The sequence below is a fragment of the Amycolatopsis sp. NPDC114504 genome, from assembly GCF_055633595.1.
In genome coordinates this window covers 1,667,294-1,720,632 of record NZ_JBVKDU010000002.1, presented here as the reverse complement: position 1 = coordinate 1,720,632, position 53,339 = coordinate 1,667,294, and the positions used below count along the sequence as shown (strand labels likewise).

Annotated in this window: 60 protein-coding genes and 1 tRNA gene (1 of these 61 cut by a window edge); 34 read left to right on the top strand and 27 right to left on the bottom strand. The window is 68.2% G+C overall.

The window, feature by feature from the left end; genetic code table 11:
* Positions 1 to 49: 49 nt before the first annotated feature.
* A complete protein-coding gene (locus ACZ7PG_RS20225) occupies positions 50 to 361 on the top strand; it encodes a hypothetical protein (protein WP_470240548.1) in 312 nt (103 codons plus the stop codon).
* Complete coding sequence (locus ACZ7PG_RS20220; protein ID WP_470240547.1) at positions 358 to 930, top strand: hypothetical protein; 573 nt, start codon at positions 358 to 360, stop codon at positions 928 to 930. Before ACZ7PG_RS20225 ends, ACZ7PG_RS20220 begins: the two co-directional genes overlap by 4 nt.
* Here the strand turns inward: ACZ7PG_RS20220 and ACZ7PG_RS20215 are convergent.
* Positions 923 to 1,690, bottom strand: coding sequence for an SDR family oxidoreductase (locus ACZ7PG_RS20215; RefSeq protein WP_470240546.1), 768 nt, complete (start codon positions 1,688 to 1,690; stop codon positions 923 to 925). The genes ACZ7PG_RS20220 and ACZ7PG_RS20215 overlap by 8 nt on opposite strands.
* Before the next feature lie 919 nt (positions 1,691 to 2,609).
* On the opposite strand from ACZ7PG_RS20215, the gene ACZ7PG_RS20210 reads away from it, so the two are divergent.
* On the top strand, positions 2,610 to 3,398 hold the full coding sequence (locus ACZ7PG_RS20210) for an MBL fold metallo-hydrolase (RefSeq protein WP_470240545.1): 789 nt from the start codon (positions 2,610 to 2,612) through the stop codon (positions 3,396 to 3,398).
* A gap of 72 nt (positions 3,399 to 3,470) precedes the next feature.
* Here the strand turns inward: ACZ7PG_RS20210 and ACZ7PG_RS20205 are convergent, their stop codons facing one another.
* The 5 genes from ACZ7PG_RS20205 to ACZ7PG_RS20185 all read right to left on the bottom strand — a co-directional run bounded on the left by ACZ7PG_RS20205 (position 3,471) and on the right by ACZ7PG_RS20185 (position 10,378).
* Positions 3,471 to 4,112, bottom strand: coding sequence for an HAD family hydrolase (locus ACZ7PG_RS20205; protein WP_470240544.1), 642 nt, complete (start codon positions 4,110 to 4,112; stop codon positions 3,471 to 3,473).
* Positions 4,113 to 4,142: 30 nt separating this feature from the next.
* Positions 4,143 to 4,895, bottom strand: coding sequence for a nucleotidyltransferase family protein (locus tag ACZ7PG_RS20200; protein ID WP_470240543.1), 753 nt, complete (start codon positions 4,893 to 4,895; stop codon positions 4,143 to 4,145).
* Entirely contained in the window at positions 4,895 to 5,926 is a 1,032-nt protein-coding gene (locus tag ACZ7PG_RS20195) for a hypothetical protein (RefSeq protein WP_470240542.1), read from the bottom strand. The genes ACZ7PG_RS20200 and ACZ7PG_RS20195 overlap by 1 nt, the downstream gene beginning before the upstream one ends.
* A gap of 1,825 nt (positions 5,927 to 7,751) precedes the next feature.
* On the bottom strand, positions 7,752 to 8,435 hold the full coding sequence (locus tag ACZ7PG_RS20190; RefSeq protein ID WP_470240541.1) for a hypothetical protein: 684 nt from the start codon (positions 8,433 to 8,435) through the stop codon (positions 7,752 to 7,754).
* A 158-nt stretch (positions 8,436 to 8,593) separates the two neighbouring features.
* A complete protein-coding gene (locus tag ACZ7PG_RS20185) occupies positions 8,594 to 10,378 on the bottom strand; it encodes an ATP-binding protein (protein ID WP_470240540.1) in 1,785 nt (594 codons plus the stop codon).
* Between the two features lie 222 nt (positions 10,379 to 10,600).
* On the opposite strand from ACZ7PG_RS20185, the gene ACZ7PG_RS20180 reads away from it, so the two are divergent.
* Positions 10,601 to 11,149: an HD domain-containing protein gene (locus tag ACZ7PG_RS20180; RefSeq protein WP_470240539.1), complete on the top strand. Its 549-nt coding sequence runs from the start codon at positions 10,601 to 10,603 to the stop codon at positions 11,147 to 11,149.
* Here ACZ7PG_RS20180 and ACZ7PG_RS20175 read toward each other — a convergent pair.
* The 3 genes from ACZ7PG_RS20175 to ACZ7PG_RS20165 form a co-directional block, all read right to left on the bottom strand.
* Positions 11,137 to 11,613, bottom strand: a complete 477-nt coding sequence (locus ACZ7PG_RS20175; RefSeq protein ID WP_470240538.1) for an NUDIX hydrolase — start codon at positions 11,611 to 11,613, stop codon at positions 11,137 to 11,139. The genes ACZ7PG_RS20180 and ACZ7PG_RS20175 overlap by 13 nt on opposite strands.
* A 5-nt stretch (positions 11,614 to 11,618) precedes the next feature.
* Positions 11,619 to 12,356, bottom strand: coding sequence for an XRE family transcriptional regulator (locus tag ACZ7PG_RS20170; RefSeq protein ID WP_470240537.1), 738 nt, complete (start codon positions 12,354 to 12,356; stop codon positions 11,619 to 11,621).
* 233 nt (positions 12,357 to 12,589) lie between these two features.
* Positions 12,590 to 12,916: a GntR family transcriptional regulator gene (locus tag ACZ7PG_RS20165; protein WP_470240536.1), complete on the bottom strand. Its 327-nt coding sequence runs from the start codon at positions 12,914 to 12,916 to the stop codon at positions 12,590 to 12,592.
* Between the two features lie 116 nt (positions 12,917 to 13,032).
* Here ACZ7PG_RS20165 and ACZ7PG_RS20160 point away from each other — a divergent pair, with 116 nt between their 5' ends.
* From ACZ7PG_RS20160 to ACZ7PG_RS20085, 16 genes are all read left to right on the top strand, one after another.
* The gene (locus tag ACZ7PG_RS20160; RefSeq protein ID WP_470240535.1) at positions 13,033 to 13,209 is read left to right on the top strand and encodes a hypothetical protein; all 177 of its coding nucleotides are present in this window, start codon (positions 13,033 to 13,035) and stop codon (positions 13,207 to 13,209) included.
* 40 nt (positions 13,210 to 13,249) lie between these two features.
* Complete coding sequence (locus ACZ7PG_RS20155; protein WP_470240534.1) at positions 13,250 to 13,543, top strand: hypothetical protein; 294 nt, start codon at positions 13,250 to 13,252, stop codon at positions 13,541 to 13,543.
* A 110-nt stretch (positions 13,544 to 13,653) separates the two neighbouring features.
* The gene (locus ACZ7PG_RS20150; protein WP_470240533.1) at positions 13,654 to 13,926 is read left to right on the top strand and encodes a hypothetical protein; all 273 of its coding nucleotides are present in this window, start codon (positions 13,654 to 13,656) and stop codon (positions 13,924 to 13,926) included.
* Positions 13,923 to 14,351 carry an RRQRL motif-containing zinc-binding protein gene (locus tag ACZ7PG_RS20145; RefSeq protein ID WP_470240532.1) on the top strand — a complete coding sequence of 143 codons (429 nt, stop codon included), beginning with the start codon at positions 13,923 to 13,925 and terminating at the stop codon, positions 14,349 to 14,351. The genes ACZ7PG_RS20150 and ACZ7PG_RS20145 overlap by 4 nt, the downstream gene beginning before the upstream one ends.
* Before the next feature lie 97 nt (positions 14,352 to 14,448).
* The gene (locus ACZ7PG_RS20140) at positions 14,449 to 14,652 is read left to right on the top strand and encodes a hypothetical protein (RefSeq protein ID WP_470240531.1); all 204 of its coding nucleotides are present in this window, start codon (positions 14,449 to 14,451) and stop codon (positions 14,650 to 14,652) included.
* Positions 14,649 to 14,894 (top strand): hypothetical protein, encoded by a 246-nt coding sequence (locus ACZ7PG_RS20135; RefSeq protein ID WP_470240530.1) that lies wholly within the window; start codon positions 14,649 to 14,651, stop codon positions 14,892 to 14,894. Before ACZ7PG_RS20140 ends, ACZ7PG_RS20135 begins: the two co-directional genes overlap by 4 nt.
* Positions 14,891 to 15,190 (top strand): hypothetical protein, encoded by a 300-nt coding sequence (locus ACZ7PG_RS20130; protein WP_470240529.1) that lies wholly within the window; start codon positions 14,891 to 14,893, stop codon positions 15,188 to 15,190. The genes ACZ7PG_RS20135 and ACZ7PG_RS20130 overlap by 4 nt, the downstream gene beginning before the upstream one ends.
* Positions 15,187 to 16,287 carry a hypothetical protein gene (locus ACZ7PG_RS20125; protein ID WP_470240528.1) on the top strand — a complete coding sequence of 367 codons (1,101 nt, stop codon included), beginning with the start codon at positions 15,187 to 15,189 and terminating at the stop codon, positions 16,285 to 16,287. Before ACZ7PG_RS20130 ends, ACZ7PG_RS20125 begins: the two co-directional genes overlap by 4 nt.
* Before the next feature lie 17 nt (positions 16,288 to 16,304).
* A complete protein-coding gene (locus ACZ7PG_RS20120; protein ID WP_470240527.1) occupies positions 16,305 to 18,482 on the top strand; it encodes a cell division protein FtsK in 2,178 nt (725 codons plus the stop codon).
* Between the two features lie 258 nt (positions 18,483 to 18,740).
* Positions 18,741 to 18,908 carry a hypothetical protein gene (locus tag ACZ7PG_RS20115; RefSeq protein ID WP_470240526.1) on the top strand — a complete coding sequence of 56 codons (168 nt, stop codon included), beginning with the start codon at positions 18,741 to 18,743 and terminating at the stop codon, positions 18,906 to 18,908.
* Between the two features lie 2 nt (positions 18,909 to 18,910).
* Positions 18,911 to 19,846: a bifunctional DNA primase/polymerase gene (locus tag ACZ7PG_RS20110; RefSeq protein WP_470240525.1), complete on the top strand. Its 936-nt coding sequence runs from the start codon at positions 18,911 to 18,913 to the stop codon at positions 19,844 to 19,846.
* Positions 19,846 to 20,793, top strand: coding sequence for a DNA cytosine methyltransferase (locus tag ACZ7PG_RS20105; RefSeq protein WP_470240524.1), 948 nt, complete (start codon positions 19,846 to 19,848; stop codon positions 20,791 to 20,793). The genes ACZ7PG_RS20110 and ACZ7PG_RS20105 overlap by 1 nt, the downstream gene beginning before the upstream one ends.
* A 25-nt stretch (positions 20,794 to 20,818) precedes the next feature.
* The gene (locus ACZ7PG_RS20100) at positions 20,819 to 21,874 is read left to right on the top strand and encodes an AAA family ATPase (protein WP_470240523.1); all 1,056 of its coding nucleotides are present in this window, start codon (positions 20,819 to 20,821) and stop codon (positions 21,872 to 21,874) included.
* A gap of 113 nt (positions 21,875 to 21,987) precedes the next feature.
* Positions 21,988 to 22,698 carry a hypothetical protein gene (locus ACZ7PG_RS20095; protein WP_470240522.1) on the top strand — a complete coding sequence of 237 codons (711 nt, stop codon included), beginning with the start codon at positions 21,988 to 21,990 and terminating at the stop codon, positions 22,696 to 22,698.
* A gap of 220 nt (positions 22,699 to 22,918) precedes the next feature.
* On the top strand, positions 22,919 to 23,125 hold the full coding sequence (locus tag ACZ7PG_RS20090) for a helix-turn-helix domain-containing protein (protein ID WP_470240521.1): 207 nt from the start codon (positions 22,919 to 22,921) through the stop codon (positions 23,123 to 23,125).
* Between the two features lie 11 nt (positions 23,126 to 23,136).
* Entirely contained in the window at positions 23,137 to 24,498 is a 1,362-nt protein-coding gene (locus ACZ7PG_RS20085) for a tyrosine-type recombinase/integrase (RefSeq protein WP_470240520.1), read from the top strand.
* Between the two features lie 91 nt (positions 24,499 to 24,589).
* On the opposite strand, the gene ACZ7PG_RS20080 is transcribed toward ACZ7PG_RS20085, so the two are convergent.
* The 4 genes from ACZ7PG_RS20080 to ACZ7PG_RS20065 form a co-directional block, all read right to left on the bottom strand.
* Positions 24,590 to 24,677, bottom strand: a tRNA-Ser gene (locus ACZ7PG_RS20080).
* A 33-nt stretch (positions 24,678 to 24,710) separates the two neighbouring features.
* Entirely contained in the window at positions 24,711 to 24,926 is a 216-nt protein-coding gene (locus tag ACZ7PG_RS20075; protein WP_470240519.1) for a CsbD family protein, read from the bottom strand.
* A 30-nt stretch (positions 24,927 to 24,956) separates the two neighbouring features.
* Positions 24,957 to 25,385 carry a nucleoside deaminase gene (locus ACZ7PG_RS20070; RefSeq protein ID WP_470240518.1) on the bottom strand — a complete coding sequence of 143 codons (429 nt, stop codon included), beginning with the start codon at positions 25,383 to 25,385 and terminating at the stop codon, positions 24,957 to 24,959.
* Between the two features lie 23 nt (positions 25,386 to 25,408).
* A complete protein-coding gene (locus ACZ7PG_RS20065; RefSeq protein ID WP_230863018.1) occupies positions 25,409 to 25,891 on the bottom strand; it encodes a tRNA adenosine deaminase-associated protein in 483 nt (160 codons plus the stop codon).
* Between the two features lie 77 nt (positions 25,892 to 25,968).
* Between ACZ7PG_RS20065 and ACZ7PG_RS20060 the strand changes: the two genes are divergently transcribed.
* Entirely contained in the window at positions 25,969 to 27,198 is a 1,230-nt protein-coding gene (locus ACZ7PG_RS20060; RefSeq protein WP_470240517.1) for a M20 metallopeptidase family protein, read from the top strand.
* On the opposite strand, the gene ACZ7PG_RS20055 is transcribed toward ACZ7PG_RS20060, so the two are convergent.
* Entirely contained in the window at positions 27,195 to 29,141 is a 1,947-nt protein-coding gene (locus ACZ7PG_RS20055) for a phosphocholine-specific phospholipase C (protein ID WP_470240516.1), read from the bottom strand. The genes ACZ7PG_RS20060 and ACZ7PG_RS20055 overlap by 4 nt on opposite strands.
* 69 nt (positions 29,142 to 29,210) lie before the next feature.
* Here ACZ7PG_RS20055 and ACZ7PG_RS20050 point away from each other — a divergent pair, with 69 nt between their 5' ends.
* The 4 genes from ACZ7PG_RS20050 (at position 29,211) to thrS (ending at position 32,096) form a co-directional block, all read left to right on the top strand.
* Complete coding sequence (locus tag ACZ7PG_RS20050) at positions 29,211 to 29,588, top strand: VOC family protein (RefSeq protein ID WP_470240515.1); 378 nt, start codon at positions 29,211 to 29,213, stop codon at positions 29,586 to 29,588.
* Between the two features lie 25 nt (positions 29,589 to 29,613).
* Complete coding sequence (locus ACZ7PG_RS20045; protein ID WP_470240514.1) at positions 29,614 to 30,081, top strand: heme-degrading domain-containing protein; 468 nt, start codon at positions 29,614 to 29,616, stop codon at positions 30,079 to 30,081.
* A gap of 60 nt (positions 30,082 to 30,141) precedes the next feature.
* On the top strand, positions 30,142 to 30,765 hold the full coding sequence (locus ACZ7PG_RS20040) for a dihydrofolate reductase family protein (RefSeq protein WP_470240513.1): 624 nt from the start codon (positions 30,142 to 30,144) through the stop codon (positions 30,763 to 30,765).
* 131 nt (positions 30,766 to 30,896) lie between these two features.
* Positions 30,897 to 32,096, top strand: a complete 1,200-nt coding sequence (gene thrS, locus ACZ7PG_RS20035; RefSeq protein WP_470240815.1) for a threonine--tRNA ligase — start codon at positions 30,897 to 30,899, stop codon at positions 32,094 to 32,096.
* On the opposite strand, the gene ACZ7PG_RS20030 is transcribed toward thrS, so the two are convergent.
* From ACZ7PG_RS20030 to ACZ7PG_RS20010, 5 genes are all read right to left on the bottom strand, one after another.
* A complete protein-coding gene (locus ACZ7PG_RS20030) occupies positions 32,086 to 32,925 on the bottom strand; it encodes a MerR family transcriptional regulator (protein ID WP_470240512.1) in 840 nt (279 codons plus the stop codon). The two genes, thrS and ACZ7PG_RS20030, sit on opposite strands and share 11 nt — an antisense overlap.
* Before the next feature lie 112 nt (positions 32,926 to 33,037).
* Positions 33,038 to 33,865: an ABC transporter permease gene (locus tag ACZ7PG_RS20025; protein ID WP_470240511.1), complete on the bottom strand. Its 828-nt coding sequence runs from the start codon at positions 33,863 to 33,865 to the stop codon at positions 33,038 to 33,040.
* Positions 33,862 to 34,755 (bottom strand): ABC transporter permease, encoded by an 894-nt coding sequence (locus ACZ7PG_RS20020; protein WP_470240510.1) that lies wholly within the window; start codon positions 34,753 to 34,755, stop codon positions 33,862 to 33,864. Before ACZ7PG_RS20020 ends, ACZ7PG_RS20025 begins: the two co-directional genes overlap by 4 nt.
* Complete coding sequence (locus ACZ7PG_RS20015) at positions 34,752 to 35,795, bottom strand: ABC transporter ATP-binding protein (RefSeq protein ID WP_470240509.1); 1,044 nt, start codon at positions 35,793 to 35,795, stop codon at positions 34,752 to 34,754. Before ACZ7PG_RS20015 ends, ACZ7PG_RS20020 begins: the two co-directional genes overlap by 4 nt.
* Positions 35,792 to 37,018 (bottom strand): extracellular solute-binding protein, encoded by a 1,227-nt coding sequence (locus ACZ7PG_RS20010; protein WP_470240508.1) that lies wholly within the window; start codon positions 37,016 to 37,018, stop codon positions 35,792 to 35,794. The genes ACZ7PG_RS20015 and ACZ7PG_RS20010 overlap by 4 nt, the downstream gene beginning before the upstream one ends.
* Positions 37,019 to 37,080: 62 nt before the next feature.
* Here ACZ7PG_RS20010 and ACZ7PG_RS20005 point away from each other — a divergent pair, with 62 nt between their 5' ends.
* The 4 genes from ACZ7PG_RS20005 (at position 37,081) to ACZ7PG_RS19990 (ending at position 40,346) form a co-directional block, all read left to right on the top strand.
* Positions 37,081 to 37,776 (top strand): GntR family transcriptional regulator, encoded by a 696-nt coding sequence (locus tag ACZ7PG_RS20005; protein ID WP_470240814.1) that lies wholly within the window; start codon positions 37,081 to 37,083, stop codon positions 37,774 to 37,776.
* Positions 37,773 to 38,678: a dihydrodipicolinate synthase family protein gene (locus tag ACZ7PG_RS20000; RefSeq protein ID WP_470240507.1), complete on the top strand. Its 906-nt coding sequence runs from the start codon at positions 37,773 to 37,775 to the stop codon at positions 38,676 to 38,678. Before ACZ7PG_RS20005 ends, ACZ7PG_RS20000 begins: the two co-directional genes overlap by 4 nt.
* 457 nt (positions 38,679 to 39,135) lie before the next feature.
* The gene (locus tag ACZ7PG_RS19995) at positions 39,136 to 40,167 is read left to right on the top strand and encodes a fatty acid desaturase family protein (RefSeq protein WP_470240506.1); all 1,032 of its coding nucleotides are present in this window, start codon (positions 39,136 to 39,138) and stop codon (positions 40,165 to 40,167) included.
* On the top strand, positions 40,164 to 40,346 hold the full coding sequence (locus ACZ7PG_RS19990) for an RGCVC family protein (RefSeq protein ID WP_470240505.1): 183 nt from the start codon (positions 40,164 to 40,166) through the stop codon (positions 40,344 to 40,346). The genes ACZ7PG_RS19995 and ACZ7PG_RS19990 overlap by 4 nt, the downstream gene beginning before the upstream one ends.
* A 245-nt stretch (positions 40,347 to 40,591) precedes the next feature.
* On the opposite strand, the gene ACZ7PG_RS19985 is transcribed toward ACZ7PG_RS19990, so the two are convergent.
* The gene (locus tag ACZ7PG_RS19985) at positions 40,592 to 41,575 is read right to left on the bottom strand and encodes an RNA polymerase subunit sigma-70 (protein ID WP_470240504.1); all 984 of its coding nucleotides are present in this window, start codon (positions 41,573 to 41,575) and stop codon (positions 40,592 to 40,594) included.
* 197 nt (positions 41,576 to 41,772) lie between these two features.
* On the opposite strand from ACZ7PG_RS19985, the gene lysA reads away from it, so the two are divergent.
* Positions 41,773 to 43,116, top strand: a complete 1,344-nt coding sequence (gene lysA, locus ACZ7PG_RS19980; protein WP_470240503.1) for a diaminopimelate decarboxylase — start codon at positions 41,773 to 41,775, stop codon at positions 43,114 to 43,116.
* Here lysA and ACZ7PG_RS19975 read toward each other — a convergent pair.
* Entirely contained in the window at positions 43,094 to 43,714 is a 621-nt protein-coding gene (locus tag ACZ7PG_RS19975) for a TetR/AcrR family transcriptional regulator C-terminal domain-containing protein (RefSeq protein ID WP_470240502.1), read from the bottom strand. The two genes, lysA and ACZ7PG_RS19975, sit on opposite strands and share 23 nt — an antisense overlap.
* A gap of 62 nt (positions 43,715 to 43,776) precedes the next feature.
* Here ACZ7PG_RS19975 and ACZ7PG_RS19970 point away from each other — a divergent pair, with 62 nt between their 5' ends.
* Entirely contained in the window at positions 43,777 to 45,138 is a 1,362-nt protein-coding gene (locus tag ACZ7PG_RS19970) for an FAD-dependent monooxygenase (RefSeq protein WP_470240501.1), read from the top strand.
* Positions 45,139 to 45,331: 193 nt separating this feature from the next.
* The gene (locus ACZ7PG_RS19965) at positions 45,332 to 45,808 is read left to right on the top strand and encodes an Lrp/AsnC family transcriptional regulator (RefSeq protein ID WP_155547955.1); all 477 of its coding nucleotides are present in this window, start codon (positions 45,332 to 45,334) and stop codon (positions 45,806 to 45,808) included.
* 40 nt (positions 45,809 to 45,848) lie between these two features.
* On the opposite strand, the gene helR is transcribed toward ACZ7PG_RS19965, so the two are convergent.
* Positions 45,849 to 48,098 (bottom strand): RNA polymerase recycling motor ATPase HelR, encoded by a 2,250-nt coding sequence (gene helR / locus ACZ7PG_RS19960; RefSeq protein WP_470240500.1) that lies wholly within the window; start codon positions 48,096 to 48,098, stop codon positions 45,849 to 45,851.
* Positions 48,099 to 48,216: 118 nt separating this feature from the next.
* Between helR and ACZ7PG_RS19955 the strand changes: the two genes are divergently transcribed.
* Complete coding sequence (locus tag ACZ7PG_RS19955; RefSeq protein WP_470240499.1) at positions 48,217 to 48,600, top strand: VOC family protein; 384 nt, start codon at positions 48,217 to 48,219, stop codon at positions 48,598 to 48,600.
* On the opposite strand, the gene ACZ7PG_RS19950 is transcribed toward ACZ7PG_RS19955, so the two are convergent.
* Together ACZ7PG_RS19950 and ACZ7PG_RS19945 are read right to left on the bottom strand one after the other, a co-directional pair.
* On the bottom strand, positions 48,576 to 49,064 hold the full coding sequence (locus tag ACZ7PG_RS19950; RefSeq protein ID WP_470240498.1) for a DUF6328 family protein: 489 nt from the start codon (positions 49,062 to 49,064) through the stop codon (positions 48,576 to 48,578). The genes ACZ7PG_RS19955 and ACZ7PG_RS19950 overlap by 25 nt on opposite strands.
* A 29-nt stretch (positions 49,065 to 49,093) precedes the next feature.
* Positions 49,094 to 50,053, bottom strand: a complete 960-nt coding sequence (locus tag ACZ7PG_RS19945; RefSeq protein WP_470240497.1) for a helix-turn-helix transcriptional regulator — start codon at positions 50,051 to 50,053, stop codon at positions 49,094 to 49,096.
* 151 nt (positions 50,054 to 50,204) lie between these two features.
* Here ACZ7PG_RS19945 and ACZ7PG_RS19940 point away from each other — a divergent pair, with 151 nt between their 5' ends.
* On the top strand, positions 50,205 to 50,819 hold the full coding sequence (locus ACZ7PG_RS19940) for a GNAT family N-acetyltransferase (protein ID WP_470240496.1): 615 nt from the start codon (positions 50,205 to 50,207) through the stop codon (positions 50,817 to 50,819).
* A 4-nt stretch (positions 50,820 to 50,823) separates the two neighbouring features.
* Here the strand turns inward: ACZ7PG_RS19940 and ACZ7PG_RS19935 are convergent, their stop codons facing one another.
* The 3 genes from ACZ7PG_RS19935 to ACZ7PG_RS19925 all read right to left on the bottom strand — a co-directional run.
* The gene (locus tag ACZ7PG_RS19935; RefSeq protein WP_470240495.1) at positions 50,824 to 51,216 is read right to left on the bottom strand and encodes a TIGR03667 family PPOX class F420-dependent oxidoreductase; all 393 of its coding nucleotides are present in this window, start codon (positions 51,214 to 51,216) and stop codon (positions 50,824 to 50,826) included.
* Positions 51,217 to 51,284: 68 nt separating this feature from the next.
* Positions 51,285 to 53,237 carry a DUF2339 domain-containing protein gene (locus tag ACZ7PG_RS19930; RefSeq protein ID WP_470240494.1) on the bottom strand — a complete coding sequence of 651 codons (1,953 nt, stop codon included), beginning with the start codon at positions 53,235 to 53,237 and terminating at the stop codon, positions 51,285 to 51,287.
* A 45-nt stretch (positions 53,238 to 53,282) separates the two neighbouring features.
* A protein-coding gene (locus tag ACZ7PG_RS19925; RefSeq protein ID WP_470240493.1) for a Gfo/Idh/MocA family protein crosses the window boundary here: on the bottom strand, positions 53,283 to 53,339 show its 3' portion. 906 nt of this gene lie beyond the right edge of the window; 57 of the gene's 963 nt are visible here — the last part of the coding sequence; its start codon lies off the right edge, out of view; the stop codon is at positions 53,283 to 53,285.

Sequence of the window (53,339 nt, the reverse complement as noted above, 5' to 3'; positions counted from 1 at the left end):
GGCAAGATCTTCCACGATCGGGTGAGCGCCCTTGACGACGGAGGTCACGATGCCGGAAGGCAGAGGCTCGCGGATCGACCCGGACCGGCTACGCATCGCCGCCGACCAGCTGGACCAGGCGACGGCCGCCGACGACAAGGCGGCGGGCAGGTTCGCCGAAGCCCGCGTCGACTCGACGCCGTTCGGCATCTCGGCACAGGCCCGCGAGCTGGCGGCGCGCTGGTCGGCCGCGCTCGCCGCCCGCGAAGCGGACGCACGCGTCCTCGGCGACGCGACGTCCGACCTCGCCGGCCGGCTGCGCATGGCGGCGGAGAGCACCCGGAGCACCGGCTTCCGGGGGCGGATCGCGGTGGCGCCGTGACGTCTCCGGTGTTCGAACACCCGGCGTTGACCTCGGCGGCGGCCCAGCTGGCGTCCTTGCGCGCGGCGGCGGGCCGCATCGGCGCCCCGGACCCGGTCGCGGCCCTGCGCCACCTGGACTGTTCACCGTCGTCGATCAGCGCGTCGGCTTCGGCGGTCGACGCGGGCGCGTCCCTGGTGACGTCGGCCTCCGCGGAGTTCCGCGACGGCGTCGAGCAAGGCGAAGGCGGCGGCAGCGCGGAGACGTTCGGCATCTGGGCGGACGCAGTGGACGCCCAGTACGGCGCGGCGGCCCGCGCTGCGGCGGCCACAGCTGCGTTGGGCGTCCGGATCGCTTCCGAGCTGGACGCGTTGGCGGTCTCGGCGTCCGCGGAGGTGTCCGCCCTGGCTTCCGCCGCTTCGGCATCGGTGGCAGCGGTCCTGGCGGACGACCGGTCCCCCGAGGTGGTGAGCACGGTCAGCATGACGTGCACGGCGGTGGTCCGGACGGTTTCCGCGAAGATCGCGTTGCTGTCCTCGCTGCTGGCGGAACTGGAGCCGTTGACGGCGCCGGCGGTCCAGCTCAGCTGAACCGTTCCCGGGCCCAGTCTTCGAAACTCCGTGCCGGATGGCCGGTGACGGTGGGGACGTCCAGCGAAACGGGCTCCGGATCGTCGACAAGGGACGCCCAGTAGGGCAGGGCGCTCCTCGCGAATTCCTCGCCCAGTTGCTTTCTTGCTTCTTCTTCGGGTTGTTCTTCCCATTTCGCGGGGATTCCCAGCGCTTGCCCGATGAACCTCACCTGGTCTGCTTGGCTCAGGGCTTCCGGTCCGGCGACCAGGTAGATCTGCTTCGCGTGGTCTTCGGTGAACGCTTTGATCGCCATGTCGGCGACGTCTTTTTCGTGTACGAGGGAGCGTCGGGCTTGCCCGTAGGGTGCCCGGACTTTGCCGGTTTTCGCTTGCTCCACCCAGCCGAGCGTGTTGGTGGCGAGGCCGGTGATGCGGAGGAAGGTCCAGTCGTCGGTGACGTTTTTGACGGCGTCTTCGACGTCGGCCCAGAACCCACCGTCTTCGGCGGCTGCCGATGAGACGTAGACGATCTGCTTGTCTTTGAAGGGTTTTAGGGCTTTGTCGATACCTTCGGCGGAGTAGAAGGGCCAGACGAAGTAGACGGCGTCGACTCCCTCGGCGGCTTCGGCCGGGTCGGCGATGTCGCCTACGACGACCTCGCCTTGCTCCGCCTTCGCCGGGTCGCGGATGAGGACCCTGACGTCTGCGCCTCGGTCGAGCAGACCCCGGACGACGTGGCGGCCGGTGTTGCCGGTGGCCCCGGTGACGAGGACCTTCATGGTGCGCTCCTTGGTGATCAGCAGGTGCCACCACGGTCACACTTCAAGAGCCCTTCAAGTCAAGCAGTGCGGTCTGTACCGCGTCGGCGAGCGAAGGCACTACCGGTGTCGGGTCAACGCAAAACGCCCGGCAACCTCAGTGAGGCTGCCGGGCGTTTCGAGAGCGGTGGCGGTGGGATTTGAACCCACGGACGGGGATTAGCCGTCACACGATTTCGAGTTCCGATCCATCCTGTCCATCTCGGATCGAACAAGTAAGTTCGTCCTGGACGAACCACCCATCGAGACCCGACGAACGTGATTGAACATCCCCGAACTGAGACGCAAACTGAGACGCTTGGCCGCTCTGACACGCCTCTGCGAGCTCGACAACCAGCTGGTGCGATTATCGGAAGTTGCCCCCACCCACCAGACACCCGGCTACTTTGCCACTTCACTCGGCCGAACGGTCCAGTAAGCCACGTTGTGGCGGGTGGCGAGGGTGTCGGGGGTAATGGGAACAAGCACTCGCAAGCGGTCAACAAGGGTGTCCTGGTAGGCAAAGACGCGTGGGCCGGGTCACCAACCGGTCCGCGCCAGAAGGCGACGTTTTCCACGGGCGGTGGGAGTTACGGGGAGTTACGGGGTGATCGGGGCCGAGTGCCCGCAGGTAGTCAACGACGAGGCCACCTCACCGTGGGATTCACTTTCTGAAACCAGGTTCTCACTCTGAGCGACCGACAGGTCAGACGTCGGAAACGTCTCGCCAACACCCGACTGAACTACCCGTATCCCATTCAAGATCGGGGTCAGTCGGACATGTTGCTGCCGTGGTGCCGACTTCAGGGGTCCAGTAGGCTGCGTCAGCATGGTCGTCAACTACTGACGGATGGAACGAGGGGGCAATTCAATGCCTGACACGCCGAGTACAGTCACCGTTGTGCCGCTGGGCTTCTGGTCGAATTCATGGTCCGGTCCGACAAGCTCGTTCGCCGTGCAGTCCCAGGCGGAAACAATGCTCTTGGACGTAGGGGTCGACCCTGTTGGGAGTCTTCGCGCGGCGGCAATACACCCATCCACGGTGAGTCACGTGTTTATTTCTCACCTACATTCAGATCATTCGAGCGGATTCGCAAACCTGATCTTCACTCGTCAGACCCTAATGCGAAAGAACGGCCCCAATACGAAACCCGTTCAGGTTTTTGCCGAAGCGGTCACGATCCAGGGATTGCGCGACATGGTCGCTATTCAATATCCCGACCGAAAGCTCGCTATAGACTGGCACGAGGCCGAAGAGGCGAAGGTCCTTTCGTTTACTGAGTCACTGTCAGTAACTTTTCTGCCGACGCGGCATAAGATTTCAGGGTTGTCAGCGCGATTGGATGCGCCAACAGGTCCTCTTGTCGGTTATCAGGCTGACAGCCGACCTACTGAGAAAGATCCACGCTTCTTCCAGGGGGTTGACCTGCTCATCGCCGAGTGTTTCGCCGAAGGATCATCACCCGACGATCGTTCAAGCACACACACCAAGGGGCACAGCACCTTTTATGACGCCCTCCAACTTGCCAAAGATGCGGGGGTCTCCAGCGTGCTGCCATACCATCTCCCCGAGACCTACCGAGCCGACACGGATTTCCGCGCAAGAGCACACGAATCGTTTTCCAAATCAGGTATTGACCTTATCGATCCTTTGATCCGTTCGTCGATTCACCTTCAGAGCAAAACCTGAGGCGGTTATCCGGCGCGCGCAGGCGATGAAGGTGACATCTTCGAAGGGTTACCAAGAACGCCTAAGCCGCCCCTAGCCAAGACTCGGAAATGGCGAAAAATTAATATAATGCAGACCGAGTTTCGCGCTGGAACTGGCATCATTGAGAGAATCCCCGACGAATAGGCACTCGCAGGGCTCGAAGCCCGAGAACGCCGCGTGGAGCAGGTCTACCTTGGCTACCCCATCAGTATCATTGTCGCGACCAAGAACTAGAATATCGGCCGCAGACCTGCCGACCGCGGAAAACGATCTGTTGAGCAGGTCACGAGTTTCATCGACGTGTCCTTGACTCACGATCCGGACAGGCATATTCCTGCCAATACTAATCAGGAGTTCGACCGCCTCGACCGGCATGCGCGCTGCCCGCTGAAGGGTTGCCAAGTCTTGCCGTTTGGCTCGCAGAGCCATTTCGAAGTTCGGGACTTTGATGCCCAAAGTCTGCGCTATTCGTGGTAGCCATGTATTCGAGTTAGACCCTACACGCAACTCCTCGCGGACAAGCCGATCGACCTCTGTCACTACGGCGGCGTCATCAATTCCCAGCGCACGTGCGGTTGAACTGACATGTAGGGGGGTTCTATCGAAGAGCGTTCCCCCCAGGTCAAATCCGACCACCGCGATACCATCCTTGCCCAGAACGGTGGCCACTAGACGTGAAAAGACTGTCTCCATTTCCGCCCTCCACTGCGACACACTTCGAGGCTATCGATTCCATTTCTCAGGATGGCCCCTTATCCACTCCTCTGCAACCTTGACATCGATGCCACGATCGATATCGAAAACCGGATCCTCGACACTGCAGGTTATGGCCCCGGGTGAGCTATCCATCAGAAATCGCATGACAACAGAGGCACGAATTTCACCTGTAAATAACTCTGATGTAGCCGCCGCGCGCACCCGACTTGCAGCCTCCCTGGATAACCATCTAATATTGGCAAACACGAGGCCTGCAGGATTTCCCCCTTTACTGAATCTCGTCAATCGCCAATCGGGTGATGTCTCAATCCAGATAGGATCCTCATCCGCAATGAATCGAGTGGCCAGTACGTGACCTATTCGACCAACCGCCGGACGGCCTACAGCGTCAATCATCCGTTTGATCGCATCTAGTCGAATGACTGTATCAGCGGTTCCAATGCAGACATCAGACTCAGATATTGAATCCAATATTGCCAAGAGGGCATTCCCAGTCCCACTGCAGTTATCAGTGGACACGGGAATAAATTCGATACCGGGGAAGGTGGCCTGAAGATGTCTTAACAACTCGACATTTAGTTCATTTGTACCAATAGATATCTCATTGATTCCCGCATGAGCCATTCCGATCACCGTGTGATCTATGACCGGCCGGCCTAAAACCTCTACTAGCGGCTTCTGCTGGGTGCTGAAGTCGCGAATTCTTGCACCGGAACCGCCAGCGAGAATCGCGCCCACCAATCTTTCGGAACTAATCACTAGACCTTCCTCTTCTGCGCAAGTGGAATCAATTCGCTTTCGATCCAACTGGCAACCTGGACGGTCGACCGCCACTCCGATGGTATCAGCGACCACAGCAACTCAAAGTCATCAACGAAGGGGCGCGCACTTTCGGAGCCATAGATAAAGATCGAATTGAGCCGGTGCGACTCGCCGCGCCCGATCGGCTCATGCAGGATCACGACTTCCCGATCGATGATGTGGTACTTGAGCGGGATCTTAACATCGGCAATTCCTACAAAGTACGAGTCGAAGTTCTCTAGGGCATGCTTCCAGTTCACCAAAGACGCGACCACCTCGCTCGGCTTCATGGGCCACATCTTCGGCGCCAACGCTCCCGTTCTCGCATAGAGAGTGATCTTGTCTCGAGGATAGATCTCGCGCAGTTTGTTCCCTGCAGCCAGGTGCGCTGCGAATGACTTCTTCCGACTCGTCTGACTGTGTCGGTAGCCGTCCGCATCGGGACTACCCTCACCATACCGGATAAGCGCGACATCGTCGATTCCGCCGTCGGTCTTGAAATATGGAGCTATCCGATGCTGAATGAATGAAAACTCGTGAGCAGTGGCCTCCAACTCGGCAATTGCGGCACGATATTCCGATACCGTTGCGTACGATACCGTGCGAGCCAGGACAGCATTCCCGGGGACATGGCAATGAACATTCGGCTCTATCAATGGCGCCTCGCCATGGTTTTTTGGGGAAATCTGCAGCCGCAGTTCACTAATTTTCTTCTCGGCATCATCAAGGTCGCGCCCGTGAGATTTCCTCAGTTTACTCGAGTTAATTACCGCGGCACACGAAACATGGACTCCCAGAGCCGCTACCGTCGAGGCCAAGGTAAGAAGAATCGCACTGGCCCGAGTTGGCAGGATTGATGAAGGAATAAGATTAACAAGAATTGGCAGCAAAGACAAATAGCTCAAAGCCAAGGCAATATGCTTGGAGAGCGGCCGTGGCGAGTTTGACTTGCCGGACTGTGCAAAGAGGGCAGCTACCACGACGTTCACTACGAGGCCTATAGCCAGGCTCGCAACCGTTGCAGTCGCACCGGGATCGTACAGCACGTCTAACTCTGGCCCCCTCGTAGTTGGCGCTGACGTCGCAGACTGGGCGTCGGCTTACTCCCGCCTCGGTCGCAAGTATGCGACGGGAGGATAGCTCATCCGGAGGCGTCCCGCTGGAAGTCGGACGTCTTTCATAGTTTGATCTTGATGGTCCCCATGGCGTACCGAAGCCCCATACATGACGACCAACCACTGCTCCACCAGAAAATAGCCTCGCCTGCCTGCGTCGCCATTGATCAATGTGGCATGGAACGCAGCACCCACTCCGAGGTGCAGGGGAGCGTTCTGGACGCGCCGGCCCGGCCCCCGCGCCTGCCTGCAACTGTTACGGTCGCGCGTGGTCACCATAAAGTTTATCGGTTGGGCACTCCCATAACCCGTTGGGACACAGCCGAAAGGCAACCAGCACGCACGGCCTGGCGCAATCATCAGAGTCGACCTTCTAAGGAGGCCTGAATCCTGATCTCTGGGGACGTGACCGCTTCAGGGCGTTCAGGATGCGGATCAAACGCGATACTGAGTTCGAAGGCTGGTGTACTTACAATGGTCGCGACTACCACATTCATGAGCTTAACCGAGGTCAGCGCGGGTACGAGTCTACTTCGATGTAAGGTCGGCTCTGCTTTGCTACTTCCTGCGAGTGCACAGCGCAGTTGAACAAGCCCACGCTCAGCGCGACCAGGAGCTCGATAACCGCGACCGGCGTGCTTAGGAGTCGGTTACGGAAGTTCTTCGGGCGAGCATGCAGCCCGGGGTCGACAGGATATCTTGACGTTGACGCTCGCTGCCCCTGGTCGGGAGGTCGCGCAGATCTCACCGACCCGAATTTTCGCTTGTTGACCCTGTCACAGGGCACGCAACGTACAAACTCACCGGGGGCCGGCGCCTGACTCCCCCGGCGGAAGGGCCTCAAGCCCGCGTGACGCAGTACGAGCGCGAGCGGAAGGCACGACAGCGCAAAAAGGAGGGAAGCAGCCAAAGACGCCCGATAAGACTTGTGACGACAGTGACGGTCTGTTCAGGGGTGCAGGCCCCGCGAAAACCTCCGTGACCACGTCGATCGTTCACTTGCGCAATCAGCAGCGAACCTACCACACCTGCCTCCGGAGGGATGGGTCGCAACACGCTAGTCCATCGCTCTGACCTGCATGTTGTCACGTCCCCAGCCCAGGGGCGCCCACCGATTGACCGTTGATTGGCCGCCCGTCCTCGTGGAGGGCAAAGAGGCTGGAACACAGGGGGCGCGCCGCTGTTTCAGCCTCTTTCTCCTGCCGTGTGACTACAGAGACAGAGAGTTAGAGTGGGAAGAGAGCCGTCACCGTAGGTGTCACTCACCTGTCACACCTAAAACCGCAGGTCACAAGGGCTAGAGTGACGGAGTGACAGGTGTGACAGTCTTGACATCCCGCAGGTGTCACTCACCTGACACGTCAGGCGCAAGTCTGTTCTTCCTCCGCAAGAAACCAGCCCTGAGCGCGCCTGTGCCTATCTCTCGGGTCCAGGTCCACGACTGAAGTCTCGCGAGCCGCCTACGTCGCTCTCAGGCGGCAAAATTCCGGCCATCGCCGACGCTGTAGGTACGCTTAGCGTGTCGTTCCCGATTCTGAGGTCCGTCTCCCGTACTGCTGAGCTGCGGCCTCGCCCTGCCGTCACGGGCGGGTGCAGCTCGCCTTCAGGACACTCCACGATCAAGGTAGCCACGTCGCCGCCTCCCCCTTGGCCGCGGCAAGTTCAAGGTGGAAGCTCCCCAGCATTGCCAGCCCGATCTTCACCACTGCCTCCGGCGTGGCTCGGGGAGGAAAACGTTGGGATTGGCGGCAGCCGCAAAAGCAAGTTGCATTGCAACAACTTGGCTTCTAGAAATTGCCTCGGGTGGCGGCCAGGAGACGCCATCCTTCAAGGGGGGCCAGATACGGACGAGTCGAAAGGCTCGCTGGTCGATCCAGCGAATATACCGGTCTATTTGAGGCGAACCGCTGACTACTTCGTAGATCAAATTGTCGACAGTGGTGAGCGTGAAGAAAGAATACTCCGGCATGCGATTTACGGGAAGCAGGTTGCCGACATAGTGAGCAGGTTCAGGATCTGTGGTGCTCAATTCTCCGGCGATCGGCCTTCCCAGTCTGACTGAAGTGTTTATAGGGGGTGTACCTGACTCGATCATTTCGAGTACTTTTCTCCTAGCGATATCATAACCCCATGATTGAGTGCCGCCATCTCCGATGCAAGTGAGTAAAGTTGTCTTGGTGGCCCACGCGGAAACAAGCGTCTGTTGTTCGATGTCTAGTGTTACATGGTTGCCGTCCATCAATTTCTTCAAGATGGTCGAAGTCGTGTTCTCGAAGACCCTGCCGAGTGCAGAGTTGCATCCGCGACAGATGCGAATCTTGTGACGTGGCGGCATTCGACCTTCATTGGATGCAAGAATCCTCTGTTTCAGGTGGTTGCGCATCCATGTCGGAGTTACGTCCTCGTCGGTCAGTGGGCCAGGGCCGAGGCAGAGGGGACACTTTGACTTCGGGCCTGTAGTCATGTCCGTGCCTCACTCGTTCCAGTGGTGGAATTCTCTGTCTTCGATACGCGAGAGGTTGCCGACCGGCACTAATGCGTTCAGTGGCCTTCCTGATCTTCGGATCCCATGCCGTCGGGTGTCAGCTTTTCGTAAAGCTCCCGATACTGATTTCGTGCGTTCTCCAGCAGTTCGGTATAACTGAGAATCCGATAGCCGGTCAAAGCAGTTCGGTCGTAGGACTCGTCAAACTTGTCGCCGATTACGATCACCTCGATGTCCTTGGGATCGAATCCGCCAAGAGAAGCCATGAATATCTGCTTGTACCGCATGACTTGCACCAGTTCCATCGCCGAAATCTTGACGCCTGGTTTCTTAAACTCGACGACGACGAGACGCTTCGCCGTGGCACTCTGCTCGGGCTGGAGCTTCCTGTCATCGAAGCACGCCAAATCTGGTCGTTTCGCGGCGTCTAACTTGAACTCCTTTGCCAAGCTCTTGCCAAGCATCCTTCCGAAAGATTTGTTGTCGAACCAATATTCAAGATCACTTCGGATAAGCCAGATGTTTTTGGCGATGATCTGGTGGATTTCGTTTTCCAAAACCCCATCTTCGACCTTCCGACGCAGAAGGTCAATCACTTCTAGCTGCGTGTGTAAGATGCCAGCCACCTCGGCAATGTGCGCGGCGCCGTAACGAGCCAAGAGATTGCTTAGCCTTTCAACCTCCTTTGGCTCCGCATCTCGTACCGTCTCCAGGATGAGTCTTAGCGAGTCGGACTCATAATATCGAATTATGAGATCGACGATCTCGTCTATCGTGTTGTCGTCCTCATTCTTGGACAACTTCGATATTATCGACTCTAGTGTCTCGTCCAGTCTTCCGTAGATCTCCGGACCGAGCGCTTTGAGGCGTTTTTCGAACTCGGGATTCCTCTTCAGTGCTTCTTTCTTTTTAGCCTTCGCTCGCTCGCTCGACATCCCTTTTGCTATCGTTTCAAGCTTTTTTTCTGCAAACTCAACCAACGCTTGAACTGCGGGATCTTCCGGATTGAAGCCGCTGCGGCTCGTGTTGATGACAAATTTGTCGCGCTCAGACTTGGGGCCATCGACAGCGTCAATAAAATCGGGTTGCAGTTCGCCGACGATCCTCACAAGACCAAAAAATCCGTGCGCCTGTTGATTGAGACCGAATAGACTTGGCTCCTGCACGATCCTGTCGCGGACACGAACTGCGAACCCTGGCTTCAGGCCGCGCCGATCCTTTGCGACAACGTAGTAGCCTTTGACCTTGCCGAAGCCAGGAATCTGCTCGTCGAAGGTGTAGCGCTCACCGGGGATGTCCTCATACCTGCACTTGATGTCATTAACATAGACACTCCACCCTGCGCGCTCTGGAAGATGGCGAGCAAGATAGGCACGCAAGTGATCGTCCGTGACGTCGTTTGCCGTTTCTAGGCGGCCGCTAAGAGTCACGGTCGTACCATGTTGACGCGTCGAAACGATCTGAGTTTCGTCTGGAAAGTCAAATGATTCCAGGTCTGTCGCTACATTTAACTCCGATCGATCCAAGACAATCGTTGTCTTAAGGCCATCTCGACGCGTCGCAACGGTCATTTTTTGCGCAATGCCAAAGCCGGCAAGTTTGCCGATGCCTTTGTTGCCGATGACGGGGCGGCCTTTGGGGGACTTTTGACCATTCTGCTGATCTCTTCGATCACGGCCGAGACGAAGATAGCCCTCTTCGAGATCTTTGGGAGTCATGCCGATCCCATTGTCTGAAATCGAAATCTCATCCTCGGTGTATGTGACCTTCACCCATGTGGCGTCGGCGTCATAAGAGTTGGCGCAAAGTTCCGCAATCACCTTTGGAATCGTGTTATACATTGCAACTCCGAAATGATCGAGTAGCCGAGGCTCGACACTAAACTTCAACGCTCACTCCTGCGGGCTCGAAATCATGGAGGTCCAGTGTCGTCGATCACGCTCGGTTACGCTAGTGCGGGGAGCGGACGAGCTGACTTCGATGGCCGGGTTCGCGGCTGGCGAACGGCGCCGCTTGACGAGTAGAACCGATAGACGCGACCGCGACCGGTAGCGTGGAGCACCATGTTCACCGTTGAGGGCGCGGCTGAAGTCGCTGAAGGTCTGGTGGCCCCGCTGGGACGTCGTTGGTCACATGTCCGAAGTGTCGCTTTGCGCGCTCGCGATCTTGCCCCAGCGCTGGCGCCGCAGGATGGTGACACCTTGGTGGCTGCCGCATGGCTGCACGACATCGGGTACTCCCCCGAGATCGCCCATACGCGGTTCCATCCGTTGGATGGCGCCCGATACCTGCGTGGGCAAGGTTGGCCCGCCGAGGTCGTAAACCTCGTCGCGCACCACTCCGGAGCGCGGTTCGAAGCCGAGGAGCGCGGCCTAGTTGCCGAACTCAGCAAGTTTCCGTTCGAAGACACGCCGATCCTGGATGCACTGGTGACGGCGGACCTGACAACCGGCCCTGAAGGCGAACGCCTGACGTACGAGGAGCGGGTAGCCGAGATCCTGAAGCGCTACCCCGCCGACGACCCGGTGCATCGAACCTGGGTGAAGGCAGCTCCGATCCTCAAGGAGTCGATCATTCGAACAGAGGCGCGACTCGCAGGTCAGCCCAGGTAAGGAACGGTCCGGGTGTCGTCTAGAGCGTGGTCGATCCTGAGCCGCATCGACGGGTGCATGTTCAGGCCATCCAGGTCGGCCGGCGCCACCCAACGCACGGCTTTCGTCTCCGTGCCATCCTCCCGCGGCTTTCCGCCGATCCATCGGCCCTCGAAGCACAGCGAGAACTGCTGCCGAACCTCACCGTCGTCGTAGGCCATGACGTGCCGAGGATCGGTGTAGGTGCCCACCAGGCGGACGACTTCGACGTCAACGCCAGTCTCCTCGCGGACCTCCCGAACAGCGGTTTCCGTGATCCGCTCGCCTACGTCGTGACCGCCCCCAGGAAGTGCCCAGAGGTCGTTGTCGATCTTGTGGATGAGAAGTAGGCGGCCCATGTCGTCGCGAACAACGACCGTGACGGACGGCACCACGCTGTTCGCGGTGGGAGCAGTCGGATCGTCGAAGTAGTCCACACGAGTCATGGCATCTAGCCCTTCTCCGGGACCCCGAGGTCCCAGATACGTTCGAACGATCGCATGAAGTGGTCCCACATCTGACCGTTCGGCTGCCGCTTCAAGTGCATGACCGGGCTTTGTCCCGCTAGCGCACCGAACGCGTGGCCGTTGACAAGCAGGTCATCGTCGAACCGGTACAACGAGTTGTAGAGGATCTCGCCGTGCGTGCGGACCTCGACGCCGTCGAGGTCGGCGACGTCGGACAGGTAGCGCCGCATCAGCTGAACACGGCCTTCGAGTCCGCCCGGCGTTCGTTCTTCGACCGCTCGCTGGATGACTGCCGGGGATGTCTCGTTGCCGACTAGGAGGCGGAACCGCACGCCTGCCTGCGCCTTCTGTCGAACAAGAGGGACGAAGTTGTACTGCTCAACAAGGAATGCCCCCGAAAACACCAGAACGTCCATGCTGCGTTCTATGCCGTTCAGCAGTGCTTCCCAACCGGCGCCGGTGATTGCGGAGCGCGATTCGTACAGGTGCACAAGCTCGGACTCAGTGGGTGCCGGCCGGGGGTTCGCTGCGAGGGACGGCCAGAGGTCTTCCTCGCGACCTCCTACGACGGAAACGATCTTGTGTCTAGTGCCCCGGTGTGGCACACGTTCCTTGCTGATCCAGCGGTCGGCGGTCTTCGGATCGACACCGACCGCGGCCGCTAGCCGGTCAACGTCCAGATTTGCGGCAAGCATGGCTGTGCGGAGCCGGTCATTCGCCATGGTGGGACCTCCTCGCGCGCGGGGACGTTTGGGACGTTTCCGCGGGACGCTTGGCGTCCCGCGGACGTCCTGAAAGATCTCCAGAAGTGTGGTCCCTACGTCCTTTGATCTGCGGTTTTCTTAGATCACGCCGCCGGACATAGCGGCACGAACCGAGAGGGATGGAGGAGATCATGACCGACAAGACGTCTCCGATGGCGGCGAACAGAGGCGGTGCCCCTTCAGTCGGCACCTCACTTGCCGGCACCGTCTTCGATCTGCTGAACGCGAGCCGAAAGGTTCGCCACGGTTGCGCGCAGGTCTCGCAGCTGTTCTTCCACGCTCGCGGCCTCATCGGGGACCCCGGTCACGAAGACTCCGACCGCTGGCGTAGTCCTGACCCAGCCGTCGTCTTGTAGCACTCGGAGAGCTTTCTGGGCGGTGCCAAGGGCTACACCGTGTTGCTCGGCAAGATCGCGGTTGCCTGGCAGCTTGTCGCCCGGTTGCAGGACTCCGCTCCGGATTCTCTGGCGGATCGACTCCGCCACTCGCTCGTAGACAGCTCCACTCGCGTGCTCCATCTGATCAGACTACAGCTCTGACCCATGCCGACATAGGTCACCTGTTTGGACGACTTGCAACTGACTCATGCTGATCTATATTGATTTATGTCAGAACTCGAACCAGGGAGAACGAAGTGGCCAAGCAGCAGGGGTTTCCGGTCCTCAAGACCGGTTCGGGTGTTGGTCGGAAGCTCGCCGGTCTGGCGTTGCTGGTCGCGGCGCTGGTGTTCGTCGTGTCATCGCCGCTGGAGGCGGCCGCACTCGTGCGGCACGTCGTGCAGAGCCTCGTGACCTTCTTCCGCTCGTTCTGACTGCCCGCTGACCTGCAATTTCTCTGAAGGGACTTCCCAGATGGACACCAATGTTTATGGCCGCTGGCTCGACACCGCCGCGCTGTTCGTCGACCAGTTCGCCGGCGAGGCCGTGCACCCGGACGGGCTGACCGAAGCGTCGATCGACGCGCTTTTGGAGGACGTAGACCGCGAGCTGGCCGCCGACGAGTTCGCCGCCGAGGCCGCGTACCGCTTCGACTTCAACGACCAGCGCCGGGTGAGCCGGGCGCGTCGCCGGGCCGGGCGTGAGGTGCTGCGGACGCTGCCGACCCGGGTTTCGGTGGCCTGGTCATTCGACGGCGAGGCCGCGTGATGGCGGCCCGTCTGTTCTTCAGCCCCGACGCGGCGGCCCCTTCCTGGCAGAACGTGCCGACCGCGCCGGGTTCCACCGAGCAGTCGCGAAACCGTACGGAGGAACACCAGATGGTAGACACCACCAGCCCGGTCCGCGAAGCCACGACCATCCGCTACACGCCGGCCGAGCTGAACCGGCTGGTCTCGTGCGAGATCGCCAGCCGTCTGCGCGAAGTCGCGCTGTCGCTGGCCTCGAACGTCGCGTTCCTGCTGGCCAACGAGTCAGTGCCGACACAGGTCAAGCGGGATCGCGTCCGCGCCTATCTCGACGTCGCGACGCAGCTGCGGCTGCTGGCCGTCGCCGAGCTGGACGGCCTGACCGCGGGGCAGGTGGCCCGGTGAACCCGCGCAACCGCAAGCAGGTCGTGACCACGGTGTTCGACGGCCGCACGCACTACGTCGCGCTGTGCCGCGGCGAGCGGGACGGGCTGCCGGTGTTCGGGTGGGGCGAGGCCCCCTCGACCCTGCTCACCCGCACTCAGCTGCGTGAGGTCGGGTTGCGACCGAACGGGCAGGACCCGGTGGCGTTGCTGGTGTTCCGGCACGTCAAGCCCTACGCCCGGGAGACCGTCGCGGAGCTGTTCTCCGTCGAGCGGGCCGCGGTCAAGCGTCCGGCATCGCCGGGGCAGCTGGACCACGCGATGGAGGCCCGCCGTACCTGCGTGGACTGCGGCGAGGTGCAGGACTACTGCGTGCCGACCAGCACCCGTCAGTGCTGGACCTGCTTCGAGATCGAGCAGGCCGACCGGGTGGGGATGGCCGCGTGAGCAGCAACGACTCCGGCGCATGGCACGGCCGCGTGCAAGCCGAACAGGAAGCGATCGAGCGTGCGCGCCGCGAAGCCGCCGCCAAGGAGGGGAACCGATGAGTGACGAAGACGGCTTCAACCCGGACGGCTTCTACTGCGACGACTGCACCGACTTTCACGAGAGCGTCGACGACTGCCCGATGACGCTCTACCCCTGCCCGGACTGCAAGGAGCTGTCGGTCCTGGTCCAGAGCGGACCGGCTCCGGACGACCCGCCTGAGGCGTACTGCCAGGACTGCGGATGGGAGTCGCCGGCATGAACACGTTCGAGGTGTTGCAGGAGCGCGGAACCCTCGCGCTGATCCGGTTCGCCGGCACCGTGTGCCTGTTCCTGGTCCTGCATCTGCTGCGCATCCCGCTGGTCATCGCCGAACGGATCTTGGCCGGCGTGCTGGTCCGGCTCGACCGGGCCGCCACGCGGCAGGCGTCCCGGCCGCCGCGCCGGCGCGTCAACCAGTTCTTCCCCGCAGGTTTCCCGACCGGGCAGGAGGTGCCCCGATGAACGTCCCCACCGAGAAGCGGACCCGCTTGGAGCAGGCCATGGAGTGGGCGGTGTGGCACTTCGGCGAGCTGGCCGGCGTCCTCGGGCCGCTGGCCCTCGCGCTGGTGTTCACCCCGTGGTTCGCCCTGGTGTCGGCAATCGTCGCCGCGGGGTGGGCGGCGCACGAGGTGCGCGACCACCGCGAGCAGACCCGGCTGCGCGCCGGCACCGCCGACCGCAAGCAGCTGCCGGCGTCGCCGACCGCCGACAACGCCGAAGAGAGGACCGACCACGAGAGCCGGGAGGTGACCCGATGAGCTGGGCAGACGAGCGCCGCGCCACCCGCGCGGCAGAGGCCGAGATCCAGCGGCAGGACGCGAACGCCGCGCTGGACCGCAAGCTGCGCGCGCAGAGCGTGGCGGCCGAGCAGCGCCGCGCCGACACCACGGCCGCGGCGAAGCTGGCCGAGCAGGAGCGCAAGGCCCGCGAGGCTCGCCGGGCCGCCGCGCTGGCTCGCGTGGCGGGGTGGTTGTCGTCGAACCGGGTGCGGCTGCCAATCTACCTGCTCGCGCTGGTGTCCGCGGGCATGGCCGTCCCGGCGATGGCCGGCTATGGCGTGGGCGTTTACGGCGACGGGACGGGCGCGGCACTGCCGGCACTCTCCGAGCTGGGCATGTGGGCCTTCGCTTTCGCCGTCGAGATCACTCGGCACCGCCACCCGGAGCGGCCGGTGTGGGCGTTGCAGCTCGGGACGTGGGTGTTCGCCGGCGTCGGGTTCGCCCTCAACGTGCTGCACGGCTGGCACCGCGGCTGGGACGCCGCGGTGGTGATGGGCATCGTGTCCGTCGCCGGCGTCATCGCGCACCAGCTCGCCGTGGCCTCGCCGCCGCGGTCGCCGGCGGAGCGGGCCGCCGCCCGGATCGAGCGCACGACGCTGCGCAAGGTCGCCCGGGTCCAGCGGGCCGCTGTGCGGACCGCGGTCGCGGAGCTGGCCGCGGACGGCACGGCGCGGCTGGTGTTCACCCCGGGTCGCTACACCCTCGACGGCCGTCGATTGGCAGCGGTGGTCGACCCGGACCGGCACGTCGCGGACGTGCTCGACGACGAGATCGCCGCGTTCTTCGCACAGCAGGACCAGGCCCCGCGCCGCGATGACGGCCCGATCTCCGATGCCCCGATCCTGACCCTCGATCGTCCGGCGGACCAGCCGAAATCGACCCGCAAGCCCCGACCGCCGCGGGCGCCGAAGACGCGCTCGATCGAGGATCTGCGCGCCGCGTTCACCGCCGCGCTCGACAACCCGGACGTGGCGATCAACCCGAAGTCGGCGGAGTCGATCCGCAAGACGCTGCACTGCGCGCCGAAGTACGCCCGGCAGCTGCGCAACGAGCACGCCAATCCGAACCGCAAGTGAGCCCGGAGGACACGATCATGAGCACCGACACGAACCCGGGCGCCGGCGAGCTGGCCACTGTCCACCACCTGCCTATCGTCGCCGAGCAGGGCGAGGCGATCGAAGGCGAGATCGTCACCGAGGAGGAGTACCAGCGCCTGACCTCGCAGAAGGCCCGCGCGATCGCCCGGTACCGCGGCTACGGCCGTGACGTGGTGCTGGCCGCGAGCGTGGCGCGCAAGGCCGCGACGCACGAGAAGACGAAAACAGCTCTCAACCACGGTCTGACGGTGGTTCAGGGGCTGGACTCGTGGCGTGGGCGGATGTGGGACGCGAGCACGATGGGCGTCTACCGGCGGCAGATCAAGGCCGCCGAAGCGATGGGCGACCAGACGCTGGTCGCCGACTGGTTGGAGCGCAAGGCCCGGGTGCAGGACGCGCGGCACCGCCGGCTGATGGACCTGCCGAAACTGCTGGTCGGGCTGGTCAAGGCCGGCGTGATCGGCCTGGCTGCGCTGGTGGTGATCGTGCTGCTGATCGGGCTGTTGGTGCAGCTGTCCGGCGCCGGCGAGTTCACCCGCGTGGTGGGCGGGGTGATGGACGCGCTCCGGTTCGTCTTCACCGCCGTGGCGTGGGCCTGGACGCCATTGGTGTTGGTCGCGCCTTATGTGCTCAGCGTGGGTGTGGTGCTCGCGGCGTGGCGCGAGGGCCGCCAGCGCGGCAAGGTCCCCACCTGGCTCGCGACGTCCACACAGGACTCCGATGTGGCGATCGACGAGACGACCATCGCGCAAGCCCTTGGCGCGCTGCGGATTCCGCAGATCACCAACTACCTCAAGGAAGGCTTGCCGATGCAGTACCTCACCCCGGCTCGCCGGGACGGCCGCGGCACCCACGCTGTGGTGCGGCTCCCGGCCGGGGTGACCGCGGAAAAGGTCGCCCGCCGGCGCGCTGACCTGGCCACCGGCCTGCATCGGCTGTCCAAAGAGGTCTGGCCGACCACCGGCAGCGAAGCCGGAATCCTGGACCTGTGGGTGGCCGACAAGGGCGCGCTGTCCGAAGGCGCCGGGGACTACCCGCTGCTGGAAGAGGGCACGGTGGACGTGTTCCGCGGTGTCCCGTTCGGACGGACGCTGCGCGGTGAGCCGATGATGGCGCCGCTGTTGGAGCGCAACACCATCTGCGGTGGCATGCCCGGTCAGGGCAAGTCGTCCGCGGCCCGGGTCATCATGGCCGGCGCCGCGCTTGATCCGACCGCTGAGCTGCGGATTTGGGTTCCGGACGCGAACTTCGACTTCGAGGTGTTCGCGCCGCGGTGCTCCCGCTACGTGATGGGCGCCGAAGACGACAAGATCGCCCAGATTCTCGCTGACCTGCGGGAGCTGCACGCGGAGGTACAGCGCCGTGGTGACCTGCTGGTCAAGTACGAGATTCCGGCGGTGACGCGTGAGTACGCGTCGAAGAACGTCGGGCTGCACCCGATCTTCGGCCTGTTGGAGGAAGCCCACGTGGCGATCCAGTACCCGAAGTACGGCAAGGAAATCTCACAGCTGCTGGTGGACATCGTCCGCCTGGGCCGCAAGCGCGCCATCCACCTGATCGTCTCCACACAGGCCCCAACCAAGGACAGCATGCCGAGGGACGTGACCCGTAACTGCTCCAACGGCATCGCGTTCGCGGTCGGTGACCACGTCGCGAACGACGCGCTGCTGGGGCAGGGCGCGTACTCCGCCGGGCACCGCGCGACCGAGCTGATTCCCGGCACCGACAAGGGAACCGCGGTGGTCAAGGGCTTCTCCGGGGAGCGCTCGGAGATCGTGCAGGTCTACTTCCTCGACGTGTCCAAGGACCACGACCAGGTCACGCCGATCATCGAACGGGGCTTGGCGGCGATCGCCAAGTGCGGTCGCGTCCCCTGGTCCACCAGGGAAAACGGCGAATTGGAGGCGCCGCCGGCGCCGCGGAACCTGCTGGAGGACCTCGACGAGGTGCTTGGGGATGAGCCGGTGCCGGCCGCGAAGGTGGCGCCGCTGCTCATCGCGCTGGCCACCGACTACAGCGGCCTGACGGGCAAGCAGCTGTGCGCCGACCTCGCTGCGGCGGGGGTCAAGGTGCCAAGCTCGCAGAACCGCTACCCGGTCGACCCGGTCACCATCCGTAAGGCTCTGGCAGGTCAGGCGACCGCCGACCTCGACGAGGACAACCAGCCCGGTTAGCTCGCTCGCCGGCCCGCGCGCGCCGCAGAGTCCGGCCGGAAAACCGGCCGTCGGCGACCGGCTAACCCGCCTAACTCGACTCACTTTCCGCTGGCCAGCAGCCTGACTGGGTGGCTAACCCGCCGAGTTAGGAACCTAACCGGAAATCCGCGGCCTAACTCACCGATCTCACCCGCTACGCGACACCACACCAGGTGCCTGCGCCAGCCGACCCTACCCAAAAACAGGCACACACCGTCACCAACGGAAGGACCTGAGATGGCGACTCAGTACGCGCACATCGGCAAGAAGTCCTGGTGGTCCGGCGACATCAAGACCCTCTGCGGACTCACCATCCCGTCGGACAGCGCCCAATCGCTGTGGTTCCCGATCTTCACCAAGACCTGCCCGGCCTGCGAAGCGGTCAAGCAGAACGGAGGCAAGTAGCCATGGACACGACCACGTTGGACGCTGCACTCGACGCCGCTTCGCGCGGCTGGCACGTCTTCCCGCTCCGCCCCGGCAGCAAGCGCCCCGCCGGGCACCCCGAGGACCGCTGCCCCGGCGCCGGCCGATGCGCCGGCGGACACCGCACGTGGGAGCAGCGCGCCACCACCGACCCCGCCAAGATCCGCGCCGCGTGGACGCACGCGCCGTACGGCATCGGCGTGGCCACCGGGCCGTCCGGGCTGTGCGTGCTCGACCTCGACACGCTCAAGCCCGGTGAGGACGTGCCGGCCCGGTGGGCCGCGGCCGGCGCGCGGTCCGGTGAGGACGTGCTCGCCGTCGTCGCCGCCGAAGCCGGGCACGAGCTGCCCGGTGACACGCTCACCGTCCGGACCCCCTCGGGTGGGCTGCACCTGTACTTCCGGGTTCCGGGGGACGTGACACTGCGCAACACCAGCGGTGACCGCGGAACCGGGCTCGGGTGGAAGGTCGACACCCGGGCGTGGGGCGGCTACGTCGTCGGCCCCGCCACGACCACCGACACCGGCCGCTACGCGTTTGTCCGGGACGGGCCGGTGGCGGAGCTGCCGGGCTGGCTGGTCGAGCGGCTCACGCCCGCCCCGTTGCCCGCGGCGCCGGTGCTGCCGATCCGCCCGGCCGGTGACCGGCGCTCCCGCTACCTCGACGCCGCGGTGCGCGCGGAAGCCGGGAAGGTCGCCGACGCCAGCAGCAACCGCAACGCCACCCTCTACGCCGCCGCGGTCGCCCTTGGACAGCTCGTGGCCGGGGACGCGCTCACCGAAGACGAAGTCCGCGCGGCGCTGATGACCGCCGCGGGACGGCACATCGGGACGCGGCACTTCACCGCCCGCGAAGCGGATTCCACGATCACGTCCGGCCTGCGCGCCGGCGCCAACCGACCGCGAAAGGTGGCCTGATGTCCACACAGGACGAGCAGGTGGTGGAAGGGTTCGCCGGTCCCGGCGGCTGGTCGCAGGGCCTGCGGCTGGCCGGGTTCCGCGGCCGTGCCCGCGGGGTCGAGCTGAACGCGAACGCGTGCGCGACCGCGCGGGCGGCCGGGCACGAGCGGGTGCACGGCGACGTCGCCGCGGTCGACCCGCGGCTGTTCGGCCCGGCGGACGGGGTGGTCCTGTCCCCGCCGTGTCCGGGGCTGTCGGTAGCGGGCTCTCGCAGGGGGCTCGGGGACCGGCCGGGGATCGCCGACCGGATGACCGCGTTCGCCGCCGGTGAGGCCCCGCCCGCTCTGGCGTGGGCGGACCCACGCTCGCCGCTGACGGCGGAGCCGCTGCGGTGGGTGCGGGCGCTGGCGCCGCGGTGGGTGGCGCTGGAGCAGGTCCGTGCGGCGCTGCCGCTGTGGGATCACGCCGCGGACCTGCTCGCCCAGCTCGGCTACCGAGTCTGGTGCGGGGTGCTGGCCGCGGAGGACTACGGGGTCCCGCAGACCCGCCGCCGCGCCGTCCTGATCGCCCGTCGCGACGGGCTCCCGGTGGGGCGGCCGGATGTCACGTCCCCCGTGCCGGTGTCGATGGCGGACGCGCTCGGGTGGGGCGGGGCGGTGCTGGTGTCCAACTACGGCACCGGCGGCGACCCGAAGCGCCGTGGCCGGCGGCCGATGAGCGCGCCGGCGTTCACGGTGACCGGCCGATGTGGACGCAACAAGTGGGAGTGGCCGGACGGCACCCGTCGCGCGCTCACGCTCGCCGAAGCCGGGCAGTTGCAGGGGTTCCCGGCGGACTACCCGTGGCGCGGGGACGTGACAGCGCGGCAGCAGCAGATCGGCGACGCGATGCCGCCGCCGCTGGCCGCCGCCGTCGTCGCGCCGCTGCTCGCCCGCGTCGCCGTTCCGGTCCCCGCCGCGGCCTGACCGCTCGAACCATTTGGGAGAGACCATGACCACGCCCCGGCCTTTGGCCGCCGTGCCGACACCGCCCGCCCGCCGCACCCGCTGGACGGACGCGGAGCTGATGCGAGAGGAGTTCCCGCCGCCGAAGTGGGCCGTCCCCGGTCTGCTGGCGGAAGGGCTGAACCTGCTGGCCGGTGCGCCGAAGCTGGGCAAGTCGTGGTTCTCCCTCGGCACCGGCGCAGCCATCGCCAACGGCGACCCCGTACTCGGCTCGATCGAGGTGGAACGCGGACCGGTCCTGTACTGCGCGCTGGAAGACACCGGCCGGCGGTTGCAGCGCCGCCGGCGGCAGATGCTCGCCGCCGGCGGCCGCGCCGCGCCGCTGCTCACCCTCGAAACCGCCTGCCCCACCATGACCAACGGCGGCGACGCCGTCCTGGTCGACTGGCTGGAAGAGAACCCGCACGCCCGGCTGGTCATCATCGACACCTTCGAGAAGATGCGCGGCACCGACGCGGCCGGGTCATCGGCCTACAGCGCCGACTACGCCGCGGCCGGCCGGTTCAAGCAGCTGGCCGACCACTACAGCGTCCCGTTCCTGCTCATCCACCACGTCCGCAAGCAGAGCGCCGAAGACTGGCAAAACCTGGTCTCCGGCACCGCGGGCATCACCGGCGCGGTCGACGCGACGCTCGTTCTCGAGCGCGGCCGGGGGCAGGCGGACGGCGTGCTGCACGTGACCGGCCGCGACGTCGAAGAAGCCGACTACGCCATGTCCTTCGACGCCACCGCCGGCGCCTGGACCAAGCTCGACGGCCCCGCCACGGACCACCTGGTGGGCGACACCCGCGCGGACATCCTGCGGTTGCTGCGCGAGCACGGGCCGCTCAAGCCCGCGCGGATCGCCGAAGCGCTCGGGGCCAACCCGGGCAGCATCCGCCAGACCTGCAAGCGCATGGGCGACGCCGGGCAGCTGGCCCGCACGACGGACGGCACCTACAGCGCGCCCGGAGCCGGGACGAGTGACAGCGGCACCACCCCCACTCTGTCACCCCTGTCACCGCTGTCACTCCAAGCCGCTGACCAGCACGAACAGCTGTGACAGCGGGAGTGACACCCCGAGGACCTGTCACACCTCACCGTCACCGCCGCGGCCTGCCTCGCCGCCTGTGGGGACGTGACAAAGCCCAGCTCACCGCACCGAAGGAGACCCGGATGTGTCGCTCAGCCGCCGAAGGTGGCCGCCGATGCGCCGGCGCGAGCTGCGGCGCCGCCGGCGCCCGCGCCTGCCAGGCCCGCTGCCGCGCCCGCAACAACCTCGAAGCCGCCCGCATCACCGCCGACCCGGACCGGATCGCCGCGGCCGAAGCGAAGTACACCGCCGTCACCGGCGCCCCACCGCCCGACGTCGGCGCCTTCGCCGGCCAGCTGCCCACCACGCCCGAACCGACCGCACCGGAGAAGCCCATGCCGAAGCCCGAAGAACCGAAGCCCAGCACGCCGGAACCGACCGGGTCGACCGCGGACCGCGTCCGCGACGCCGTGGCCAAGCTGAACAGGGCGCCGGGCGAGTGGACCAGCTTCATCGACATCCGCAAGGCCCTCGGGGACGTCGACCACGAGGAGTTCAGCCGGGCCGTGCGGGAGCTGGCGCGCACGAACCCCCACGTCTTCCTCATCCCGGAGGACAACCGCAAGGCATTGCGGCAGGTGGACCACGACGCCGCGGTGGACTACAGCGGAGAACCCCAGCACTACATCGCGATCGAGAAGCCACGCGAGGCCGCGGCCAAGGACCGGGTTCAGGCATCCGGCCTGAGCGACGCGACCCCGGACGACCTCGCGCAGGCCCTGCGGGACCCGCTCACGTCATCGCAGCTCTACGACCAGATCCGGGCCGAGCAGAAGCGCCGCGGACTCGCATAGCGGCCTGACCTGCACGTTGTCACGTCCCCTGCAGGGGTGACACCAGCGACCACCCCATGGGTGTCACACCTGTCACTCCGTCACTCAACCCACCCTGACCAGCACAAACAGTTGTGACACCTGCTGTGACACCCCGGATCACCTGCCACATCCACCGATCGAAGGAGAACGCCGTGTTCGTGCCTTGCCGTCTTGCCCGCCACGCCACATGGAGCACGCCTTGGACACCGCCACTCACGCCGGACCCCGAACTCTCCTGACCGTCGAAGCCGCCGCGGAACAGCTCAGCATCGGCCGAACCACCATGTACGCCCTGATCAAGGCCGGCGAAATCACCACTGTCCGGATTGGCCACCTCCGGCGCATCCCGGCCGCCGCGCTCGCCGCCTACATCGACCAGCTCACCGCCATCCAGATCGCAGCCTGAAGGGAACTCCCATGGCACGCAGGAAACGTCCCGAAGGCACCCGCGCACCGAACGGCGCAAGCACCATCTATCTCGGTAAGGATGGGAAATGGCACGGTCGCGTCACAATGGGAATCCGCGAGGACGGTAAGCCGGACCGGCGGCACGTCGAGCGGAAGACGGAAGCAGAAGTCATCGAAGCCGTCCGAGAACTCGAACGCCAGCGCGACTCCGGCCGCGTCCGGAAAGCGGGCCGGAGCCTGACCGTCGAGCAGTGGCTTACCCATTGGGTCGAGAACATCGCGGCGCCAACGGTTCGCCTCACGACGATGGTCGGATACCGCGCGTCGGTGTACAAGCACCTCATTCCGAGCATCGGCGCACACCGGCTCGACAAGCTACAGCCTGAGCACCTGGAGACCGCTTACCGGAAGATCCTCCGAAAAGGACTCAAGCCGTCGACAGCGCACCTCGCGCACCGGACCGTCCGCGCCGCGCTCAACGAAGCTGTCCGGCGACGGCACATCACCGAGAATCCCGCGCGCATAGCGAAAGCGCCGCGTGTGGAAGAAGAAGAGATCGTGCCCTTCTCGCGCGATGAGGCGCGACGCCTGATCACCGCCGCCGGGGAGATCCGGAACGGCGCGCGGTTCATCATCGCGCTTTCGCTCGGACTTCGGCGCGGCGAAGCGCTCGGGCTCAAGTGGTCTGACGTCACGATCACGTGGAAGCACGGGTGCGCGCGCGGCGAAGCCTGCCGCCGCAAGCTCACCGCCGTCGAATGCCCAGCGCGACGCGGCGCCGGCACGCTCGCGGTCCGCCGCTCGATCCAGCAGCTGAACTGGCAGCACGGATGCACGCCCGACAAGCCGTGTGGGCACGAGCACGGCGCCTACTGCCCGGAGCGGTTCGGCGGCGGCTTGGTCGTCGGTGAGGTGAAGTCGCGGGCCGGGCGCCGCGTCATCGGCCTTCCCCGGCCCGTGATCGAGGCCCTGGAGGCGCACCGCGTCCAGCAGACAGACGAGCGCGAAGCGGCGGCGGATCTCTGGGAGGAAGGGGAGTGGGTGTTCGCCACGCCGATCGGCCGGCCGACGCACCCAACGCCGGACAACCGCGCGTGGAAAGCGTTACTGCGCCTGGCAGGCGTGCGCAACGCGCGGCTCCACGACGCGCGGCACACGGCCGCAACGGTGCTGCTGGAGCTCAAGGTGCCGTTGCCCGCGGTGATGGAGCTGATGGGCTGGTCCAACGCGTCCGTGGCCAAGCGGTACATGCACGTCAACACCGAGCTGGTGACGTCGGTGGCGGAGCAGGTGGGCGCTCACATGTGGGCCGATCCGGACGACGAAGACGAGGAGGACGACGGCCCGGAAGGCGCGCTCGTGCCCGCCTGATCGGGGGGGGCATCTGAGACGGAAACTGAGACGGGACAGCAAAACGTCCGGCAACCCCATGAGGGTCGCCGGACGTTTTGCCTGTTGAGAGCGGTGGCGGTGGGATTTGAACCCACGGACGGGGATTAGCCGTCACACGATTTCGAGTCGTGCTCCTTCGGCCGCTCGGACACGCCACCGCCGAGAACAATACCGGAGGGCACCCGCGCCCATCACAAGGGGTCGGCGCCCCGGTCGCCGCGGCGCCTGACCTGCGCTTCTCGCACCAGGCCGCGGGCCTTCGAACGCAGGTCGTGGGCCACTTCGGCCACCTGCGCGCGTCGGCGCTGCATGCGTCCGGAAGCCTCCATGCGCCGGTTGCCCGTCGCCTTCCCGAGCTTCGAACGTGCGCCGCCGACTGCCTGCTGGACCTTGTCCTTCATAGTCATGCCCAGTGGGTACCCACCGGCGCGCGAAGGTCAGCGCCGCGTGGCGAAATACGTCTCCAGGATGGCTGCGCACTCCGCCGAAAGGACGCCTCCGTGGACCTCCGGGCGGTGGTTGAGACGGCGGTCGCGGACCACGTCCCACAGCGACCCCACCGCGCCCGTCTTGGGCTCCCACGCCCCGAACACCAGCCGTGAGATCCGGGCCAGCACCAGCGCGCCCGCGCACATCGTGCACGGCTCCAGCGTCACCGCCAGCGTGCAGCCCTCCAGGCGCCAGCCGTCGCCCACCACGCCCGCCGCCGCGCGGAGCGCGAGGATCTCCGCGTGGGCCGTCGGGTCGCCCAGCTCCACGCGGGCGTTGCGGGCCGCCGCCAGGGGCTTGCCGTCGGGGTCGAACACGACCGCCCCGATCGGCACGTCCGAGCCGGGAGCCCGCGCCGCTTCCAGCGCGGCCTCCACGGCCTCGGTGTCGGACGGCCGTCTCAGAGCTCGTCCAGGAGCTTGGCGAACTCGCTGCCGAACCCGCAGCGCTGCGCCACCATCTGCAGCTGCTCGTCCGGGTACAGGTCGACCTCGCCGACGATGACCTCCAGCTCCGGCCCGGGCAGCCCGAGGTCCGCCAGCAGCCCGAGATCACCCTCGGGCCAGACGGAGTCGTCCTCTTCGTCCGGTGGGTCGACGCGCAGGACGTCGAGGACGTCCGCCGCGATGTCGTAGTCCAGTGCCGCCGCCGCGTCCGAGAGGAGCAACGAGGGCCCCCGCGGGCTCGGCCGGACGATGACGAAGAACTCGTCGTCGACCGCCAGCAGCCCGAAGGACGCACCGGTGGAACGTAGTTTGCCCAGTTCAGTGATCGCTGCGTCCAGCTCGGTCAGCGCCCCCGGGTCGAGCGCACTGCACCGCCACCGACCGTCTTCCCGGACCACGGCTACCGCGAAGCCCGTGACCGGCTCATCCACCGCCATGCGCACACCGTATTCCGCCGCTCGACCGAACGCACGCACGGTGCGCCCGAAGCGCCGCATGGGGCACTATCGGGAGCATGACCGGCCCCACTGACCTGCCCACGCTGCCCGGCACACCGTTCGCCGGCCTCCTCGACGACGCGCGGGCGCTGCAAGACCGCACGGTCGCGCTCCGGCGTGCCGTGCACCGCCACCCGGAGCAGGGCCTCCACCTCCCGATCACCCAGGCGGCGATCCGGGAGGCGCTCGCCGACCTGCCGCTGGAGATCACCGAGGGCAAGGCCACGTCGTCGCTGACGGCCGTCCTGCGCGGCTCACGGCCCGGACCGGCGGTGCTGCTGCGCGGCGACATGGACGCGCTGCCGCTGACCGAAGAGACCGGCCTCGACTTCGCGTCCGAGGACGAGGAGTCGATGCACGCGTGCGGGCACGACACGCACGTCGCGATGCTCGCCTCGGCCGCGCGGCTGCTCGCCGGGCGCAAGGACAAGTTGGCCGGGTCGGTCGTGTTCATGTTCCAGCCGGGCGAGGAGGGGCACCACGGCGCCCGGTTCATGATCCACGAAGGCGTGCTCGACGCCGCCGGGACGCGGGTCGAGCGCGCGTTCGGCGTCCACATCCTCGCCAACCTCCGGAGTGGACTGCTGTCGGTCCGGCCGGGCGCGCAGATGGCGTCGGCGGACTCGTTCTCGGTGCTCGTGACCGGCAAGGGCGGCCACGGCTCCGCGCCGCAGCACACGATCGACCCGGTACCGGCGGCCGCGGCGATGGTCGGCGCCCTGCACACGATGATCACGCGCCGGGTCAGCGTGTTCGACCCCGCGGTGCTCTCGGTGACGCGGATCCAGGCCGGCACGACGACGAACATCATCCCGGAGACGGCCGAGCTGCAGGGCACGATCCGCACGCTGTCCGAACAGACGCGCGCGCTGGTCCGCGCCGAGCTGCCGAAGGTGTGCGAGCAGGTCGGCGCCGCGTACGGCTGCCGCGTCGTCGCCGACGTCGAGCCGGGCTACCCGGTGACCGTCAACGACGACCGCGTCGCCGCCGAAGTCCTGACGCTCGGGGAGGCCGTGCTCGGCCTGGAGAACGTCGAACTGATGGCGGACCCGCTGATGGGCGCCGAAGACTTTTCCTACGTCCTGCAACGCGTTCAGGGCGCGTACGCGTTCCTCGGCGCGTGCCCGCCCGGCGTCGACCCCGCCGAAGCGGCCGCGAACCACTCCAACCGCGTGCTCTTCGACGAGGACGCGATGCCGAGCGGCGTCGCGATGCTCGCGGCGTTCGCGCTCGACGCCCTGCGTTAGGGCCCGGTCCGCGACGGGCGGCCGTCCTCGAGGTGCCCGGCGAAGCGGCGACGCCACCCGGGCGCCTCGAACGTGACGTCGTACCAGCCGTTCTTCGCCGGCACCGGGAACTCGTGCGAACCGCCTGGCGGGAGCGTGACGTCGTTGAGCGCGACCGGCGCCGGACCGCTGTTGGTCACCGTGACCCGCAGCGCGGGCGCCGGCGTGAACGTGACGGAGGCGTCGAGACCCGCTTTGCCGGAAGCCTCGACGACGAAGCCGTTCGGGCCGTGGATCGCGATGTCGTACGAGTCCGCGTACGCGACTTCGCCCGTCGTGGAGACGCCAGGGCCGACGTCGAAGCGTTGTGACGCTCCGCCCGCGTGGTAGGCGTACGCGGCCAGCTGCAGCGTCTGCGTTCCGTGGTTGGCCAGGTGCAGCTCGAGCGCGTCCGGCCCGGCCGTGGCCCAGGCGACCGGCTGGTACGGCAGCGGGCGCGCCTTCGCCGTGCCGGGGTCCTGCACCAGGGCGCCCGGCCCGAGCCCGGGCTTCGGGAGCCGGGACTGCGTCCGGTCGGCTTCGGCGCGCAACGCGTCCGCGTCCGGCAGCAGCGGGATCGTCGTGTCGTGCGCGCGGAAGTCGAAACAGCTGGTCAGGTCGCCGCAGATGGCCCGGCGCCAGGCCGAGATGTTCGGCTCGCGCACGCCGGTCCACGTCTCGAGGAAGCGCAGCACCGACGTGTGGTCGAAGACCTGCGAGTTCACCCAGCCGCCCCGGCTCCACGGCGAGATGACGGTCATCGGCACGCGCGGCCCCAGCCCGATCGGCACCGGCGCGCCGGACGCGCCGCCCTTCTCCGGACGGTTCCCCGGCAGGTACTCACCCGGGGTCCCGGGTGGCGGTGTCGGCGGGACGACGTGGTCGAAGAAGCCGTCGTTTTCGTCGTAGTTGATGAAGACGACGGTCGATTCCCACAGCTCCGGCTTGTCCCACAACGCTTTCAGCATCCGCTGGATGTAGGACGCGCCGTCGACCGGACGGGCTGCGGGGTGCTCGCAGTAGCCGTACGGCGCCACGACCCACGACACCGCGGGCAGCGTCCCGGCCGCGCAGTCGGCGATGAACTCGGCCAGCACGTGGTCGAGGTCCTTGCCCTTGCCGGAGTCGGGCAGCAGCTTTTTGCGCAGGTTCGCGCGCTCGGCCAGCCGTTGTTTCACGGGGTCCATCGAGTACAGCGCGTCGTGGAAGTTCCGGAACAGCCACAGCGGGTTGTCGCCGTAGTCGCCGGCGAAGTGCTCGGGGACGCCGCGCTCCTCGTCGTTCGCGTAGATCCGCCAGCTGATCCCGGCGGACTCGAGGCGCTCCGGGTACGTCGTCCAGTGGAACGACGGCTCGTAGTCCGGGAAGTTGTGCGTGACCGGGCCGCCGGCGACGCCGTCCGGGTCGATCGTGCCGGTCCAGTGGAACAGCCGGTTCGGCTGCGTCGGGCCCTGGATCGAGCAGAAGTAGTGGTCGCACAGTGTGAAGGCGCCGGCCAGCGCGCGCTGGAACGGGATGTCGTCGCGCGTGAAGTACCCCATCGTCATGGGACTCTTCGCGGCGACCCAGGCGTCGTACGCGCCGCCGTTCCACGCTCGGTGCGTGCTGTTCCAGTCGTGCGGCAGCTCGCCGAGGTCCTGGCCGTCCACAACGGACGTGTCGACCCGGAACGGCAGCACCGGCGCGCCCTTGCCGCGCTGGCGGAAGACGTCCCGCAGCGCCGCGCGGTCGCCGAAACCCCGTACGCCGGCCATGCTGCCGTAGTAGTGGTCGAACGACCGGTTCTCCTGCATCAGCACCACGACGTGGCGGACGTCGTCGATCGTCCCCTTCCGCGGCGGAACCGCGCACGCGGCCGTCAGCGAGCCGGCGACGGTGGCCGCGGCCGCGCCGCCGAGCACCGTGCGCCGCCGGATCCGGCCCATGCACGCCTCCTCATCCCCACGTCAGCGGCCCGGCGAGAGGTACCTTCTCCGCGGAGAGAGGTGGTACCCATGCTCGACTCAGCGGATCTGGTCGCCTTCGCACCGTCGACCGACCTGGAGCGCTCACGTGCCTTCTACACGGACGTCGCCGGGCTCGAGTTCATCGAGCAGACCCCCTTCGCGTGTGTGTTCCGCAGTGGCACGACCATGCTCCGCGTCACCGCCGTCGCCGAATTCACGCCGCAGCCGTTCACGGTGCTCGGCTGGGCGGTCGCCGACATCCGGGCGGCGGTGGCCGGGCTGCGCGACCGTGGCGTGGAGTTCCTCACGTTCGACACGCTGCCACAGGACACCGACAAAATCTGGACCACGCCGGGCGGGCGGATCGCGTGGTTCCGCGATCCGGACGGCAACGTCCTGTCACTGACCGAGTTCACTGGCAATTAAACAACAGTGTTGATTTAATGGGTGGATGACCGACGCCGAACGCCTCGCCCAGCTCGCTGACCAGGAGGAACGCCTCCAGTTCACGAAGTTCGACAACGAGACGGCGCTGGCGCTCGGCGCCCAGCTGCTGGCGGCCGCGAGGGAGCGCGGGCTCCCGGTGACGATCTCGGTCCGCCGCAACGGCCAGCGCCTCTTCCACGCGGCGCTGCCGGGGACGTCGGCCGACAACGACGCGTGGATCGACCGCAAGAGCCGCGTGGTGGACCGCTACGGCCACAGCTCCTTCCTGGTCGGCTCGCAGTTCCGCGCGAAGGGCGGCTCGTTCGAGGCGGACTCCCGCCTGGACCCGGACGTGTACGCGGCCCACGGCGGGGTGTTCCCGGTGCTCGTCCGCGGCGTCGGCCCGGTCGGGACGGTCGGCGTGTCCGGCCTTCCGCAGGCCGACGACCACGCGTTCGTCGTCGAGCAGCTGGAGCTGTTCCTGGCCTCCTGACGCTGTCGATCCGGCGCCTCCCCGGGTGACGTAGTGGTACACGGCATCCGAGGAGGCACCATGAGCAAGCTGATCGCCACGACGTTCCTGAGCCTGGACGGCGTCTACCAGGGCCCGGGCGGCACCGACGAGGACCCGTCCGGCGGGTTCGACCTCGGCGGCTGGGTGACGCCGTTCTACGAGGACGGCATGGCGGAGCTCGCCGAGGAGTGGATCAGCCGGGCGGGCGCGTTCCTGCTCGGCCGCCGGACGCACGACATCTTCGCCGCGCACTGGCCGAAGGTCACCGACCCCGCCGATCCGCTGGCCGCGCGCCTCAACGGCCTGCCGAAGCACGTGGTTTCGCGAACCCTGACGGAGTCGCCTTGGGCGGGCACGTCGCTCGTGCGCGGCGACGTCGTCGAGTCCGTCCGCGAGCTGAAGTCGCGGCCGGGCGACGAGCTCCAGGTCCACGGAAGCGGCGAGCTGCTGCGGACGTTGATCGCGCACGACCTCGTCGACGAATACCGGCTGTGGCTGTTCCCGGTCGTGCTCGGCAAGGGGCGGCGGCTCTTCCCGGACGGGGTCGTGCCGAAGAAGTTCGAGCACGTCGAGAGCCGGCGCACGGCCGCGGGCGTCACCGTGCTCGTGCTGCGACCGGCCGGGAGCCCGGAGTTCGACACGTTCCGGCTCGTGGCGGAATAGCGGTGGACGGTCCTGCTACCGTCGAAGGCATGAAGCGCGCAGCGAACACGACGACGCCGGAAAGTGTCCCGGCGCGCTGATCCATTGCTCACGAAGCCCGGGGCGGTCGCCCCGGGCTTCGTCTTGTGGTCATCCGCCTCGCCGTCCACGAGGAGTCCACAATGCACGACCACCGCAAGCTCGGCCGTGAGCTCGGCCTGTTCGACACCGACCCGCTGATCGGCGCGGGCCTGCCCTACTGGCTGCCCGACGGCGCGATCGTCCGGCACAGCCTCGAGGAGTACGTCCGCGGTCTCGAACGGCGCGCGGGGTACCGGCACGTCCATTCGCCGGTGCTCGGAAAACGGGAGCTGTACGAGATTTCCGGGCACTGGTCGCACTACCGCGACGACATGTACCCACCCATGGACGTCGGCGGCGAGCAGCTCGTGCTGCGGCCGAGCCTCTGCCCGCACCACGCGCTGATCTACCGTTCACGCGGCCGCAGCTATCGCGAACTTCCGTTGCGGCTCGCCGAAATCGGCGGAATGTACCGCAGCGAACTGTCCGGCGTGCTCGGCGGGCTGAGCCGGGTGCGCGCGATCCAGCTCAACGACGCGCACATCTTCTGCACCCCCGACCAGGTCGAAGCCGAGGCGGCCGCCGCGCTGGCCCTGATCCGGCAGGCCTACGACGCTCTCGGCATCAGCCCGGCGCGCTACCGGCTCTCGCTCCCCGGCCCCGGCGGGAAGTACGTCCCCGGCGACTGGGATCGGGCCGTGGAAATCCTGCGCTCGGTCCTCGACGGGCTCCCCTACGACGCGGTCGAGGGCGAGGCGGCCTTCTACGGCCCCAAGATCGACGTCCAGATCGTCGACAGCGCGGGCCGCGAATCGACCCTTTCCACCGTCCAGATCGACTTCCACCAGCCCGAGCAGTTCGGCCTCGAGTACGTCGGCGCGGATGCCGCGAAGCACCGGCCGGTCATGGTGCACCGCAGCATCATCGGCAGCGTCGAACGCGCGGTGGCGCAGCTGGTCGAGGTCCACGGCGGCGCGTTCCCGGCCTGGCTGGCGCCGGTCCAGCTGCGGCTGCTGCCGGTGTCCTCCGCGGAAATACCCCACGCTCAGTCCGTTTTGGACGGTTGCGAAGAGCTGCGCGCGGAAATCGCCACCGAGGGCAGCCTCGGCGCGCGGATCCGGGACGGGCGGCTGGTGCCGTACCAGGCCGTGATCGGCCCGCAGGAGGTCGCCGCCGGGCAGCTTTCCCTGCGGCTGCGCGACGGCCGCCGTGTCGACGCGCAGCCGGTGGCGGACGCGCTGGCGTGGATCAGGGCGGAGGTCAAGCCGTAGCCGCGGCCAGCCAGCCGAACGCCGGCGCCAGGCTTTCCGGGGCGGCCCAGCCGTTCACCACGGCGAGCAGCCGCAGGTAGCGCTCGCGGCGGGGATCCTCGACGAGCGCGAGCCATTCCCTCAGCTGAGCGGAATCGCGGCCGAGACCGTCGACGATCACCCTGGCCGCCGGTGAATCCGGTGCGACTCCGGCGGCCAGGGCCGGCGTGACGGCGTCGCGTACCTCGGCGGCGAGGCCGCGGCGCAGACCACCTTCGTGCTGCTCCACGAGCCGGCGCAGGATCGCGCGGAACTCTTTGTCCTGCGTGAGCTCCGCCAGCTCGATCCAGGCCTCGACCTGTGCGGGGTCGGGATTCTCCGGCAGTTCAGGCGTCAGGGTGCGGGCGACTCCGGCGAGGTCGGGTCGGTCCCCGAGAGCGTCGCTGAGGAAGTCGTCCACCAGGCGACGTCGCTCCACTTCGGACAGCCGGGCCAGCTCGTGCATCAGCGTTGTCTCCTCCGGGGTCGAGCCGCGCTTCGCCACGGCCGTCAGCACCGCGTGGCGCACGCGCAGCACGCGGATCTGCACCTCCAGGGCCTCGGCGTGCCTCGCCGCGACGTCGGCGACGGTCGCTTCGCCGTCGACGACCCGCCGGATCGTGGCGAGGTCGACGCCCAGGTCCCGGAGGGTGCGGATGAGGTCGAGCCGGGCGCGCGCGGCGTCGTCGTACTGCCGATGACCTGCGGTGTTGCGGCCGGACGGCGGCACGAGGCCGCGGTCGGAATAGAACCGGACGGCCTTGACCGTCAGGCCGGTCCGGCGGGCCAGCTCGCCGATCGAGTACCGCATGCCCGTCAGCGTGGCACCTCCCCTCGGGGGAGGCGCAAGTCCGAGGTTCGCCCGATCGTGTCGATCATCTGTTCGACGTTTCACGGTAAAGTCGAACGCATGAGCGAACGGACTAGGTCTCCTCCCGGATCCGGGTGACCAGCTGGGTCGGGTTCACGAACCGCAGCGCGACGAGAAGGAGCACGAGCATGGACGCGGTGTAGATGGTCGCCATGGCGTCGACCGACTGGTTGGCCCGGATGCCCGCGGCGAACACGGAGTTGTAGAGCGCCACGACGAGGGTCGTCGAGTCCGGGCCGGCGGTGAGGAACGTCAGCTCGAACATGCCGACCGTCCGGACCAGCACGAGGATCGAGGCGGCCAGGATCCCCGGCAGCAGCAGCGGGCCCAGGATCCGGGTGAACACCGAGACCGTGCGCGCGCCGGACATGCGTGCGGCGGCTTCGATCTTCGGGTCGATCTGCTCGATGAACGGCGTCATGGTCAGCACGACGAACGGTACTGACGGCACCAGGTTCGCCAGGATGACGCCGGTGGTCGTGCCGGCCAGGTGGAACTTGTAGAGCACGGTGGCCAGCGGGATGCCGTAGGTGATGGGAGGGATCAGGATCGGCAGCACGAACAGCAGCATCACCAGGCGCTTGCCGGGGAACGAGCGGCGGGCCAGCGCGTAGGCGGCCGGGACGCCGACCGCCACCGACACGGCGATCACCACCAGGGCGACGACCGCCGTGGTGAGGAGGACGTCGGAGAGGCCGAACTCGCGCCAGGCGTCGGCGTACCAGTGGGTGGTGAAGCCGTCCGGGAGCCAGGTGCCGAACCACTGCTCGCCGAACGAGTCGACGACCACCGAGAGCACGACGCCGGCGAGGTTGACGAAGAAGAACACGACGACGGCCCAGACGACCCAACGTCCGGGACGCGCGACCCAACCGGTCATCCCTTGCCTCCGGTCGCTCCGCGGTACAGCGTGCCGCGCCACGCCATGACCAGGCCGATCACGATCAGCATGATCACCGCCATGAGCATCGCGACGGCCGAGCCCATCGAGTAGTCGTACTCCTCGAACGCGGCGTGGTAGGCCGCGATCGAGATGACGCGGGTCTCGTTCGCGGGGTCGCCGACGAGCTGCGCGCTCGGGAAGACCGAAAAAGCCATCACGAACGAAAGGCAGAAGGTGATCGCCAGGCCGGGAGCCAGCAGGGGCAGCGTGATGCGCCGGAAGCGCTGGGCCCAGTTCGCGCCGAGGGTCGCGGCGGCCTTCTCCAAGGAGGGGTCGATGCCCGAGAGATAGGACAGCGTCAGCAGGAAGGAGAACGGGAAGCCGGTGATCACCAGGGACAGCAGCACGCCGGTGTAGTTGTGGATCAGCGGGAGCGGCTCGCTGGTGATGCCGAGGACGGTGAGCACCTTGTTCAGCCAGCCCGCCGGCCCGCCGTACATGATCAGGCCCTGCGCGGTGAGCACCGTACCGAGCGTGATCGGCACGACGAGGATCGTCGTCAGGAGGCGCTTGCCGCGGACGCGGCCGCGCATCACGTAGGCGATCGGGATGCTGGCGAGGACGTTGATGAACGTCGCGGGCAGCGCGATGCCGAGCGTCGTCCAGATGGTGTCGCGCAGGTACGGGTCACCGAAGAACTTCGCGTAGTTGGCGAAGACCCCGCCTTGGCGCGGGGCGAAGGACAACTGGAGGCCGTAGAGGAAGGGGTACAGGAACAGGCAGGCAGTGACGAGCAGGCCGGGCACCAGGAGGAGCAGGGTGCGGTCGATGCCGCGTTCGGCCAGGCGGTGACGCAGCGCCGGGCGAGCGCTCGCGACGGCCGTCATGGCTCGAACACCAGGACACGCTCGGCCGGGACGCCGATCCGGACGGTGTCGCCCGGGGCGAGGCGCTTGTCCGTGCGGAAGTACACCGGTGTCCCGCTCTCGAGACGGGCCGAGACCGACAGTTCGCGGCCGTGGTACTCGACGATCTCGACCGTGACATCGAGGGCATTCTCGGCGCCGTCGCCGATGACGAAGTCCTCGGGGCGGATCGCCACCTTCGCCGGGCCCTCGGTGAGCGAGCCGCGACCCGTCAGGCGGGCTCCGGCACCCTCGACGATCAGCGAGGACCCCGCGGTGCCCGTGACCGTCACGTCCAGGAGGTTCCGATATCCCATGAAGGAGGCCACATAACTGTTCATCGGCTGGGCGTACACCTCTTCCGGCGTGCCGATCTGCTGGACCGTGCCGTCGCGCAGGACCACCAGGCGGTCGGCCAGCGACAGGGCCTCCTCCTGGTCGTGGGTGACGTACACCGTGGTCAGGCCGAGGGTCTGGTGAAGGCGGCGGATCTCCATCCGCATCTCGAGGCGGAGCTTGGCGTCGAGGTTGGACAGCGGCTCGTCCATCAGGACGACCGGGGGCTCCAGCACCACGGCCCGGGCGATGGCGACGCGCTGCTGCTGCCCACCGGAGAGCTGCGCGGGGAACTTCGCCGCGTGGTCGGTGAGCTGCACCAGGCGCAGGGCGTCGTCGACGCGCCGGCGGGCGTCGGCGCGGGCCACCTTGCGCATCTTGAGGCCGAAGCCGACGTTGGCGCGGACCGTCATGTGCGGGAACAGCGCGTAGTTCTGGAAGACCATCCCGAACCCGCGCTGCTCCGGGGGCCGGCCGTCGATGCGGGCGTCGTCGAGCCAGATGCTGCCGCCCGTCAGGGGCAGCAGGCCGGCCAGGCAGTTGAGCGCGGTCGACTTGCCGCAGCCGGACGGGCCGAGGAGGGCCACGAACTCGCCGCGCGTGATGGCGAGGTCGAGGCCGCTCAGGGCGTTCGCGGTGCCGAAGCTCCGGGACACCCCGTCCAGGCGGAGCTGCTCGAACGTCACTTCTTGCCGACCTTCGAACCGCCGACCAGCTGGTTCCACTTGTCGAACGCCTTGACCTGCTGCTCGGCCGGCAGCGAGGTCTCCTTGGGGTACTGCGAGATCCACTGCTCGTACTCCGGGCGGCCGAACTGCTTGATCGTGTCCTGGCTCTTCTGCGGCGCCATCTGCAGGGTGACGTCCTTGACCGCCGGGCCGGGGTAGAAGTAGCCGTCGTCGTAGGCGATCGCCTGCTGGTCGGGCTTCAGCATCCACGCGATCAGCTGCAGGATCGCCGACTCCTGATCGGGCGACAGGCCCTTGGGGATCAGGGCGTACTGGGCGTCGGTGACCCAGTGCATCGGCTGCATGATCGCGGTCTTGACCGTGTTGGGCACCGTGCCGAGCTTGCGGGGGTTGATGTCCCAGCCGGTCGTCGACATGACCATGTCCACCGAACCCGACGCGAGGTTCTTCATCGTCTCGGTGGTGCCGGACGGGTAGTACTTCACGTACTTGCCCAGCTCCTGCAGGAACGCCCAGGTCTTGTCCCAGCCCTTGTCCGGGTCCTTCGGGTCCTTGTCTCCGAGCAGGTACGGCAGGCCCATCAGGAACGTCCGGCCGGGGCCGGAGTTCGACGGCTGCGCGTACTGGAACTTCTCGGGGTGGGCCTTGGCCCAGTCGAGCAGCTCCTGCGGGGACGCCGGCGCCGCCGGAACCGCTCCCGGGTTGAACTCCAGCAGCGGGCCGGACGGGTAGTAGACGACCTCGACGCCGTAACCGTTGGCCAGCTCCTGCATCTTGGCCGCGGGCTCGAGGTAGTTCTGCATCAGGTTCGGGAACCGGCTCGAGAAGTCCGGGAGGACCTTCGCGAGGGTGCCGTTCGCGATGCCGGCGGACAGGCCGTCCGTGCCGCTGAGGACGAGATGGGTCTGGGCGACGCCACCGTCCTGCTCGGCCTTCAGCTTGCCCGCCATGCTCGGCGCGGGTGCCGTCGAGTACGTGACCTTCGAGAGCACCTCGGGGTGCGCGGCCTTGAAGTTCTCGATCATCTGCTTGGTGAGCTGCAAGTTGCCCGCGATGTCGAGGATGTTCAGGTCGACGGGCTTGCTCGGCTTGTCGGGGACGGCCTTCGGATCCGCCGCCTGGCCGCCGTCCCCGCCGGGAGCGCCACAGGCCGCCAATCCGGCCACGAGGCCGGCCGCCAAGAGCACTCGTCGGAATCGGAAGCCGGTGCGACGTTGCATGGCTGCTCCCTGGGTCCGTGATAATGTTGTATGTCGCATCGTATATCAGATCGGACATGCCAGTGGCGAGCACTTCTTCGGCCAGGAGGCCGCCGCCGCCCGTCTCGCGCACGGATTTCGTGCGCGACGCGATCAAGGAATCGATCTTGAGCGGGGAGTTCGGACCGGGCGAAACGCTCGTCGAAGCCGAGGTGGGCGCCCTGCTCGGGGTGTCGAAGACGCCGGTGCGCGAAGCACTGCGAATCCTGGCCGGTTCCGGTTTGGTCACGATGAGCACGTACAAGGGCGCCGCGGTCCGGGTCATGGACGCCGAGAGCGCGCTCGCCGTGTACGACCTGCGGGCGCTCCTCGAGCCCGAAGCCGTCCGACGCGCTGTCGAGCGCGGAGCGGACTTCGGCGAAGCGCGGGACGTCCTGGCCGACGTCGGCACCGGTACCGCGGCCGCCGACCGCGCCAAAGCCAGCCTGACCAACCGGCTGTTCCACCGCGCGCTCTACTCCGGGTGCGGGAACCCGTTGCTGGTCGAGATCCTGGACGGCCTGCGCGACCAGGCCGCGCTGATCACCGTCACCGGCTGGGGCATCAGCCCGACGTGGCGGGGTGAGGCGGCCGAGCACCGGGCGATCCTGACCGCCGCCGAAAGCGGGAACGCCCGGCAGGCCGAACACCTGCTTCGCCGGCACATCACCGATTTCATCGACCGGGTCGCCCGTGGGCTGCCGGAAGAAGACAGCACCGAAACGAAGGGGGCCCGATGACGTTCGAGCAGCAGAGGCGGCGGCTTTCCGGGGTGGTGGCCATCCCGGTCACGCCGTTCGACGCCGAAGGTGCCGTCGACGGGCAGACGTACGCGAAGCTCGTCGACCGGCTGGTCACCGGCGGAATCGAAGTCGTGACGCCGAACGGGAACACCGGCGAGTTCTACGCGCTGGACGCGGCGGAAGCCCGGCAGTGCCTGGAAGTCACCGTCGAGGCCGTGGCCGGCCGGGCCAGCGTGCTCGCCGGGATCGGTCACGACGTCACGTCCGCGACGCGGGCGGCCGCGCACGCGCGGGACGCCGGGGCCGACATGATCATGATCCACCAGCCCGTGCACCCGTACATCTCCGGCGACGGCTGGGTCGACTACCACGCCGCGATCGCGGCCGCGGTGCCCGAACTCGGCGTCGTGCTCTACGTCCGCAACCCGGCGATCGCCGGCGAGCAGCTGCACGCCCTCGGCGAGGCGGCGCCGAACGTCATCGGCGTGAAGTACGCCGTGCCCGACCCGGTGCGGTTCGGCTCGGTCGCGCGGGACGCGGGCTTCGGGCGGTTCGTGTGGATCGCCGGTCTGGCCGAACTGTCGGCGCCCGGCTACTTCGCCGTCGGCGCCACCGGTTTCACTTCGGGACTGGTGAACGTCGACCCGGCGATCTCGCTGGAGATGTTCCGCGCACTGTCCACAGGGGACTATCCGGCCGCGATGACCGTCTGGGAGCGGATCCGGCCGTTCGAAGAGCTTCGCGCCGCGAACGGGAACGCCAACAACGTCAGCGTCGTCAAGGACGCGCTCGGGCAGCTCGGCCTGTGCCGCCCCGACGTCCGGCCGCCGAGCCGGTTGCTGACCGCCGCCGAACGCGAACGACTCTTCGGTTTGCTCGCGTCGTGGGGACTTTCGTAAGGAGGGCGGTCCGCCGGCGGGCCGGGACGCGAAGTCCCGGCTCACCGGCGAGCCACTCGGCAGACGCCGATCCGGCGGAGACCTCGTTGCCGCAACCCAAATGGGCGCCCCGGGCGTCGCTCTGCGCGACTGCGGGCGGCTGCTCGCCGGCCGAACGGCCGACATGGCTGCGTGGCGAACGGGTTCGGAACCCGGTCCGACTCCTGTCCCCGGCCGGCATTCTCCGACCGGAAGTCACGGGGTGTGCGGAACGTCACCGTCATCCCGTTGTGGCTGACTGTACACCTCATCGGTGGTCCGCGGGCGATTGTCTTCGGCCGTCGGGGATGGGACGCTGTAGCCATGCCGCGGAGCGAACCCGCGGTCAGGCCGCAGAGCCCTTATTCGGGATCGGGTCCGGCGCGCAAAGCCGGAAGCCGTTGCTGGACAAGCATTTCAGCTGACCAGAACGGCGGACATGACTTCGCTTCAGGCACCGGAAATATCGCACGGCAGTGACTTCGCCGAGCTCTCGAGGCTCATCAAGGACGCCGGTCTCCTCCGGCGGCGCCGCCGGAACTACGCGGTCCGGATCGGGCTCAACCTCGCCGCGTTCGGCGGCGGCTGGGTCGCCTTCGCCTACCTCGGCGACTCGTGGTGGCAGCTCTTCCTCGCGGCGTTCTTCGCGATGATGTTCGCGCAGCTGTCGTTCATCGGCCACGACGCCGGCCACAAACAGATCTTCCGCACCCGCCGCGCGAACGACGCCACCGGGTTCGTCCACGGTGGACTCACCGGCTTGAGCTACGGCTGGTGGGTCGGCACGCACGCGCGTCACCACGCCAACCCGAACAACGAGGACGAGGACCCGGACGTCGACATCGCCGCGCTCGCGTTCAGCAGGGCGCAGAGCTCGCAGAAGCGCGGCTTCCTGCGCTGGGTGGCGAAGTACCAGGCGTTCCTGTTCTTCCCGCTGCTGCTGCTCGAAGGCCTGAACCTGCACGTCTCGAGCGTGAAGGCCGTGCTGCGCAAGGATATTCGCCGCCGCAAGCTGGAGTCCGCGCTGCTGGTCGCGCACCTGGTGGCGTACCTCGCCGCGGTGTTCATCGTGCTGTCGCCGCTGACCGGGATCATCTTCATCCTGGTGCACCAGTTCCTGTGGGGCCTGTACATGGGCTGTTCGTTCGCGCCGAACCACAAGGGCATGGAGATGCTGGTCGCCGGGCACAAGCTCGACTTCCTGCGCAAGCAGGTGCTGACGTCCCGCAACATCCGCGGCGGCCCGGTCGTCGACTTCGCCCTCGGCGGGCTGAACTACCAGATCGAGCACCACCTGTTCCCGAGCATGGCCCGCCCGAACCTGAAGCACGCGCAGGTGATCGTCCGCGAGTTCTGCGAGCGGCACGGGATTTCCTACGCACAGTGCGGCTGGGCCCGCTCATACGGCTACGTGCTCGAGCACCTCCACTCGGTGGGCGAACCGTTGCGGACGAAGAAGGCGCCGGCATGACGGCCCCGGCGCCCGACGCACCCGAGGTGGAGCAGGCCGAAGCACGCTGCCCGAACTGCCCCCACCCCGTGGAGGCGCACGACGCGATAGCCCGCCGCTACTGCGCGGCAACGGCGGCAGGCCAGGGCGCCGACCGCGGCTGCGTGTGCGGCACGGCGGCGGACCACAAGGCGCACTGACCGAACTCGGCCGGCAAAGGACCGCGCGGCGGCAGAAGGGCTGCGCGCATCGGCCGACGCCTTCCGACGCTCGACGCTCGCATTTCACTCGCCTCCGGCAGCCGGCACTCACCTTCCGGCAGCCGGATGCGCGACCCACGCTCGCCCTCGGGCAGCCAGCAGGCGCGCCCTCACTCGCCTTCCGGCAGCCATGCGCGTGGCCACTCGCCCTCGGGCAGCCGACAGGCGCGGCCACGCTCGCCTTCCTACGGCGCGTCGGGCAGCACGTCCGGCAGTCCGAATGCGCCGAGCACCGCCGGGACGAACGTCGTCACCTCGGCGACCCGGCCGTCGACCACCCGCAACGTGTTCAGCCCGAACGCCCGGAACCGACCGTCGTGACGCAAGTACGTTGCCACGGCCGGGCCGCCGTTCGCGCTGACCGGCAGCATTCGCAGCTCCATCGCCTTCGGCCCGTGCAACACCGGCGCCCAGCCTGCGAGGACCGTTGCCAGGCCGCCGTACCAAGTCGGCTCCGGGCCGTCGTGGCCGCCCGCTCCCGGCTGGTGGCTGCAACGGATGTCCTCGCTGAGCACCGCCGCGATCGCCTTGTCGTCCGCCGTCGTCAAAGCGGAGATGTAGCGCGCGACGACTTCGCGCTCTTCGCCGCTCGAAGAGTCACGCCACTCCGTACGTCGCGAAGGCAGCTGTTCCTTCAACTCCGCCCGAGCGCGCTGAAGCGAGCTGTTCACCGAAGCCGGGGTTGTCGACAACGCCGTCGCTGTCTCCTTCGCCGACCAGCCGACGACGTCGCGAAGGATCAGCACGGCGCGTTGCCTCGGCGAGAGGTACTGGACCGCCGCGAGGAACGCCAGCTCGACCGTCTCCCGGGAAATCGCCGTCTCGAGGACGTCGTCCGGGGCCGGCTGCAACCACGGGACGGCCGCCGCCGGGCGCGGGGCCAGGTGCGAGCCGGACGCCACCGGCAGGTCCGGAGAAGGAACCTCCCGCACGAACCGGTCGAGGAAGTCGAGGCACGCGTTCGTGGCGATCCGGTACAGCCAGGCCCGCACGCTCGCCCGCCCGGCGTACTGGTCACGCCCGCGCCACGCGCGCAGGAACGTCTCCTGCACCAGGTCCTCGGCCTCGTCGAGCGACCCCAGGAACCGGTAGCAGTGCACCCGCAGCTCCCGGCGGTGCCGCTCGGTCAGTTCGGCGAACTCGGTCTCGTCCATCGTGTCGGTAACCATGCCCCGTGTGACGGCGGCCGGCGCGGAAACTCAGCTCTGCGCAGGTCAACCGGGGTGTGGCCGAAGTTACTCGCGCGTCAACAACACGTAAGCGGCCGGCGGGAACCCGTCAGGACGGCATTCACGGGGGACGCGCCGCAAAGGGGACAGCGGTGTCCTGAGCGAGTCCGATCCGCCGTGATGCCCGGAGGCACACCGTGACGCTCAGCGAGCTTCTTCCCAGCCTCGGCTGCGAAGCCGCCGATCACCTCGAGCCAGGAGTCTGGCCGCGAAGCACCCGACTCGGCGAAGACGGCGAACTCCTCTTCGCCGGCGCGCGGGTCAGCCACCTCGCCGCCCGCTTCGGGACGCCGTCCTACCTCATCGACGAGCAGCAGGTCCGCGACACCGCGCGCGAGTACCGCGAAACGCTCCCAGACGTCGAAGTCGCGTACGCGAGCAAGGCTCTGTGTACGCGCTCTGTGCTGCGCTGGGTCGCCGAAGAGGGGTTGTCGCTCGACACCTGCTCCGCGGGCGAGATCGCTGTCGCCCGCGGAGTCGGCTTCCCCGCGGAGCGCATGCTGCTGCACGGCAACGCGAAGACGCCCGAAGACCTGAAGGCCGCTCTCGCGTACGGCGTCCGCCGGATCGTGGTCGACTCGCTCGACGAGATCGAGCAGCTCGGCGCGCTCGCCCACGGCGCGCAGCAGGTGATGGTCCGGGTGACGCCGGGCGTCGCGGCCGGCGCGCACGCCGCCATCAGCACCGGCACCGAGGGCCAGAAGTTCGGCTTCTCGCTGCTCGACGGCGTCCCCGACAACGTCGACGCGGCCGTGAAGGCCGTACGAGACCAACCCGGGTTGCGGCTCGCCGGCCTGCACTGCCACATCGGCTCGCAGGTCACCCGCGTCGACCGCTACGAAGCCGCCGCGCGCCGGATGGCCGAGGTGCTCGTCCGGATCCGCGACACCCACGGCGTCACGCTGCGGGAGCTCGACCTCGGCGGCGGGCACGCGGTGCCGTACGTCGGCGGCGAGCCCGCGTTCGACCTCGGCGGCTACTCGCGACGCCTGCGCGTGGCGCTCGCCTATGCATGCGCGAGCCACGACTTTCCCTTGCCCCGCTTGACGATCGAGCCGGGCCGGGCGCTCGTGGGGCCGGCCGGGATCACGGTGTACCGGGTGTGCGCGGTCAAGCGCGGCAGCCGCACGTTCGTCGCGGTCGACGGCGGCATGAGCGACAACGCGCGACCGTCGCTGTACGGCGCCCGCTACACGACGCGCCTGGTCGGGCGCCGCTCCAGGGAAAAGCGCGTCCCGATGACCGTCGTCGGGAGGCACTGCGAATCCGGTGACGTCCTCGCCGACGGCATCCTCCTGCCCGGCGACCTGCATGCGGGCGACCTCCTGGCCGTGCCGTGCACCGGCGCGTACCACCACTCGCTGGCCTCGAACTACAACCAGGTCGGGCGGCCGCCGCTGGTCGGCGTCCGGGACGGCGTCGCGACGCTGCTGGTGCGCCGCGAAACCGAGGAGGACCTCAGCCGTCGCGATCTGGGCTGACGGCGTCGAGGCCGGCGAGCAGCACGCCGAGCGCGTACCGGAAGTCGTCCTCGACCGTCGAGCCGGCGCGTTCACGCAGGCCACGGGCCATCAGCGGGAAAGGGAACGAAGGCGATGCGATCACCGTGGCCTCCTCGGAAGGCGACGGCCGCGTCTGGTCCTCGACGGCCCGGCCGAGCACGAAGTGCACCAGCACCCCGGCCGCGCGGGTGGCCTCGCCCAGCGGGAAACCCGCGTCGTGCAGCACCCCGACCGCGCGCTCGGCGAGTTCGCCGAGCGCGCGGGCCGTGGTGAGGTCGGCTCCCAGCGCGACGCGAGCGCCGTCGCGGTGCGCGAGCAACGCCGCGTGCAGCGCGAAGCCCGCGTCTTCGAGCCACTTCAGCCACGGCCCACCGGACGGCAGCCCGGCGACGACCGGCGCGACGATCGCGTCCGTGAGGTGGTCGAGCAGCGCGCGCTTGCTCTTGAAATGCCAGTACAACGCGGGGGCCTTGACGTCCAGCTCGGTGGCCAGCCGCCGCACGGTGAGCTTGTCGAGACCCTCGTCTTCCAGCAGTTTCAGCGCGACGCGCACCGCGTCGCCGACTTCCAGCGGCATGGCCCTCCTTGACGCCTTAACTAGTTAAGGACACTATCACCTTAACAAGTTAAGGAGAAAGCATGGATGCCGACGTGATCGTCGTGGGCGCGGGCCCGGTGGGCCTGTTCCTCGCGGCGGAGCTCAAGCTGGCGGGCGCCGAGCCCCTGGTCCTGGAGCGCCTCGAGACACCTTCCGAAGAACCGAAGTCACGCGGCCTGGGCACACTGGCGACCGAAGCGCTGTGGCGACGGGGGCTGGGTCCTCAGCTCGCCGAGGCCGACGTCGCGGGTACGAAGGACCTCGCGCGCGACCACGGCAGCACCCGCGGCCATTTCGCCAACATCTTCAAGATCGTCCCCAGCGAAGACCGCCCTCGCACGAACATCTGGCAGCCGGAGCTGGAACGGGTCCTCGCGAAGCACGCCGAAGGCATCCGGATCCTGCGCGGGCACGAGGTCACCGCACTGGAGTCCGATGTGGACGGTGTCACCGTGACCGCCGGGAAGACGTGGCGTGCCAAGTACGTCGTCGGCTGCGACGGCGGCCGCAGCACGGTCCGCAAGCTGGCCGGGTTCGCCTTCCCCGGCACGCCGGCACTGCTGCGCACGGTCGCCGGCCAGGCGCGGTTCGCCGGCGACGTCCCGCCGAGCGGACGGCACGACGGCGGCACCTTCCTCCACGGCGGCAGCATGGTCGGGATCACCGAGCCCGCGGCGAACCCGGAACCGGTCACCACCGACGACTTCGCCGCGAGCATCCGGCGGATCACCGGTGCCGACGTCGTCGTCGAGGAGTTCCGGGAGGAACGGCGGTTCGGCGACCAGGCCCGCCAGGCCGGCGACTACCGCCGCGGCCGCGTCTTCCTCGCCGGCGACGCCGCGCACGTGCATTCGCCGAGCGGCGGGCAGGGCCTCAACCTCGGCATTCCGGACGCGGCCAACCTCGGCTGGAAGCTCGGCGCCGTTCTCCGCGGCGACAAACCCGAGGCGTTCCTCGATACGTACACGCGCGAAAGGCACCCAGCCGGCGAAGCGGTGCTACGCAACACACGCGCGCAGTCGGCGTTGCTGGCGCCCGGCCCGCACGTCGACGCGTTGCGCGAGATCGTCGGCGAAGTGCTGGACCTGCCGGAGGCGAACCGGTACTTCGCGGACCTCCTGTCCGGCGTCCGCGAACGCTACGACTTCCCTTACCCCGCACCGGCACCGGCCGGCGAGCACTGCCCGGACCTCGAACTCGTCGACGGCGACGGCCGCACGACCCGGCTGCACGAGCACACCCGCACCGGTCGCGGCCTCCTGCTGACCGCGGCGCACGCGGCCGACCCGCGCGTCGACGTCGTGCCGGTGACGAACACCGGTCCGCTGCTGCTCCGGCCGGACGGGGTGATCGCCTGGGCGGGCGACGGGCCGCTCGCCCTCGCGCTCGACACCTGGTTCTAGATCGGCGGGTTCGCGCGCGCCCGAAGGCGCCTCGGAATGACTCGTGAGTTTCCTCCACAGCCACCGATTCCTCGGCAAATCACGATCCTGGCGCCGGATCACGTGAAGCTGGCGCAGGGGTCTCGCTTTCTGGTCAGGTCTCGATACGCTGCGCACTTGACAAATCACATGCCGAAACACAGGGAGGGACGGCATGGGTGAAGATTCACGTGCGCGCGGACTGGACAACACGGACAGATCTTTGATCGCCCTGTTGCAGCAGGATGGCCGGGCATCGTTCACCGCGCTCGCGAAGGCGGTCGGGCTCTCGGAGGGAGCCGTCCGGCAGCGCGTGCAACGACTCCTGCGTGACGACCTCATGCAGATCGTCGCGGTGACCGATCCGGTCAACGTCGATCTGACGAGGCAGGCGATGGTCGGGATCAGCGTCGACGGCGCTGATCCGCGCGCGGTCGCCGACAAGCTGTCCGAACTGCCGAACGTGCACTACGTCGTGCTGTGCGCCGGGCGCTACGACCTGCTGGCCGAACTCGTCTGCCGGGACGACGACCACATGCTCGAAGTGCTGGGCGAGGAGATCCGCAAGATCGACGGCGTGTCCGGGACCGAGCTGTTCGTCTACCTGAAGCTCGCCAAGCAGAACTACGCCTGGGGCCGGCTCACGGCGTAGCAACCGGGGATGACGGACCCCACCCGCCATCCCCGGCCGGCTACTGGAACCGGCGGTGACCGGCCCGCGCGGGCACGCCCGCTTCGGCGAGCCCGGCCAGCACCGCCGGGAGCGGATCCCGGTGCAGCACCCCGAGGCGCTGTGTGGCGCGGGTGAGCGCGACGTACAGCTCGGCCGCGCCGCGCGGGCCCTCGGCCAGGATCCGCGCGGGTTCGACGACGAGGACGGCGTCGAACTCCAGGCCCTTGGTCGCCGACGCCGGAACCGTGCCCGGCACCCCGGCCGGGCCGATGACGACACTCGTGCCTTCAACACGGGCTTCTTCGCGGGCGAAATCGTCGATGGCGGCCTGGAGGTCGTCGCCGGTGACACGTCTGGCCCACGGCCGGACCCCGCTGGCCCGCACTGATTCCGGCGCCCGCGTGTCCGGCGCGAACTCCGCGAGCAGCGCGCCGGCGACGGTCATGATCTCCGCCGGCGTCCGGTAGTTCACGGTCAGCTCCCGGTACGCCCACCGGTCGGCGACGTACGGCGCCAGCATCGGCCCCCACGCCGTCGCCCCGGCCGCACCACGGCGTTGCGCCAGGTCGCCGACGACCGTGAACGACCGGCTCGGGCACCGCCGCATCAGCGCCCGCCAGTCCATTTCGGACAGTTCCTGCGCCTCGTCGACGACGACGTGCCCGTACGTCCAGTCGCGGTCGGCGGCCGCGCGCTCGGCGAGGTCGCGGGTGTCGCGCTCGGTGAACCGGTCGGCCAGGTCCTCCGCGTAGAGCAGATCGGTGGCGACCAGGCCGAGGTCCTCGTCCTGCTCCTCGCGGTCCAGCTTGATGAGGTCCATGACGCCTTCGGCGTACTCCGCGTCCTCCTCCGCCTGGCGGCGAGCGGCGGCGCGTTCAGCCGTCTCGTCCCGGCCGAGCAGTCCGGCCAGCTCGTCGAGCAGGGGCACGTCGGAGACCGTCCAAGCCGCGCCGTCCGCGCGGAACAGCGCCGGATCGGCACCGGCGGCCGCGAGTCGGCGGGGTGACATGTACAGCGGTGCCAGCAGCGTTTCCGGCGTCAGCTCCGGCCACAACGCGCCGAGCGCGACGTCGAGGTCCTCGTGCCCGGCCAGCTCGTCGAGGACGTCGATGCGCAGGTCGGCCCACGCGCCGCGGTCCTCCCGGGTCAGCCAGCCCTCGCCGATCAGCGCGACGGCCCGCTCGGCGAGGAGCGCGACGACGTGCTCGCGGAAGACCGCGCCGGCCTCGTTGTGCGGCAGCCCGGACCGGCGCGCTTCGAGCCGGGCCTCGTCCGCGATGCCGGCGTCGAGCTCCACCGTGACGTCGGCCAGCTCGACCGGCACCGGTTCGTCCGGCACCCGTTGCCGGTCGGCGACGGCCGCGGTCAGCACGTCGAGGATCTTCAGCGACCCCTTGAGCTTCGCCACCTCCGGCGGGTCCTCGGCGGTGACGCGCAGGCCGGGCACGAGGTCGCCGGTGGTCAGGAAGACGACGTCCGACTCGCCGAGCGAGGGGAGCACGCGGCCGATGTGGTCGAGGAACAGCGGGCTCGGCCCGACCACCAGCACGCCGCTGCGCGACATCCGTTCGCGCTGCGTGTAGAGCAGGTAGGCCACGCGGTGCAGCGCGACGGCGGTCTTCCCGGTGCCGGGCCCGCCTTCGACGACCAGCACGCCCGCGTGGCCGAGCCGGATGATCTCGTCCTGCTCGGCCTGGATCGTCGCGACGATGTCCCGCATCCCGGCGCCGCGAGGTGCGTTGACCGCGGCCAGCAACGCCGCGTCCCCGCGCTCGCTGAAACATGCCTGGGGGGACGACCCCCCAGACCCCCCGAAATCGTCGGTGTCCGGCCGGCCGAGGACCTCGTCGGTGAAATCGACGACCCGGCGCCCCAGCGTGTGGAACTGACGGCGGCGGCGCATGTTTTCCGGCGTCGCCGCGGTGGCGACGTAGAACGGCCGCGCCGCCGGCGCCCGCCAATCCAGCAGAAGGGGCTCGTAGTCGTTTTCGCCGTCGAAAAGACCGATCCGGCCGATGTACTCCGTTTCGCCCGAAAGGGCGTCCAACCGGCCGAAGCAGAGCCCGTTGTCGGCGACGTTCAGCCGGACCGTCTCCCGGGCCCGGACCCGCACGTCCGCATCGCGCTCCACCAGCGTGGTTCCCGGTTCCCCGAGCGCGTGGCGGTAGCGGGCGCGCGCCTCGTCGCGTTCGCGGTCGAGGCGCGCGTACAGCCCGGTGACGTACGCTCGCTCGGCCCGCAATTCCTCGTCGTACCCCTGGTTTGACAAATTCCCCTCACAGCGGTTAGACTGAAGCTACATTCGATGGGTCTTCCTATTTGTCCGGAAGGCACATCGATTTTTTATTGTCCCCCCACTGTCAAGGCCGCTGTTGTACTGTGCGCGCATGCGGGTATTCCGGCTGATCCAGCCCGTCGACGACATCGAGACCGCGGCCGCCTTCTACGCCGCCGTCCTCGGCCACCCCGGTGAGCGGATCTCGGTCAACCGGCACTACTTCACCTGCGGCGACGTCGTGCTCGCCTGCGTCGAGGCGCCCCTCGAACACCGCGAACCGCGGCCGCAGCGGGACCCGCGGATCGTCTACCTCGCGGTCGAAGACGTCGAGGAGACGTTCCGGCTGGTGCGGGACGCCGGGCCGCGCTGGATCGACGACGCGATCGAGACCCAGTTCTGGGGCGAACGGTCCTTCTACGCGGACGACCCGTTCGGCAACCCGCTCTGCTTCGTCCAGGAGGACACGCTCTACCTGGGCGGGCCCGTCGGCTGAGCGCCGTTCGCGCGGTGGATCCGCAGCGGCATGACGAACCAGAGCATCCCGAAGAGCAGCACGCACAACGCGGCCATGACGACCATCGCGATCCCGCCGTAGACCACCTTCGCGATCAGCGCGACCGTCGACGTGATCGCCAGGGCCAGGCAGACCAGGCCGACCAGCACGAGCCGGTTGCCGACGGTCAGGATCCGTTCCCGGCTGCCCGTGCGGAACAGCAGGCGGTGCCACGCCGCGGGCGCGGTCAGCAGCGCCGTCGCCGCCACCGCGAGCGCCACCGCGGACAGGTGCAGCGACTTCTCGAACCCGCTGGCGTCGTGGAACCGGTCGGTGAACACGACCGAAAGCAGGAAGCCGAAGAGGATCTGCACGCCGGCCTGCGCGACCCGCAGCTCCTGCAGCAGCTCGCCGATGTTGCGCGTCAGCCGCTCATTGCGGGTTTCGCCGGTCTGTTCCGCCACGGGACGACGATACGCGGGCTCCCCGCGGTTCACCCGTTCTCGGCGGCGGCCAGCAGGCGCTGCCCGAGGGCGCGCGCGGCCGCCCGGATCTCCGCGCACCCGACGATCCGGTACGGCGCCGGGATCCTCGCGAGCTGCTCGGCGTACCAGCCGGGGTTGCTGGTGCTGCCGCGCAGGCGGGTCGTCCCGTCGTCGACGCGCTCGAGCTGCCCGGCGGCGCGGGGCAGGCACCGGCGCACCAGGTCGAGGGGCGCGTCGATGACGACCTCGACGTCGTACTCCCAGCCGACGGAGAGGTGTTCCTCGACCATGGCGACCGGGTCGAGGTCGCGGGGTGGCTCGAAGGTGTCGTCGCGGATCTCGACACCGCGGACCCGGTCGATCCGGTACGCCCGGCGCGCGTCCTTCCGGTGGGTGCGGCACAGCAGGTACCAGCGGCCGTGGCGGACGACGACGGCCCACGGGTCGACGTCGCCGGTCCATTCGTTGCCGACCTCGGAGCGGTAGCCGAGCCGGACGCGCCGGTGCTCGGCGCAGGCGTGCACGAGGGCGGCGGTGGTGCCGGGGTCCGGCCGCGCGGCGGCGGCGTCCGGCGCGGGCGCGGCGGTCCGCCGGACGGCCTCGGCCTGCGCGGCGACCGGCTCGGGCAGCGCCTGCACGATCTTGCCGAGCGCGCCGCCGACCAGGGTGGCGGGGTCACCGGCGTCGTGGTGGCCGTCGAGCACGGCCATGACCAGGCCGAGGGCCTCGGCGGGGCTGAACGTCAGCGGCGGCAGCCGCAGGCCGCGCCCGACCCGGTAGCCGCCGTAGGGCCCGCGGACGGAGACGACCGGGATACCGGCCTCGCGCAGGATGCCGACGTAGCGCCGGGCGGCGCGTTCGGAGACGCCGAGCTTGCCGGCGAGCCGGTCGGCGGTGATGCCCGGAGCGGCCTGGAGGAGTTCGAGGGTGCGCAGCGCCCGCGCCGTCGGGCTCGTGTCGTCCGCCATGGGAGTTCTCGATTCCGGAAGTGGATCGTCCGGAATGGATCCTAGGCTCCGCGGTCATGACCAACTCCTACGCGACCCTGGGCGCGGGGCAGCTCCGCGCCAACCTGCTCCGCGAAGCCGTGGACGGCCCGGTGGGCGAGGACGCGCCGGCGTGACGGCGGCCGAAGACGTCACCGTCGTCCCCGCCAACGAGGCGTCGTGGGACGACGTCGCCGCGGTCTTCGGAACCGCCGACTACCCCGCCCGCTGCCAGTGCCAGCGGTTCAAGGTCGCCGGCTGGATCTGGCGCGACTCCACGCGGGAGCAGCGCACCGCCATGCTGCGGACCCAGACCGCCTGCGGCGAGCCGGGCGCCGCCACCAGCGGGCTCGTCGCCTACGTCGGCGGCGAGCCGGCCGGCTGGGTCGCCGTCGAGCCGCGGACCGCCTACCCCAAGCTGCGCGGCACGCGCGTCCCGTGGACCGGCCGCACCGAGGACAAGGACGACGACGGCGTCTGGGCGGTGACGTGTTTCGCCGTCCGCAAGGGTTTCCGCGGCCGCGGCCTCACCTACCCGCTCGCCCGCGCCACGATCGGCTTCGCCCGCGAACGCGGGGCCCGCGCGCTCGAGGCGTACCCGATGATCACCCAGCCGGGCAAGGAGATCACCTGGGGCGAGCTGCACGTCGGCGCCCGCCAGGTGTTCGCGGAAGCGGGCTTCGAGGAGGTCAGCCACCCGACACCGCGGCGCGTCGTCATGCGCGTCGAGTTGTCTACTGTGGACTGACCCGTCACCACCCCCAGGTGCGGTCGGGCACCACGCGGATGCGGACGGAGTACTCGGCGTCGAACCCGCCGGGCTCCTCGAACCCGATGGCGGCGTAGGACGGGCCGTACTTCTCGAGGTACCCGGGCGCTTCGGACGCCTTCCCCTCGTCGACGTGCGCCTTCCCGTTGACGACGAGGATCGCGCCGCCGCTTTCGTTGCCGTTGAGGTGAAAGCTCACCTCGGGGTTGGCTTCGATGTGCCTGAGCTTCGCGGTGTCCGGCTTGCTGAACACCACGATGTCGTCGCCGTCGAGCACGAACCACACCGGCCGCGGCGCGGGCCGGCCCTTCGGCGTGACGGTGGTCAGCCAGCCGATCTTCTCCGCGGCGCGGTCGGCGAGTTTCGGTTCTGCCATCGGTACTGCCCCCTGGTCGTCGGTCGTGTGATCCAGGTAACCACGAGGCACCGACAATTCTTCCCGCGTCAGCGTGACGCGACGAGCCGGGCGTACCGCGCGCCGGCCGCGAGCAGGACCAGTCCGGCGCCGAGGAACGCGCCGACCCGCGCCAGGCCGTCGAGCGCGGACAGGTCGAACAGCACCAGCTTGAGCACGGCGGCGCCGACCAGGACCAGCCCGCTCACGCGCAGCCCGACGACGGCGATGCCGCGCAGCAGCAGCACGAGGGCCGCGATCGTCCAGGACACCGTGATCAGCGCGTGGCCGAGGAGGAAGCCGGCGCGGCCGGGAACGGCCAGCAGCGACGCGCACAGCACGACCCCGGCGGCGCCGTAGAGCGCGGAAACCCCGGCGACGAGCCAGATCGGCAGGTCGTCGGCCGGCCCGCGGAAGACCGTCAGCCGCACCGCCGCCCACGGCAGCGCGACCGAAACCGCGAGGAGCAGCAACGCGACGGCGAGCGCGCCGGCGACGTCACCGGCCGGCCGGATCCGGTACACCATCAGCAAAGCGGGCGTGACGTCGAAGAACACGCCGACCAGGCCACCGATCGTCGCGAAGCCGAGGGCGGCCGCCAGCGCGAACCGGTTGCGGCCGCCCACCGCGGCCACGACGAGCAGCAGGGCCTCGCCCAGCAGTACCGCGGCGCGGGCCGGCCCGTCGAACTGGGTGACCGTCGCCTGCAGGATCGCCAGCAGCCCGGCGAGCCCGGCCAGCTGCCCGGCGAGCCCCGGCCACCAGCGGCGCGTCGCCCAGACGGCCAGGAGGACCACGCCGGCGCCGGCCGCGACGGGCACGGCCTGGACCTTGGGCAGGAGCAGCGCCGCGACCAGTGTCGGGACGATCGCCGTCGCCAGCACGGAAAGCGCGGCGGGGTCATTTTCGCGGCGGCGCAGCACGACCAGCGCGAGCGCGACGCAGACGACACCCGCGCCGAGCGCGGCAGCGGTGTTCTCCCAGGTGCCGTGCCCGACGGCGGTGCTGATGACGGAGGCGAACAGCGGCGGCACCCCGGCGGCGAGCGTCAGCGACGACCAGTCACGGCGCAGCTGCACCGGCGCCGTCGCGAGCTGGACCATCAGCAGGAAGGCGACGAGCTCCGGGGTGAACCCGCGGGTGATCATCGGCGCGCACACGGCACAGCCGACGACGACCACGGAAGCCAGCAGCGGCGAATCCCAGCGCAGGGCGACGAGCAGCCCGCCGACGGCGACCGTGAGGCCCACGGCGAGCCCGGCGAGCACCGGCAGGAAGTCGTACAGCGACGTCGCGGCGACGGCGTCCAGGTACAGCGTCGCGATGCCGGTCCAGGCGAGGGCGAACGCCCCGGTGCGACCGGCGGGCTTGCGGTGCAGCCAGACGCCGGCGCCGGTCAGCGCGAGCCCGAAGGCGGCGCCGACGAGCACGCGCGGCAGCGGCCCGAGCCAGCCCCGCTGGACGGCCAGCACGAGCAGCAGGACGACACCGAGCAGCGTCACGGCCCCACCGACCCAGGCCAGGACGCGGCTGCCGGCGCCTTCTTTGCCGAGCTTTTCGCCGAGCGTCTGGCGCGGCGGAGCGGGCAGGTAGGGCGACGGCGGCGGGACGTAGTGCTGTTGAGGCGGCTGCCAGGGGTTGTGGGGCCACGGCGGCGGCATCTGCGGCGGCTGGGGCCAGGGCTGCGGCTGCGGCTGCGGCTGCTGAGGTTGGGGTTGCGGCTGCTGAGGTTGGGGTTGCGGCTGCTGAGGTTGGGGTTGCGGCTGCTGAGGTTGGGGTTGCGGCTGCTGAGGTTGGGGTTGCGGCTGTTCGGCCTGCTTGGGCTGTTCGGCCGGCTTCGGCTGGCCGGCCTGCTGGGCCTGCTCAGCCGGCTTCGGCTGCTCAACCGGTTTCGGCTGCTCGACTCGCACGGATCGCAGTTCGGAGCCCACCACGGCGAGACGACGCCCCAGGTCGTCGATCTCGCCGGCGAGCCGGAGGAGCACATCTGCCTCGGTGGTCATACCAGACAGAGTCACCCACAAGGGGCGTCCGGCGGATCCGTAGCACTACTCAACCGCGTTGAGTACCTCGTCCATGGTCGTCATGATCGAGACGGTTTCGTC

What these genes read in the sequence shown, in the direction of transcription:
- ACZ7PG_RS20055 (WP_470240516.1), bottom strand. Translation starts at nt 29,141, where the DNA reads ATGGGCCGGATCCGGCGGCGCACGGTGCTCGGCGGCGCGGCCGCGGCC.
- ACZ7PG_RS20215 (WP_470240546.1), bottom strand. Translation starts at nt 1,690, where the DNA reads ATGAAGGTCCTCGTCACCGGGGCCACCGGCAACACCGGCCGCCACGTC.
- ACZ7PG_RS20095 (WP_470240522.1), top strand. Translation starts at nt 21,988, where the DNA reads ATGTGTCGCTCAGCCGCCGAAGGTGGCCGCCGATGCGCCGGCGCGAGC.
- ACZ7PG_RS20060 (WP_470240517.1), top strand. Translation starts at nt 25,969, where the DNA reads ATGACCGGCCCCACTGACCTGCCCACGCTGCCCGGCACACCGTTCGCC.
- ACZ7PG_RS20165 (WP_470240536.1), bottom strand. Translation starts at nt 12,916, where the DNA reads ATGGAGCACGCGAGTGGAGCTGTCTACGAGCGAGTGGCGGAGTCGATC.
- ACZ7PG_RS20105 (WP_470240524.1), top strand. Translation starts at nt 19,846, where the DNA reads ATGTCCACACAGGACGAGCAGGTGGTGGAAGGGTTCGCCGGTCCCGGC.
- ACZ7PG_RS20175 (WP_470240538.1), bottom strand. Translation starts at nt 11,613, where the DNA reads ATGACTCGTGTGGACTACTTCGACGATCCGACTGCTCCCACCGCGAAC.
- ACZ7PG_RS20110 (WP_470240525.1), top strand. Translation starts at nt 18,911, where the DNA reads ATGGACACGACCACGTTGGACGCTGCACTCGACGCCGCTTCGCGCGGC.
- ACZ7PG_RS20185 (WP_470240540.1), bottom strand. Translation starts at nt 10,378, where the DNA reads ATGTATAACACGATTCCAAAGGTGATTGCGGAACTTTGCGCCAACTCT.
- ACZ7PG_RS19965 (WP_155547955.1), top strand. Translation starts at nt 45,332, where the DNA reads ATGGGTGAAGATTCACGTGCGCGCGGACTGGACAACACGGACAGATCT.
- ACZ7PG_RS20075 (WP_470240519.1), bottom strand. Translation starts at nt 24,926, where the DNA reads ATGACTATGAAGGACAAGGTCCAGCAGGCAGTCGGCGGCGCACGTTCG.
- ACZ7PG_RS19995 (WP_470240506.1), top strand. Translation starts at nt 39,136, where the DNA reads ATGACTTCGCTTCAGGCACCGGAAATATCGCACGGCAGTGACTTCGCC.
- ACZ7PG_RS20040 (WP_470240513.1), top strand. Translation starts at nt 30,142, where the DNA reads ATGAGCAAGCTGATCGCCACGACGTTCCTGAGCCTGGACGGCGTCTAC.
- ACZ7PG_RS20125 (WP_470240528.1), top strand. Translation starts at nt 15,187, where the DNA reads ATGAGCTGGGCAGACGAGCGCCGCGCCACCCGCGCGGCAGAGGCCGAG.
- ACZ7PG_RS20190 (WP_470240541.1), bottom strand. Translation starts at nt 8,435, where the DNA reads ATGCGCAACCACCTGAAACAGAGGATTCTTGCATCCAATGAAGGTCGA.
- ACZ7PG_RS19975 (WP_470240502.1), bottom strand. Translation starts at nt 43,714, where the DNA reads ATGCCGCTGGAAGTCGGCGACGCGGTGCGCGTCGCGCTGAAACTGCTG.
- ACZ7PG_RS19945 (WP_470240497.1), bottom strand. Translation starts at nt 50,053, where the DNA reads ATGGCGGACGACACGAGCCCGACGGCGCGGGCGCTGCGCACCCTCGAA.
- ACZ7PG_RS20050 (WP_470240515.1), top strand. Translation starts at nt 29,211, where the DNA reads ATGCTCGACTCAGCGGATCTGGTCGCCTTCGCACCGTCGACCGACCTG.
- ACZ7PG_RS20205 (WP_470240544.1), bottom strand. Translation starts at nt 4,112, where the DNA reads ATGGAGACAGTCTTTTCACGTCTAGTGGCCACCGTTCTGGGCAAGGAT.
- ACZ7PG_RS19985 (WP_470240504.1), bottom strand. Translation starts at nt 41,575, where the DNA reads ATGGTTACCGACACGATGGACGAGACCGAGTTCGCCGAACTGACCGAG.
- ACZ7PG_RS20120 (WP_470240527.1), top strand. Translation starts at nt 16,305, where the DNA reads ATGAGCACCGACACGAACCCGGGCGCCGGCGAGCTGGCCACTGTCCAC.
- ACZ7PG_RS20000 (WP_470240507.1), top strand. Translation starts at nt 37,773, where the DNA reads ATGACGTTCGAGCAGCAGAGGCGGCGGCTTTCCGGGGTGGTGGCCATC.
- ACZ7PG_RS20225 (WP_470240548.1), top strand. Translation starts at nt 50, where the DNA reads ATGCCGGAAGGCAGAGGCTCGCGGATCGACCCGGACCGGCTACGCATC.
- ACZ7PG_RS20115 (WP_470240526.1), top strand. Translation starts at nt 18,741, where the DNA reads ATGGCGACTCAGTACGCGCACATCGGCAAGAAGTCCTGGTGGTCCGGC.
- ACZ7PG_RS20085 (WP_470240520.1), top strand. Translation starts at nt 23,137, where the DNA reads ATGGCACGCAGGAAACGTCCCGAAGGCACCCGCGCACCGAACGGCGCA.
- ACZ7PG_RS20010 (WP_470240508.1), bottom strand. Translation starts at nt 37,018, where the DNA reads ATGCAACGTCGCACCGGCTTCCGATTCCGACGAGTGCTCTTGGCGGCC.
- ACZ7PG_RS19990 (WP_470240505.1), top strand. Translation starts at nt 40,164, where the DNA reads ATGACGGCCCCGGCGCCCGACGCACCCGAGGTGGAGCAGGCCGAAGCA.
- ACZ7PG_RS20135 (WP_470240530.1), top strand. Translation starts at nt 14,649, where the DNA reads ATGAACACGTTCGAGGTGTTGCAGGAGCGCGGAACCCTCGCGCTGATC.
- ACZ7PG_RS20155 (WP_470240534.1), top strand. Translation starts at nt 13,250, where the DNA reads ATGGACACCAATGTTTATGGCCGCTGGCTCGACACCGCCGCGCTGTTC.
- ACZ7PG_RS20180 (WP_470240539.1), top strand. Translation starts at nt 10,601, where the DNA reads ATGTTCACCGTTGAGGGCGCGGCTGAAGTCGCTGAAGGTCTGGTGGCC.
- ACZ7PG_RS19930 (WP_470240494.1), bottom strand. Translation starts at nt 53,237, where the DNA reads ATGACCACCGAGGCAGATGTGCTCCTCCGGCTCGCCGGCGAGATCGAC.
- ACZ7PG_RS20150 (WP_470240533.1), top strand. Translation starts at nt 13,654, where the DNA reads ATGGTAGACACCACCAGCCCGGTCCGCGAAGCCACGACCATCCGCTAC.
- ACZ7PG_RS20020 (WP_470240510.1), bottom strand. Translation starts at nt 34,755, where the DNA reads ATGACGGCCGTCGCGAGCGCTCGCCCGGCGCTGCGTCACCGCCTGGCC.
- ACZ7PG_RS20045 (WP_470240514.1), top strand. Translation starts at nt 29,614, where the DNA reads ATGACCGACGCCGAACGCCTCGCCCAGCTCGCTGACCAGGAGGAACGC.
- ACZ7PG_RS20025 (WP_470240511.1), bottom strand. Translation starts at nt 33,865, where the DNA reads ATGACCGGTTGGGTCGCGCGTCCCGGACGTTGGGTCGTCTGGGCCGTC.
- ACZ7PG_RS20065 (WP_230863018.1), bottom strand. Translation starts at nt 25,891, where the DNA reads ATGGCGGTGGATGAGCCGGTCACGGGCTTCGCGGTAGCCGTGGTCCGG.
- ACZ7PG_RS20130 (WP_470240529.1), top strand. Translation starts at nt 14,891, where the DNA reads ATGAACGTCCCCACCGAGAAGCGGACCCGCTTGGAGCAGGCCATGGAG.
- ACZ7PG_RS20030 (WP_470240512.1), bottom strand. Translation starts at nt 32,925, where the DNA reads ATGCGGTACTCGATCGGCGAGCTGGCCCGCCGGACCGGCCTGACGGTC.
- ACZ7PG_RS20140 (WP_470240531.1), top strand. Translation starts at nt 14,449, where the DNA reads ATGAGTGACGAAGACGGCTTCAACCCGGACGGCTTCTACTGCGACGAC.
- ACZ7PG_RS20100 (WP_470240523.1), top strand. Translation starts at nt 20,819, where the DNA reads ATGACCACGCCCCGGCCTTTGGCCGCCGTGCCGACACCGCCCGCCCGC.
- ACZ7PG_RS20170 (WP_470240537.1), bottom strand. Translation starts at nt 12,356, where the DNA reads ATGGCGAATGACCGGCTCCGCACAGCCATGCTTGCCGCAAATCTGGAC.
- ACZ7PG_RS19970 (WP_470240501.1), top strand. Translation starts at nt 43,777, where the DNA reads ATGGATGCCGACGTGATCGTCGTGGGCGCGGGCCCGGTGGGCCTGTTC.
- ACZ7PG_RS19935 (WP_470240495.1), bottom strand. Translation starts at nt 51,216, where the DNA reads ATGGCAGAACCGAAACTCGCCGACCGCGCCGCGGAGAAGATCGGCTGG.
- ACZ7PG_RS19955 (WP_470240499.1), top strand. Translation starts at nt 48,217, where the DNA reads ATGCGGGTATTCCGGCTGATCCAGCCCGTCGACGACATCGAGACCGCG.